Source organism: Paenibacillus sp. JT31N17, assembly GCF_056269255.1.
The window spans coordinates 115,343-173,013 of sequence record NZ_JBWDNP010000003.1 but is presented as its reverse complement, the minus strand read 5'-3'; the positions used below and the strand labels follow the sequence as shown (position 1 = coordinate 173,013).

Genomic DNA, 57,671 nt, shown 5'->3' with positions numbered 1-57,671 from the left:
TCGGTTCATGTCTGATACACCTCCCTCATCACATCCATGACGGATTTCCCTTGCTCCTGCCGCATTTCCTCGCAGTTGAACGATTTTAAAACCGCGCCCTGATCCAAAAGAACGACTTTATCCAGCAGATGCTCAATGTCATTGATTTCATGGGTGGTGATAATAACGCCGCGATCCTCGATTAACTGGCTGGTAAAAACCGAGGCAATCTGTTCCCTGCTGAACACATCGATGCCCGAGAACGGCTCATCCATCAGAATATAATCGGAATCGACGGCCAGTCCCAGCAGCAGATTAAGCTTCGCCGCATTTCCTTTGGACAGCTCGGCAACTTTATCCTCCGCCTTCAGCTTGAAGAAAATCAGCAGCTCATTGGCACGGGACTGATTCCAATTGTTGTAGAAATCCGCCATGAAGCGCATGCAGGCCTTAATCGTCATGCTCCCGGGCATCGTTATCGTATCGGGAACAAACGTGATCCGCTCATAATGCCAATGATGAACAGGCTGTTCATCAATATGTATATGACCTTTGTCGATAGACGTCAGCCCCATAATGGCTTTGAGTACAGTGGATTTTCCGACTCCGTTAATGCCGATCAAACAGGTGATTTCATTTTTTTCGGCTGTAAAGGATACCCCGTTCAGTACCTTCTTGCGTCCGTATTTCTTTGTCACATTCTGCAATTCAATCATTTTCGGGCACCTCCCTTTATTCCATTAGACGTCCTTTCAGATACTGCTTTCTTACAACATTCAACAGTTCCTCGACGGACACGTCGATGTTTTTGATAGAATCGATAAAGGCGGCCGCAGCCTCCTGAATAAGCTCATCCCGGATAGAGCCAATCAGCTGTTCATTGCTTGCGATTCGGCTCGGGGAATTTCCTTCGGTTATGATCAAGCCCTGATCCTCCATTTCCTTGTATGCTTTTTGCGCCGTGTTGGGATTGATCTTGAAGAGGCCGGCAATTTCCCTGCGTGAAGGAATAACATCTCCTGCGGAAAGCCTGCCAGCTGCCAGTCCCTCCTTGAAGTAACGGACAACCTGCAGGTAGACTGGATCGCGATTGTTAAATCTCATGTTGATTTGCCCGTCGTCCACGTTCATATCAACCTCTCTCTACCAGTGTGTGTACTATGTAGTTCATACACCATAAGTGTACTATACGAATAATACACCTTGATGTCAATTGTTAAATAAAAACAAAAAAGAGCCGACTGAGCGGCTCTTCCAGGCAATGGAGTAGGATTCAATTATGATTCAGAAAATAATGCTCATAACGTAAGTGTCCCCGTTAGGGAAGAAAACGAGGATAGGCACAGCTGGATCTCTCCGTCGCCTCTATCCCGATAAACGTTATGCCAGCCCCGCAAGGGGCACAGGCAGCACGGGAGCGCCAAAATTGGAGTGTGTCCGCAGGGACGAAAACGAGCTTTGCACATACGTTTCTAGCAAGCTTGCGGGTCCCTCGCTCGTTTCCCGTTCCGGGAGTCCAGAGGGGCGGCCCCCTCTGGGGTCCCTCCTATGGAGGGATTCAGGGAGGGCCCAACAACTTAAACCATTTTGTTGAATTCCTTGCGCAGACGCTTTATAATGCGTTTCTCCAGCCTGGAGATATAGGACTGCGATATCCCGAGCAGATCGGCTACATCCTTCTGGGTTTTCTCCTCGCCATCGGCGAGGCCGAAGCGCAGCTCCATAATAATCCGTTCCCGCTCTGTCAGCTTATCAAGCGCCTTATGCAGCAGCTTGCGGTCAACCTGCTCTTCAATATTGCGATAGATCGTATCATTTTCTGTGCCGAGCACATCCGAGAGCAGCAGCTCATTGCCATCCCAATCGATATTCAGCGGTTCGTCGAAGGAAACCTCTGTGCGCGTCTTGCTGTTTCGCCGCAAATACATCAGAATTTCATTCTCTATACAACGTGAGGCATAGGTGGCCAGCTTGATTTTTTTCTCCGGATCAAAGGTATTGACGGCCTTGATCAGCCCGATCGCTCCGATGGATACCAGATCCTCAATGTGAATGCCCGTATTCTCAAACTTGCGGGCAATGTATACGACAAGTCGCAAATTGCGTTCGATCAGCATAGCGCGGATGGCTGTATCACCGGAAGGCAGCTTGCCCAGCAAAAATTCTTCTTCTTCCCTTGTCAGGGGAGGGGGCAGCGCCTCACTTCCGCCGATATAATAAATTTCCTCGCTCTTGAGACCGAATAAAAATAAAATCCGATAATAATATAACTGCAGGATCAGTTTCCATTTGACGAGCATGCCGCTCCATCCCTTCTCGAAGAACTGTGAACTGGATCAATCGTGACGGTTCGATTTTGCAGCATTGACGGATGGAGGATCGCCTGGTACGCCCCATCTGCGACTAATTTGCCGGCATCCAAGCCGATCAGCACTTTACGTGTTTCGAATGTCTCCCCTTCTCTTACAACGACGACCAGGTCGGGCTTGACGGCAAGCATGAACTGAGCACCGCCATTGACTCCGCGGTATGGCACAAGCCGTAATCGATCCCGCCAGACAAATGGTTCATCGTCCATATTGGCGAGCAGCTTATCGACCTGCGCTTCCCTTATTTGCTTCATCCACGCGGGAGGCAGAACATCCTGCCACAGGGAAGCCTCCATAACCATTACCGGCGTGCGGGTCATGGGTTCATACAGTTGGTTGCCCGTATCAATAAGTCCCGTACATGAACGCTTGTCATCCCCTATCGTTATGTTCACCTCCGCAAGATGACTATGAACAAGATCGCGTTCCCGGCGCTGGATCATGATCGAGCGAAAAATATAATAGCCCACACAAATAACGCAAAACAGAAACACCAGTCCTAATTTCAGCTGAAAATTACCGTTTATCATGGAATTCCACAAAGGTGCGGAACCATTCATAAACAAGTAATGCAGTCCAAGCACTGCCCCTGCCGCTGCAAAATTCACCCCATAGAAGGCTCCGATATGCCGGGCGAAATGCTGAATGCCGGGAAAACCAAACGCAACAAGAAGCATAATGAGCGACAAAGCAAATTTCACAATAAGCGTAAACATAAAGGAAAGAGGAGGAAAAATAATCATTACCGCATAAAGCGATCCGATGAGAGCTGCAAGCGCAACCCGCCACCATTTGGCGCGAATGCTCCGGACCCAAGCGGTCATCAACAGGGCAGAACCGTCTATTAGCAGGTTAATCATAAAATAAACATCGATATAAACTGCATCCAGCGCATTCACCTTCCTGCCGTACTTCCACTATCGGCCTGCTTCTGCATTTGCGTTCGCAAGGCTCAAGCGGCTTGTGTCTAGTATATTTAAATCCTATTACAATGTCTGTCTAAACATGCCGTCAGCAGCGATCTTTTTTTGTCGATGTGTCGGGTCTGAGAGATAGCCCTGTGAGGGGATTATCTCCTGAACAACAAAAAAACCGCCCTCCCATAGATGGAAGAGCGGTTGATAATGCTGGTTGTTATCTGTCGTTATTCCGGCGGTTGCGAAGAAAGGCCGGGATATCCAGTTGATCGCTTGAGGTCGGGCTGCCAAAAGGCTTGGGGCCAGGCGCAGCGGGCTGTGAACGGTTATCCGAAGCTGCCGGCGCTCCTTGGGCGCTCTTGTCTGCAGCCTGTTGACCGGGCATTTGGCGCAGAGCCGGGTTACTGCGGTGCTCAAAACCGGTAGCGATAACGGTTACTTTGATTTCTTCCTTCAAATTCTCATCAATGCTGGCCCCGAAAATCATGTTCACTTCAGGGTCCGACGCGGAGATAACAATTTCTGCAGCTTCATTGACTTCATAGAGAGACAAATTGGAACCGCCGGTAATATTCATGATGATACCGCGCGCCCCGTCTATCGACGTCTCCAGCAAAGGACTTTGAATCGCTTTGCGGGCTGCTTCAGCCGCACGGTTCTCGCCGGTAGCAGCACCGATGCCCATCAAGGCCGAGCCTCGTTCCGTCATGATCGTCTTCACGTCGGCAAAGTCAAGATTGATAAGCCCCGGTACGGCGATCAGGTCCGAAATCCCCTGCACCGCCTGCTTCAGTACATTATCCGCTTCACGGAAGGCTTCCAGCATCGGGGTTTTCTTGTCGACGATCTCAAGCAAGCGGTCATTCGGAATGACGATCAGCGTATCAACCTTTTCCTTGAGCGATTCAATCCCAAGCTCGGCTTGTCCGGAACGCTTGCGTCCTTCAAATGTGAAGGGGCGTGTAACGACGCCGACGGTCAGAGCGCCGCATTCGCGGGCGATCTCTGCGATGACTGGTGCGGCTCCCGTGCCGGTACCACCACCCATGCCGGCTGTGACGAATACCATATCCGCCCCTTTAAGCGCATTTGCAACCACTTCACGGGATTCTTCAGCGGCTTTCTTGCCAACCTCCGGGTTCGCTCCCGCTCCAAGACCCCGGGTCAGCTTGTCCCCGATTTGCAGCTTCTGCTCGGATCTGGCCATATGGAGCGCTTGCGCGTCCGTATTGACCGTAATAAATTCAACACCCTTGACGCCATTCTCAATCATCCGGTTGACGGCATTGCTGCCACCGCCGCCAACGCCAATGACCTTAATCTGGGCCAGTTGTTCCATATCGAAATCGAATTCCAACATTCTATTAGTTCCCCCGATCAAATGAATTCACTAAACATATTTTTCAATCTTTCAAACAATCCGGGTTTAGTAGACGAAGGAGCACTTGCTTTACGTCCAGCACTCTTCTTCGGAGCCGAAGAAATCCGGTTTCTCATATATTTGGAAACATATTGAATCATTCCAACACCGCTTGTAAAAGAGGGATCCCTTACACCGATGAAATCGGGAACAGCAATCCTGACCGTTGATTCCAGCTCGCTCTGCGCAAGCGGAAGTGTTCCGGGCATGATCACAGTGCCTCCTGTCAATACATAACCATTTACTTTGTCCCCAAATCCCAAACGGATGACTTCCTGGCGCATGAGATGGAAAATCTCCTGCATGCGGGGCTCGATAATATTGGCCAGATCAACCTGCGAGAATTCCTTCTCGACATTGCTTCCCATACGCATAACCTTGAACTTCTGATCTTCCGCCGCATCCTGAATCAATGCGCAGCCGAATTTCTGCTTGATTTTCTCGGCTTGTTCGGTTTGGGTACGTAGTCCGTAGGAGATATCGCTAGTGACATATTCGCCACCGATAGGAAGTGTGGAAGTTGCAACTATGCTGCCTTGATCAAAAATCGCAATTGTGCAAGAACCGGCTCCGATGTCAGCGAGCACGGTTCCCATCATTTTCTCATCTTTGGTTAGCGCCATCTGCCCCGAGGCCAGCGACATGAGAATGACGCCGGCAATCCGCAGATTCGCCTTCTCCACACAGCGCACCAGATTATGGATAGCCGTCTTGGCGCCTGTTACGACGGTTGCCTCAACTTCAAGCCTTACGCCGATCATACCCCGCGGATCCGAAATCCCTTCAAGTCCGTCAACCAGGTACTGCTTTGGAACCAGATTGATAATTTCCCGTTCGGGAGGAAGGGCAACAACTTTCGCCGCCTGCAGTACCCGCTCGATATCCTCTTCGCCGATTTCCCTGTCCTCGTTGGATACGGCCACTACGCCATGATTGGTTTGGAGTGAAATATGATTGCCTTGTATACCGACATATACGTCGCTTATTTGAATGCCCACCATGCGTTCCGCATGATCCACTGCATTACGAATGGATTGCACGGTTTGGTCAATATCAACGATGGCCCCTTTTCGTATTCCTTCCGAGTCGGCAGATCCAACTCCAATAATATTAATGGCTCCATTACTCACTTCGCCAATAATAGCACGAACTTTGGATGTACCGATGTCCAAACTAACGATGATGTCGTTGCTGCTCAACCCGTGGCACCTCCGTTTCAAAATGTTATAGATTCCAGTATATAGAAACCGTATCAGGTCCAGTCTCCAAGTGCATTTCTACTTATTCAACGTTGGGCCTATTTTCCCTCTTTTTTCAACAACTTTTTCGGTGTATGTTAATATTTCCAGCGCCGCAGCCGCTGCGCTGCTTCCGCAATTCTAATGAAAAAATAATCGGAGAGAGGCAAAAAGATGCATAATTAAAATTCTAACACTCTTTGACCCTATTGAGTAGTGTCTTTTTGATCGGCGTCCTTATTTCCCCCCTCGTCCGGGGTAAATGATGTATAAGTATCCGCAAGCAGCATCGTGATAAGTCCGGGCTCCTGCGTCTCAATAACGGCGTTCAGCGCCGGCACCTTCCCGGGGAGCAGCGAAACCGCGGTAATGACCTCAAAACGTGTGCGCGTATAAATCTTGATGCGGTCCGGATACGCTTTTGAAGGCGTAGGAATGATTTCCGAGAAATCGGACAGCGACTGGGCGGATAGCTCGGCAAGCTGCTTGCACAACTGCGCCATGACCGGGTCATCGACTTTCCAGCCGGACAGGATGGGCTTGTCCACGATGATATCGCTCCCCGTCGGAACGCTTGTCCCGTTGGATAACAGAGCGGTCAGCACGCCCTGGTCCGACAGCTGGAATGCGACACCCGGAAACTCGTGAACCACAATTTTGACGGTGCCGGGAAATGATTTGGTTACTTCCACCGTCTCAACCGGAGCGAGCTTCTTTACCCGTGCTTCAATGGTTTTGGCCGATGTACCCAAAAAAGCGTCGCCCACGCTGATGCCCGCAGCCTTCTGAACATCGGCCGCTCTCGTAAACTTCTGTCCCTCCACCACGACGGAAGAAATTTTGCTGATATTCGAATTAAAAAACAATACGCATAATATAACTATAAAGAGCAAAAAGAGCACTGCCAGCAGCTTTTTGCCGCCCCGGCGTCTTCGGACAGGTTCCCTCAGCACGGGCATCTTGTCTGCCATGACTTGTCCCTTCTTTCGAACAGACGATAAACGGCAAAGAGGCTGCCGTTCACGGTCTGTATAGCGCTTCATCCAGCAATGGTTAATTTAAGAGACAATCTCTTTCTTGGGAACCGGAGACAGCCGAGAGATTCGCGCGCCCAATCGGGAGAGCATCGTCTCAATCCGGTCATAACCCCTATCGATGTGGTGTACCTGCTCCACGACTGTTCTGCCTTGGGCGGCGAGCCCTGCGATAACCAGTGCGGCTCCCGCACGCAAATCAGTCGCTTCCACCGTAGCCCCGTAAAGCCTTGGAACACCCCGAATGAATGCGGAATTCAAGTCGACCCTGATGTCCGCCCCCATACGCGAGAGCTCGTCGACATGCTTGAAGCGGCCTTCAAAAATCGTTTCCTTCATGACGCTTACCCCGTCGGCGAGCGACAGCAGCACCATAATTTGCGACTGCAAATCCGTTGGAAACGCCGGATAAGGAGAAGTGACAATCCGGTCGATAGACTTGCTCCGGCTCGCACTGCCAACTTTGATTATATCACCGTCCACCGATATTTGAACACCTGCCCGGCGAAGCACGTGAATGAGCGAGGTGAGATGGGATGGCTGCGTGTTGTGCAGCGTTACCTGGCCCCTGGTGGCCGCTGCGGCAACCATGACGGTTCCTGTAACGATCCTGTCCGGAATGACCTGATACCGGCATGGAACAAGCTTCTCTACGCCTTCAATCGTAATGGTGTCGGTTCCGGCTCCGATGATCTTGGCGCCCAATGCGCACAAGAACCGCTGCAGGTCCTGAATTTCCGGTTCACGGGCAGCGTTGCTGATTGTCGTAAGCCCTTCCGCCAGTACTGCAGCCATCATAATATTTTCTGTTGCGCCCACGCTTGGAAAATCAAGATGGACTTCAGCGCCCTTCAGCCGATCTGCGAAGCAAACAATGCGGCTGCCTTCTTCTTCTATTTGTGCTCCAAGCGCCATAAGACCTCTCAAATGCAAATCAATCTTTCGTTCCCCGATCGCGCAGCCGCCTGGCTGATAAATCGTTGCTTTGCCAAATCGTGCTAGAAGCGGCCCCATCAAAAAGATGGAGGAGCGCATTTGACGCATAAGAGCTTCCGGGACATGCGAGGAATGTGCGAATGTCGTATCAAGCATAACCGTTTCATCCACATGTTCCGCCCGGCAGCCGAGCTCGCGCAAAATGTTCAGCATGACGTCGATATCAAGAAGCTTTGGCACATGATCGATCGTCACTTTTCCTTCTACTAGCAGACTGGCAGCCAAAATCGGCAAAGCGGCATTTTTCGCTCCTTGGATAACTATGGTTCCTGAGAGAGGTTTCCCGCCTTCAATCACCAATTTGTCCAATGTATCACCTCCGAATTACCGCTCACCCACCACCAGTACTTCCGGCACCAAATCGACTCCGAATCGGTCTTTAACGGTGCTGCGAATAGTTGTCATGAGGGTGAGGACGTCTTCGGCCTTCGCTTGACCGGTATTCACAATAAAATTGGCGTGCTGCGTCGACACTTCGGCATCTCCGCTTCGCATCCCCTTGAGCCCCGCTTCTTCGATCAGCCTCGCGGCAAAATCATTCGGCGGATTGCGGAACACGCTGCCTGCAGTAGCCGACTTTAGTGGCTGCGTGCGCAGCCGGCGCTCCTTGTAAGCGGACATCGTGGACGCGATCTCTCTACGGTCGCCGCGTTCGAGCTCAAATGTCGCATTAACAACGATTCCGGGCTGCTCATGAAGAAAGGAATGACGATAGGAAAAACCCATTTGACCAGAATCGCAGTGTACCAATTCTCCTGTTTCCAGTACAATGTCAGCCGATTTGAATATACGTGACACATCCGACCCGTGGGCACCGGCATTCATGTACACCGCTCCGCCGACCGAACCTGGAATTCCCCCTGCAAACTCCAGACCGGTCAATCCTTCCTTGCCTGCCATGACAGACAGCTTGATGAAGGAATAAGCCGCGCCCGCATGAACGAGCGTGCCATCAAATCGTGCATAATCGAATCCTTCGCCCGGCTGGATCACAACGCCCCGGATTCCCTTATCGCTTACCAGCAAATTGGAGCCGCGTCCGAGGTTGGTCCAAGGCACTCCTTGTTTGTGGAGCAAACGCACCACGGACACCAGCTGCTCTTTATTTTGCGGAATAACCAAGATGTCTGCCGGACCTCCGATTTTCCAGGTTGTATATCCGGAAAGCGGTTCGCCAGATCTCACGCTGCCTGAATCGATTTGTTGTAATTCCGCTAACAATTGCTCCATCCTTGCCCGTACCTCCTTTTTGCTATTAGCGATTGTCGAATGCGGGGCATGCTTCTCCCAGCCAGGCTGCCCTCCCTGCTGACTTTCGGTTGCAGATACGGGCCCCGCCAGGTGACGGTCACGATTATAGGGTATTCTATGCCTTCCCGCGCATGAGTGTGACAATCGCCCATGATGCACTACGGTTTGTCCGTTAATCTCTTAATTTCTTGTCCGATGAGGGTTGCCGATTGCGGCATGCCGAGCGTCAGTGCCGCAAGCCCCATTTTGGTCAGCAGCTCTTCGGCACCGATCAGTCTTGTTACGCGCTCGAATAATTTGCTGCCGCTTAAGTCCCGTTCGAGAATCATCTCCGCCGCTCCTGCATCCGCGAGGCTTCTCGCATTCGCTTCCTGATGGTTATTCGTGACATTCGGAGACGGTATTAAAATAGAAGGAACTCCCAAAGCTGTGATTTCCGCGAGCGATGAAGCTCCCGAACGGCTGACAATCAGCTTGGATGCAGCCAGCACCTCTGGCATATTATGCAAATACGGCCGCACATGAAGATTGGCAGACTGCCCCTGCTGTGCATCCTTCATTCTCTTCATCGTGCTTTCATAGTAGCTTTCTCCAGTCACAAATACAAAATGAACCTTGGGCATTCGCATAACCATTCCTGCCATGTCCACCATCGCGTCATTCATCGCCTTCGCACCTCTGCTGCCCCCGACCATCAGTACGATCTGGCTGCCGGCAGGCAGTCCCAGCGATTTGAATCCGTTATCCCTGCTTGCGCGAACCACATGAGTCGCGCAAGGATTGCCTGTATAGACAGCATGCTTTGAGCGCTTGAACTGGGACAACGAGTCCTTGAAGCTGACAGCTACGCAATCCGCATATCGGGTTAAAAACTGGTTGGTCAAGCCGGATACGGCATTCTGCTCATGAATAAGCGTTGGAATGCCGAGCTTGGCGGCCGCATAGACGACGGGCCCGCATACATATCCTCCTGTACCCACCACGACATCAGGTTTGAATTCCCGCAGGAGCTGCTTGGAGCGCTTTACGCCTCTTAGAAAACGCATGACGGTTTTCACATTGTCCAAAGACAGATTGCGCCTGAAGCCCGTGATCTCCACGGGTTCAAACGCGATCCCCTGTGCAGGCACAATCCGGCTCTCCAGTCCTTTGGGAGATCCGATATATAATATCGATGAATCCGGAGCTTCTTCCTTCACCTGCCTGCCGATCGCAAGCGCCGGATAAATATGGCCGCCTGTTCCGCCGCCGGTCAATACGATACGCATGACATGTTCACCTCGAATAACGGGATATATTAAGTAAAATGCCGAGCGCCGTAAGCAACAGTGTCAGCGATGAACCGCCATAGCTGACAAGCGGCAGTGTAATGCCCGTCACCGGCAGCATACCAATGACGACGCCAATATTGATAAACACCTGTACGGCGACAATCCCGACAATGCCCACCGCAAGCAGGCTGCCAAACGTATCAGGAGCTGAGATCGCCGTCCGCATACCGCGCCACAGCAGGATGGCAAATAGAATAATAATCGTGCCGCCGCCGATGAAGCCCAGCTCCTCCGAAACGATGGAGAAGATAAAGTCGGTTTGCGGTTCGGGCAAATAATTAAATTTCTGACGGCTCATACCAAGCCCAAGTCCGACAAGTCCCCCAGGTCCGATGGCATAGAGGGATTGAATGATCTGATAGCCTGCGCCAAGCGGATCGGCCCATGGGTCCATGAAGGCGGTGATGCGCTGCATCCGGTAAGGAGCCGCAAGAATCAGCCCCACAAATCCGGCAACGCCAATCATGGCGAGCGAGCCCAGATGCGCCATACGCGCGCCCGAGGTGTAGATGACCAGCAGGGATGCGCCTACCATAACAGCGCCGGTTCCCAGATCCGGCTGCAGCATAATCAGCGCAAAGGCTGCGCCGAGAATACCGAGCGGTGGCAGCAGCCCCTTGGTAAACAAGGTGACGGTCTGCTGCTTCTCGGATAACAGCTTGGCCAGGAAGATCACCATGGCCAGCTTCATGAATTCCGAGGGCTGGATGCCGAGCGAGCTGATGCCGAGCCAGCTTCTGGCTCCCCCGCGGACAACCCCGATCCCGGGAATCAATACAATGACCAGCAGGCCAAAGCAGATAAACAGAGCGGGCCGGGACCATTTCTTCCATATTCCATAGTCAGCGTTCATCGTTACCAGCAGGGACGCAATACCCAGCGCAGCAAAGATGGACTGGCGCTTGACGTAATAGAATTTGTCGCCGAACTCATGGAATGCCAGTACTGCGCTTGCACTGTATACCATCACAAGGCCGATGGCGAGAATACACGATATCGATACGATCATCCATACATCCGGGGCGGACCGGGCTTTTACCATAGCACAAACACCTCTTGCATGCGTAAGTAGGGACAAGCCCCCTACTTACAAGGTATGCGCCGATTGTTTAAAAATGCGCCCCCGCTCTTCGTAAGACTTGAACATGTCCCAGCTGGCGCAGGCGGGCGAGAGCAGAACGATATCTCCCGGCTCTGCAAAGGAGGCGGCTTCGCGCACGGCTTGCTGCAGCGTCGCTTCGGCGTCCTCTTCAGGTTCGACTGTTTTGATCCACGCTAAACCTGCCAGCTCGGCAACCGCAGCAATCTTCCCGCGTGTCTCTCCAAGCGTCACGACCGCCTTGACCTGGTCCTTGATATGCGGCAGCAGTTCCATATAATCCGAACCCCGGTCAAGTCCTCCCGCAATCAGTACAATCCGCGGGGGGAACGAACGCAGTGCATTGATCGTTGCTGCCGGATTGGTCGCTTTGGAGTTGTTGTAGTAGCGTATGCCACCGCGCTCACAGACGAACTCCATGCGGTGCTCAACCCCGCTGAACTCCCTCAGCGGAGCTCTGAGCGCTTCAAGCGGTGCGCCTGCAGCCAGCGAGGCTCCAATCGCGGCAAGTGCGTCGGCTGCGTTATGCCTTCCCGGAATGCCCAGTTCGTGAACGGGCAAGACGACATGTCTTGCTTCTTCCCGGTCGATCCAGATGATCTCCCTATCCAGCCCGTCAGGCGGCGCGGACAGCTCTTCCGGAAAGGGCGGCTCAATGAACAGCCCATAAGGCAGGCTTTGAGAAACCGCAAAAGGAATGATATGCGCCTTAATCCTGCCCTCGCTGACAAGCTGGCGGCAAACGGGATCGTCCATGTTGATGACAGCGGTATCCTGCTCCGTTTGATTGGCAAACAGCTTGGCCTTCGACTGGACATAATCCTCCATGTCCCCGTGATAATCCAGATGGGTCTCGACCACATTCAACAGTACGGACACGCGCGGACGAAAATGCTGCGTGCCTTTGAGTTGAAAGCTGCTGAGCTCGGCCACCAGCCAATTGTTGCCCGTAGCGGTTTGCGCCGCTTCGCAAAGCGGTGTGCCGATATTGCCCGCCACGATCGGCGCAAGGTCGGCAGCCTCCAGCATATCCCCGATCCACGTTGTCGTGGTGGTCTTGCCGTTGGAGCCGGTAATGCCGATAATCGGCGCATCCGAAAGCTGGTAGGCGATCTCCACTTCCGTGACCACTTTCAAACCCAGCGCGAGCGCCCGCTTGACCGGCGGCGCGCTGTAGGGAATACCCGGGTTTTTGACTACCAGCGCGGTATCCCCGGTAATGAGATCATCCGGGTGGCTGCCGCAAATAACAGAAATACCCAAAGCGTCCAATTCATCCGCTTCGGGGCACAATTCGCGTTTCTTCTGGTCGTTGACAATCACTTTTGCGCCCAGCTTGTGGAACAGCTTCGCAACGCTGACGCCGCTTTTGGCGAGCCCCAGTATGACTATTTTTTTGCCTTGGTACAATGTGGATTCCCCCCTAAATCCCCCTGAGGGGGACCCCAAGGGCCCCGGCCCTCTGGACACCCGGAATGGGATAACGTCCGAGTTGCAGAGTAGCGCCCTCGTTAATGTTATTTGGTGTGCTCGCTTTCGTCCCTAGGGACACGCTTAACTTTTGATGCTCCCTGGGTACCAGGATGACTTCGTCTAGAATAACGTTTGGGTCAATGAGACGGTTAGTGCGGTCGTTTGGTCGTTGGATCGCTTTCGTCCTTTGGACACGCTCTTACTTTTTGAGCTGGTCGCCCCGCTTCGGGGCGATTGTCGGCGCCTGAGGCGCCTTGTCCCTTGGCGGGACTTTTAAAGGCTCGGCACCTTTGGTGCCTTGTCCCTTGGCGGGACTTTTTTATCGGCCCAGGATGAGGCCGATAGCTGCCAGGATGAGCGATACGAACCAGAAGGACGTGACGACGCGCCATTCGCCCCAACCCGACAGCTCGAAGTGATGATGGATCGGGCTCATCTTGAAGATTCGCTTGCCGCGAAGCTTGAATGAGGCGACCTGCAGGATCACCGAGAGCATTTCGATGACGAATACGCCGCCGATAAGAACGAGCAGAATTTCCGTCTTCGTCAAGATCGCAACTGCCGCCATGCCGCCGCCTATGCCCAGTGAACCGGTGTCGCCCATGAAGACTTTGGCCGGATGGGCATTGAAGACCAGGAAGCCCAGCAGGGCGCCGATCATGGCAGCTGAGAAGATTGCCGATTCATGCTCGCTTGCATGCAGAGCCAGGATGGTGAAAGCGGCGAAGGCGATCGCACCTGTGCCTGCCAGCAATCCGTCGACGCCATCGGTGAAGTTGACGGCGTTTGTGGTGCCGAAGAGCATGATGACGACAAAGGGATAATAGAACCAGCCGAAATCAAATTGTATCGTTGTACTGGGAATGCCCACGACGGTGCTGTGATTCATTTGATAGAGCAGGACACAGATTATAATGGAAAAGATGAGCTGGCCGATCAGCTTCTGCTTAGCGGTTAAGCCCAGTGATCGCTTGAATACGATTTTAATATAATCATCAAGAAATCCGATAAGTCCGAAACCCAACGATGCAATAAGTAGTACCCAAAATTCCGGTGTAATTTCTGAAAATTTCAAAAAGCTGAGCAGCAGCGCCAGCATAATGATGATGCCGCCCATAGTCGGCGTGCCTTTCTTCTTCAGATGGCTTTGCGGCCCGTCCGTCCGGATCTGCTGGCCGAATTTAAGCCGTCTTAGCAGTGGGATGAACAAAGGTCCGAGCAAGACCGCAAGGAGAAAAGAAGCGCCGATCGACAGCAGGATGACCTTGATGTCCATGTTGTCACCTCATCATGCACGCTGCAGCGCGTGGACGATTTCTTCCATACGCATGCCTCGTGAGCCTTTCACTAATACAAGATCCTCCGGTGTCAATGAGGCGCGAAGGCACTCGATCAACTGCTCTTTATCTTCAAAAGCGACCACCGGCGCCTCTGTTTGCAAAGATGAAGGATCGCTCAGCGCCCCGCTGCTCTCTCCCGCTCCCGCATTTTTCTCAAATGATTTGGAAGCTGCGGAGGCCGTGTGGCGGGATAGCGCTCCATAGGTCAGCAAGCGATCCGCCTTGTAAGGGGTAATGTAATCGCCAATATCGGCGTGAAGCTCCGCATCCTGTGCGCCAAGCTCCAGCATATCCCCGAGAACCAGCCATTTGCGCCGGTATCCTGTCAGCTGCGCCACCAGATCGACCGCTGCGCGGACCGCCGTCGGATTGGCGTTATAAGCATCATTAAGCACCATTGCCCCGTTGTATGCCCGCACCGGTTCAATACGCATCCCCGTCAACCGCAATCCTTCGAAGCCCTCGCGGATTTTCTCCGCCGGGATGCCAAGCGCCCGGCCTACGGCTACCGCTGCCAGCGCATTGGACACGTTATGATGTCCGGGAACCGGAAGCGACAAGCGGTCGAAAGATTCCAGTCCATTCACGTCAAAAGCGGAGGATATCGCGTCCACCTCGACATGGACGGCGTTCCAGTCATTGCCTTGCCCCAAACCAAAGGTCTGCCTCCTGAGCGTATCAGGCAGATTCAGTGCTTCCACTCCAGCATGCAGCAAAGGCTCATCGCCGTTGAACAGGAGCAGTCCGCCTTCCCGAAGCCCTGCGACAATTTCCAGCTTGGCCTTCGCAATGCCTTCCCGTGACCCGAGCTGCAGCAGATGCGCATCCCCGATATTGGTAATGACAACGATATCCGGCTTGGCTATGCAGGTGAGCAGCTCGATTTCGCCAAAACCGCTCATTCCCATTTCCAGCACGACAACCTCAACCGATTCATCCAGCTGCAGGACGGTAATCGGCAGCCCGATATGATTGTTCAGATTGCCTTCGGTTTTATGAACCCGGAAGACGCCTGATAACACGGAGGCTACCATGTCCTTAGTTGTGGTCTTGCCGTTGCTTCCCGTTATCCCGACAACGCGCAAATTCAGCTCTTCCCGGTAGGAAGCGGCTAATCGCTGCAAAGCCGTAAGCGGGTCGTCCACCAGAAGCAGAGGCTCGTCAATCAGCGTCTCCGGTATCGACCGGTTGGATTGCCAGAGCAGCGCAGCAGCCCCGCCCGCAAGGGCGTTGGCGGCAAAATCATGTCCGTCAAAGTTATAGCCGGCGAGCGGAATATAAAGCTGGCCGGGCTGAACATCTCGTGAATCCCTGGTTGCGCCGGTTATGGCAATTTCGGCAAACCGGTTGTTTGTCAACGTTCCACCGCACATGTCGGCAATGGCGCCTAACGTTCGTTTTATCACAGTCTGAGACTCCTTATCGCTTCTTTGGCCACAACGCGATCATCAAAGTCGTGCGTCTGATCCCCGATGATCTGATACGTCTCATGACCTTTCCCCGCAATCAATATTACATCGTCGGGGCTGGCCATATCAACCGCTTTTTGGATCGCCGCATGACGGTCCGCCAGCAGCTCGTAACGGTCTCCGGACACCCCGTCCCCGATGAGCCCGACTTCAATATCCTTCAGGATTTGCGCCGGATCCTCGGTGCGCGGATTGTCGGAGGTGACGATCGCATAGTCGGCGTAACGGCCGGCAATCGAGCCCATAAGCGGACGTTTCGTCCGGTCCCGGTCGCCGCCGCAGCCAAACACGCAGATAATTCTTCCTGAGGCTACCTCTTTGACCGCTGCCAATACATTTTCCAGGCCATCGGGCGTATGCGCGTAATCGACAATGACGGCGAATGGCTGGCCGGCATTAACTGCCTCGACTCTCCCCGGAACTCCCGGCAGGCTCTCCAGACTTGCTTTGATCTGCGCAAGCGGAACCTCTTCGATCAATGCCGCGCCTATTGCGGCCAAAGCATTATAAACGTTGAACTTCCCGGTCATTTGCAGCGTAATATCCGCTTCTCCCTTGAAGGTGTTCACATGAAAGGATGTTCCATGCGCGGTAATCCGTACATGGGTCGCGCGAATATCTGCTTCCTGATCCACACCATAGGTAATGACTTCAGCGGCCGTAGCCTTGGCAAATCCCTCTGAAGCCTCGTCATCGGCATTCAACAACGCAAATGTTCGGTCGCCCTGAGAATGGGCATACTCGTTGCCGAGCCGGGAGAACAACAGCTCCTTGGCTGCAGCGTAACGCTCCATTGTATAATGATAATCCAAATGATCCTGCGTGAGGTTGGTAAATATTGCCGTGCGGTAACGGCAGCCCTTTACACGCCCCTGCTCCAGCGCATGCGAGGATGCCTCCATGACGCAGTAATTGCTTCCCGACTCCACCATTCCGGCCAGGCTGCGCTGAAGCTCCAGCGCCTCGGGCGTCGTACCCGACATGGGATAGGATCGGCCGCCGTAACGCATTTCTACCGTTCCGATCACACCCGGGCTGAAGCCTGCATCAGCCAGAATTCGTTCAATCAAATAAGTCGTTGTTGTTTTCCCGTTCGTTCCCGTTACGCCGATCAGCTTCAATTTGTGGCTGGGCTGTTCAAAATATATATCGGCAATGACAGCCATCGCGAGACGACAGTCCTTGACGAGAATTTGCGGAATACCGACAGGCAGCTCCCGGTCCACCACCAGCGCTGATGCCCCAAGCTCCATCGCCTGGGGCGCAAAGTCATGACCATCCTGCGTATGGCCCGGCAGGCAGATAAACAAGTCGCCTGCCGATACTTTGCGGGAATCGATTTGGATTCCGTTGATTTTTGTGTTCTTATCGCCAATAAGTCGTGCTGTAAGCAGCAATTCGGCTATTTGTTCCAAACGCATGGGTCAGTTCCTCCACCCCGGCCTGTTTGATCATGTCCCGGCCCTGTAATAGGTTCTATTATTCTTGCTGACGTATTACCCGTACCTGTTATACATTCTCTTCCCAGTATAGTCAAGGATGATTGCTTTCATCATCCTTGGCCAAATAAATGCGGATCGTCGAGCCCCGTTCCACCCGTGAACCTGCAGCCGGTGCCTGCCTGATAACGGTGTCTCCGCTGCCGGCTGACGTCAGATTGAAATTCATATTCATATCCTCGTAAATATCGGATACCGTCTTGCCTACAAGATTCGGAACCGTAACGATTGGCGTTTCGCCATATTTGTAATCCCGCTCAATCTGCTTCTTACGAGGCTCAATTCCCATATAGGGCAGGGCATCCGCAAGGATGTTATGCACAATAGGGGCGGCAACGACGCCGCCAAACTGAATGCCCTGCGGATTGTCGACCGCCACATACACGACAATCTTGGGATCGTCCGCAGGTGCGAAGCCGATGAAGGACACGATATGCTCATTGGGCGAGTACCGGCCATTGATCACTTTCTGCGCCGTACCGGTTTTACCGCCAACCCTGTAGCCATCCAGAAAAGCATTGCGCCCCGTTCCTTTGGCCACCACGCTCTCCAGCGCTTCCCTTACCTGCTGGCTGGTTTTCTCCGAGATCACCTGCCGCACGGCCTCCGGCTCCACCGTTTCGACCGTTTCACCGGTTTCGGGGTTGATCCAGGCTTTGGCAACATGCGGCTTGTACAGCGTTCCGCCGTTGACTGCCGCCGAGACTGCCGTAATCTGCTGGATCGGCGTTACGGAGACCCCTTGGCCGAAGGCGGTTGTCGCCAGCTCCACCGGGCCGACCTGGCTCATCTTGAACATGATCCCGTTCTCTTCGCCGCCGAGGTCAATGCCGGTCTTGGTGCCGAAGCCAAAGTCCTTGATATACTGAAACAATTTATCTTTGCCGAGCCGGTTGCCCAGCGCGACAAAACCGGGATTGCATGAATTTTGCACAACCTCCAGAAACGTCTGTGAGCCGTGACCGCCCTTCTTCCAGCAGCGCAAGCGGGCTCCGCCGACTTCCACGAACCCCGGATCATAGAAGTGATCATTGGTTAAGTTTACCTTGCCTTCTTCAAGCGCAGCGGAAAGCGTGATAATCTTGAATGTCGAACCCGGCTCATAGGTCATCCAGATGGGCAAATTCCGGTTGTACACCTGTGGATCAACATCACGATATTTATCCGGCTCGTACGTAGGACGGCTAGCCATTCCAAGAATTTCACCCGTACTCGGATCCATCGCAATCGCCATGATGTCGTCCGCCTGGAATTTAACCATGGCCTGATCCAGCTCGCGTTCCATAATGGACTGGATTTGCTTATCGAGGGTCAGTTCCAGATTCAGACCATCCTTGGGCTTCAGATAAGAATCAGCAGAGCCCGGCATTTGCCGGCCTTTCGCGTCAGAGAGAAATGAAATATTCCCGTTGATTCCGGAAAGCATGTCATTGTATTGCGCTTCAATACCGGTCAAGCCCTGATTGTCAATCCCGGTAAAGCCCAGCACATGCGAAGCAAAGCTGCCCATGGGATAATAACGTTTGTTATCCTCCGCCACAACAACGCCAGGCAGTGCCAAATCGCGTATCAATTGGGCCTTGTCCGTTGTGATTTTCCGGCCTCCGGGCTGAATACGGACGATCAACTGTTTTTTTGTAATGGTCTTCAGCACGGCGTCTTCCGTCATGTCGAGCACTCTGGCAAGCTCTGCAGCCGTCTTCTGCGCATCCTTGATCTGGGCGGGAATCGCCATAATCGTCGGCGAGCTTATATTATACGCAAGCTTGGTTCCGTTTCGGTCCCATATTTCCCCCCGCTTGGCCGAGAACGGAATTTCCCTCCGCCAGGAGTTTTCCGCTTTTGACGCGAGCTCCTCGCCCTTCCACAATTGCACGTAAGCGAGCCTGCCTATAAGGAGCGCAAAAGAAGCGACAGCGATGATCAGCGCGATAAATAAGCGCCGCCTTACGGTAACATTCGAAATTTTCACCTGCAATCCCCTCCGAATAGCACGTAAAACGGGAACATACGCACATCCGTTTCCTAATCCAAGCCTATTCGGTTTAAAAAGGGGTTAGAACAAGCTATCCTGCACCGGCATCTTACTCTTTCTTGTCTTCCTCCTGCTTTTCCGCATCCCCTTCCTCTGTTGATGTCTGGTCTGCGGGAGGAGCCAAGGTGAGCTTCAAGACCTTCTCGCCTTTCAGCTGGGCAAGTGTTTGCGAGGTGACAAAACCTTGTCCCACTGTCACACATTTGATTTGCAGCAGCGTACAGAATTCCAATGCATCACGCAGGGACAGGCCGCTCATATTCGGAATTGCGAGCTCGCTCCGGTTCTCCGTGATCAAATAAACACGCTGCGTGGGATTGACCGCTGAATTTGCTTTTGGTATTTGCTGCAAAATTTTATTGCCCTTGCCGATGACCTCAGGTGTAAGCGAACGCGAGGTCAGCTGTGCCTTGGCCTGGTCGAGTGTAAGATTGGTCAGCTCCGGCAGTGTGACGGTCAAGTCCTTCGCTGCGGATTCCTTGGCAGGCTCAATTGTCGGATTGACACCCATATGGCGCAGACTTTGCAGCACTATTTTTTTGAATACCGGCGCCGCAACCGCCCCGCCGCCCAGCAGCTCGTCTTCCGGCGCATCGGCTACCACATACACTGCGATTCTGGGCTTTTCCACCGGTGCGTAACCAATGAAAGATACGACATATTGATCACTGGAATATGCACCGTTTACAACCTTTTGAGCTGTCCCCGTCTTGCCTGCGATGCGGTAGCCTTCGATGTAGGCGTTTCTCCCAGTGCCAATCTCCTGGTCAGAGACGACCTGCTCCAAATATCCGCCCACCAGTTCCGCGGACTTATCGGAAATCACCTCACGAACGAGCTTCGGCTTTGTAACAACAGATGTTTTGGCCACCGGATCATCGATTTCCTTGATCAGATGCGGCTGCATCAGCTTGCCTCCGTTCGCGATAGCAGCAACGGCCGTAACCTGTTGAATTGGCGTAACCTGCACCTTACCCTGACCGAATGAAGCATTTGCGACATCCCTTGCGATATTCGGATTAATGGTAATGGAGCCAGCCGCTTCACCCGGCAGTTCGATATTCGTTTTCTCATTGAATCCAAACTTCTTGATATAATCCATAAGGCGGTCCGCTTTGAGTTTCTCATAACCAAGCTTGACGAAAGCCACGTTACTGGAGCGCTTGAGTCCTTCCAGATACGTAATATCGCCCCAGCCGCCGCGTTTGATATCGTTAACCTGCTGCTTTCCTACCTGAATCGATCCGGACATATAATGATCATTGGGATCAAACAGTCCTTCCTGAACGGCCCCCGCCAGCGTTACGATTTTGAAAGTCGAACCGGGCTCATATAAGGCTCTAATCGCGCTGTTATAGAAATCCGACGGCTGCGCCTTTCCATATTCGTTAGGGTTAAAGTCCGGCAGGTTCGCCATCCCCAAGATGTCCATCGTTTGCGGATCTACGGCGATCGCCGTCATGCTTTTCGGATGAAATTCATTCCAAGCTTCCCTGAGCGCCTCTTCGACATAATACTGAATATCCGAATCAATAGTCAGCTTGACATTCTTGCCATCCACGGAAGGATTGAATTTGACCGTTCCATCCTCCAGAATGACGCCATTGCCGTCCCTTTCATAAACGATCTCGCCTTCCTTGCCGCTTAATTCCTTGTCCAGCGATTTCTCAAGCCCCATAACAGGCACGCCTTGGTTGTTCATATAACCGACGATATGGGAAGCCATATTATTCTTCGGATAATACCGTTTCTTATCCTCTGTCAAATAAATGCCGATATCCGGCTCTTTGGTCTGCTTCATCAATTCGTCTCTATATTTCTCAATCCGGTCCTTGACTTCCTTATCCACCTGCCAGCCCTTCTGGCGCACCTCGCGGTTGACATAGAACTCTCCCTTATCGTTCTTCGCGGTTACAATCTCCTGAAGGTCGCTTTCCGATGTTCCCAGAATCGTGTGAAGCTTGCTTACGATCTGGTCTTCCAGTTTGAGCTTGTTGATAAGCTTCGGATTAACCGAGACGTTGTAAGCCAGCACATCCATCGCCAGGACATTGCCATCCCTGTCGGAGATGGTTCCCCTGGTTGGAACCAGCTTCTCCGATCTGGACCAGACATCCCGGGCTTTATCCGCCCAGTAATCGGCCTTGACAACCTGGACCCAATAGATTCGGCCTACGAGAACAACAAAAAAGAGGGTAATCAACCCTCCGACCAGCAGCGTACGCAGTTTTATCCTTTTTGTCATAGCTGATCACCTTATTCCTTATTCATTGCGGTTTCTGTCTCTTTACTCCCTGTTCTCACCTTGATCGGCTCGTTAGGATCCTCGACCATACCCTGCATCTTGGCCTGATCCTGAATGGTCTCGGGATTTTTCAGCGTTTCCACCTGTTTCTTGAGCTCTTTCATCTCTACCTGCATCGTCGTATACTCTCGCGTCATATCTTTGATTTTCTTATCCATTTCATAGATTTGCGCATAACGGAAAATAATAACCCCCGCAACAATGACACAAACAATAATCGTGAACAGATAAAGCAGCTTTTCTTGCACAGGCATGGATTTCCGTTTAATCTGAACTTTCTTCGTCTCGCGGTACTGCTGCTTAGGGTCCGGTTTGCGTTTCGGTTGAAGTGCAAGATTGCCGTTTACGTAAGCCATTTTGTTCCTCCCTATTGTCCTATCGTCTTGCCTGATTTAACGCTCTGCTCAACTTAATTTATAATTTCTCGGCAATCCGGAGTTTTGCCGACCGCGCCCTGGGATTCTGTTCAAGCTCTTGTTCGCCCGGCACAATCGGTTTGCGGTTAACCAGCTTCAGCCGGCCGCTGCGCCCGCATACACAAATCGGAAAGTCCGGCGGGCATGTGCAGGTCTCCACATATTTCGCGAACATCTGCTTGCAAATTCTGTCTTCGAGGGAATGGAAAGTAATAACCGATGCTCTTCCTCCGGATTTCAAAACATTAATGGTTTGTTCCAATGCTGATTCTTCCGCTCCCAGTTCATCGTTCACCGCGATGCGCAGTGCCTGGAAAGTCCTTTTGGCCGGATGCGGACCGGTCCGCCTTGTTGCTGCGGGTATGCCGGATTTGATCAGCTCGACAAGCTCCCCCGTATTCTCAATTGGCTTCAGTTCCCGGGCCTGGATGAACTTACGGGCAATTGACCTGGCAAACCGCTCCTCCCCGTAGGTCGAAATGATTCTGGAGATTTCCCGTTCATCCCAGGTATTCACAATTTCTCCTGCTGTCAGATCGCCCTGGCGATCCATTCTCATATCGAGCGGAGCATCATGGTTATAGCTGAATCCACGCTCCGCTTCATCAAGCTGCGGACTGGACACGCCCAGATCGAACAAGACACCATCAACCCCGTCAATATTCAGTTCCTGCAGAACCTGCTCCAGATCGCGAAAATTCCGTTTGACCAGCGTTACCTTATCGAGGTATGGAGCAAGACGGATCTTGGCGTTATCATGCGCCCATTCATCCTGATCGAGCGCAATAAGACGTCCGCCCTCCCCAAGCTTGGATGCAATGCTTTCACTGTGGCCGGCTCCACCGAGCGTACAATCGACATAGATGCCATTCTGCTTGATTGCCAAACCTTCAACCGCTTCTTCTTTGAGCACCGTTATATGTTGAAACAAGCTGCAGCCCTCCCGGCTCAAAGGTACCTTTGCCGTCAAACGGCATGGGCCCGCGTTCTAAAAAAAATCATGCTAAAAATTAAAATCAACAAGCTTCTCCGCAATTTCATTGAATGACTCTTCCGATTGCTGAAAGTAGCCCTCCCAAATCGATTTGCTCCAGATTTCCACCCGGTTCGAAACTCCGATCACGACACATTCTTTGTTGAACTTCGCATACTCACATAATGTATTGGGTACATTTACCCTTCCCTGTTTATCGAGCTCGCATTCAGTCGCTCCCGAGAAGAAAAACCGGGAAAACGCCCTGGCGTCCGATTTCATGAGAGGCAGCGACTTCAGTTTTTGCTCCAATACGCCCCACTCGCTCATCGGATACACGAATAAACAGTTGTCCAGACCACGCGTAATGATGAATTGCTCGCCGAGGCCTTCACGGAACTTGACTGGAATAATGATACGGCCTTTGTCATCAATGCTATGCTGGAACTCCCCCATAAACACGGCCGCTTCACCCCCTTGGTTCAAGCCCGCCACTTTGCCCCACTTTTCACCACTAATGTTGATCTATTCGCCACCTGAAATTGAAATCCTCCTTTTGCATGCAATTATTAAGAATAATTTATGTGATTAATCTTGTTACACTTTTGAAACCTTTTAACAACAAGCTTCGTGTAAGCTAGAGCTATCGAGCCCGACTTCTGTTTACTATTTTGGATAAAAGGAGCGTCCGACTGAAGCCATGATTCCTACCGCCGATCTAAAAATCGAGCTGTTACGCCCGGTCGAACAGCTATGCTACCAGGTAGCCCATTATCTCCTCGGCAATGACTACGATGCGGCAGAAGCCAGCAAAGAAGCGCTTATCGAACTTTATCAAATGCCGCAGTTCGTTGTTTCCAGCGAGGATGAGCGGCAGCGTCTCGCCAAAGCCGCCGCGATCCGCAATGCCCTCCGGCATGTGGGTGATAAAACACTGGTCCAATAAAAATGAGCTGTCATCTTAAGCCCAGAAGGCTTTGATGCAGCTCATGCCAGAAATATAAAGGTATTTAATATTTCAATCCTGCTTTTCCTGTTCTTCCGTTTCATTCAGCTTTATTCCGCCTGCCTCTACCGGGTGCCGCCTGCTTCTGCTTTTTCTTCGATAGATGAAATATCCCGGAACACCGATCACCAGAGCTATTGCTATGATTGGCAGCGCCCCCGCTATAACAACAAACAGTCCTTGAACAAAATGATTGATGAACGAAGTGCTGGCCTTCATGGCATCCAGCGAACGATCCAATAAGGGTGGTTTTGCCTGTTGGGCCGAATCAGAGAATCCGGCATTTTGATACATCCTCAGCTCAATGGTGGAGAACGACACATTCTGATCCAGATAATGCGTTCTCCCTTTGATTCTTTCGATCTCCAGCTGCACCTCGCTAAGCTGATTGGAGTACTTCAACAGATCATCCGCCTGTGTGGCTTTGTCCATAAACGCAAGCAATCTGGCTTCGACCACCTGCCGGGATTTCAATCTGGCTTCCAAATCCACGTACTCCTCGGTCACATCTGTGCCCTTCATGCTGCTTTGATAATCCAGATGCTTCAGCTTCTCCAGCTGACTGAGAAAAGATTGAAAGCCTGAAGCGGGAACCTTGATCGTATAGGTGCCACCCAGCTCATTTGCGGATTTCTGGTCGCCAAACTCCAGAATATAGCCCCCTGACAAATGGATAATATTTTTCAGCTCCGTCTGCGACTGGCCATAGTCGCTCACTTCCATCGTGATATTCGCGTGGTAAATCAGCTTGCGGCTGAATCCGTCGGCATCTATGTCTGCGCCTGTGGACATCCCTGTCTCCGCTTCTGCCGCGTTGTTCACCGGCGTTCCGGAAGCGGTATTTGCACTCGTACCCCTGTCGGCTGCCGGAACTGCCTGGTCCGTTGCTGCCTCGGAAGATTGCGCCGATTGATTTTGCATACTTAAAGCCTTGCTGGTTTTCTTATTTCCTGAATTTCCACTATCCGTGTTGGAGCTGCTGGATGAGCAGCCTGCCGCAATGAGCAGCACCGCCGAGATTATGGCTGTGATGTACAATTTCAACCCTTTGCGGCGGAGCTTTGCCGTGTTGATGATGTTCATTTTTTGATTCCCCCTTTTAGAAAATTGTGGATTTTTTTGTGTATGTTTCCTAGACGGGAATGAGGGGGGATAAGTTGCACTTGGAGTGTCCCCCTAAATCCCCGGAGGGGGACCCCAAGGGCTCCGCCCTCTGGACACCCGAATGGGATAACGTTTGTGCCAATGAGATGGGGGATTCCCCCTAAATCCCCCAGAGGGGGACCCCAAGGGCTCCGCCCTCTGGACACCCGAATGAGATAACGTTTGTGCCAATGAGATGGGACCTAGCTGGTGTGTGCCCGGATTCGTTTTCGTCGGAGTGTCCCCCTAAATCCCCCAGAGGGGGACCCCAAGGGCTCCGCCCTCTGGACACCCGAATGGGATTACGTTTGTGCCAATGAGATGGGACCTAGCTGGTGTGTGCCCCGGATTCGTTTTCGTCCCTTTGGGACACACTTTTACTTTTTTCGGACCTTGTTGGCCGCTTTGGGCCAAATGATAATTGGATAGCCTTGGCGGCAATGTGGCGGGGCTTGGCTGGTTTGGGCTGGGTGGAACGCAAAAAACCGTTTGTGCGGATTCTTTTGGAATCCTGCTCAAACGGTTTTTTTGATGAGAACGCTAGCCTGATTGTTAGCGATTCGTTATTGCTTAATGCTCGGTCCAGCTTTCTTGGTAGGCTTTTTGCTCGTTTGTGAGCTTGTCGATCGCCATACCCATAGCAGCCAGCTTGTATTCGGCTACCCGTTGATCCAGCTCGTAAGGAACATTAACCACTTTAGCGCCGATTGTTTGATAGTTGTCATTTACATATTTAAGCGAAATCGCCTGCAAGGCGAAAGTCATATCCATAATTTCCGCCGGATGTCCGTCCCCTGCTGCCAGGTTGACCAGTCGTCCTTCCGCCAGAAGGTAAATGATGCGGCCATCTTTTAATTTGAATTCTTCGATATTCCGTCTTACGACGCGTTTGCTTGCCGTTAAAGCCTCAAGCTCCGGTTTGTTGACCTCGATATCAAAATGACCGGCATTCGACAGGATTGCACCGTTCTTCATCACTTCGTAATGCTCGCCGCGAATGACGTCGCGATTGCCCGTAACGGTGACGAAAATATCGCCGACTTTGGCCGCTTCAATCATCGGCAGAACCGTGAAACCGTCCATGTAGGCTTCAACCGCCCGGATCGGATCGATCTCGGTTACCACTACATTAGCGCCTAATCCCTTGGCACGCATAGCTACGCCCTTGCCGCACCAGCCATAACCGACAACAACAGCCGTTTTGCCTGCAGCGACCAGGTTGGTGGTACGGTTGATGCCATCCCATACCGACTGTCCTGTGCCATAGCGATTGTCAAACAAATATTTACAAAATGCATCATTCACCGCTACAACCGGGAATTTCAGCGAACTGTCCTTTTCCATTGCTTTCAGCCGCAGAATACCCGTTGTCGTTTCTTCCGCGCCGCCGCGCACATTTTCCATCAAATCAGGACGCTCGGCATGGAGGATCGATACAAGATCGCCGCCGTCATCAATAATGAGGTCAGGCTTGGTTTCCAGCGCCTTGATCATCAGTTCTTTATACTCTTTGGGATCCGGATTGTATTTGGCGAATACTGTAATGCCATCTTCCACCAAAGCAGCACATACATCATCCTGAGTGGACAACGGGTTGCTGCCCGTTATGGTGACTTCAGCGCCGCCCGCCTGAACAACCTTTGCCAGATAAGCCGTCTTCGCTTCAAGATGAAGCGAAATCGAGACTTTAAGCCCCTTGAATGGCTGTTCTTTCTCGAATTGCTCGCGGATCCGGTTCAGCACCGGCATATGAGCCGCTACCCAATCAATCTTCAAATGTCCTTCCGGTGCCAGCGACAGGTCAGTGACAATGCTTGCTTTCTTGGCATCTACAGTCAATTATTCCAGCTCCCTCTCTATATATAAATCATGCGGTGTCCGCCACAGCGGTCAAGCGGCAGTTCAAGCAGACGGTCCAGCCAGCTTCGGCCGTACAGGTTCCAATATACCGAGATATTCACGACCCGTTCCTGCGGCTGTCCGGCAGGCCAAAGGGCAGTGGCAATCCGGTCCAATTGTCTGGTCACGGTTTCAAACCGCCTGGCATGCGCCTCTTTAGTCCGTTTCTCCAAATATTCGATCTGCTCTGTAATACGCCGCTTGTTGACTTCACCCAATAAGGACAGCCCTGTTTCAATGGAACCAATTGTGTCCAATAAGGGATCGTACATCTCGGCAAAGTAACGCTTGGCTTCTGCAAAACGGCCATCGATGTCGACATCATCCTGCTCTTTCAGCCAAGTTTCCTTTCTCTCCGGGAAGCGGAAAGCCACATCATCAAAGGTTAAATCATATTTTATCATATGCTTCGCTATTGTTCCCTCAACCAGGGTAAACGACATACGGGGCATAATAATCGGCATTTGCATGTCAAGCATGCGGAATGCGGGGGCTGTCAGCGCCCAATATGCGATTTCCCCTGCGCCAAGCACAGTTGCCAGCACCGGCAGCACATAATCCTGCATGACCGGGCGCGTCAATACATTATTGCTGAGCCTGCTCGGCGCATTAACCGCAATGCTCATCAGCTCCTCGCGCGAGCACGAGAATGTACCTTTCCGGTTCTCGAATCTTCCCTCGCGCTTGTACAAAAGAGTCCGTTCCGGAATGCCGGCGCCGTTCTCATCCTGCGGATCAAGGAAGAGGAACAGGTTGGCGCTTCCTTCCTGCGCATCGGCCTGCGGTTCAAATCCCAGCCCGCGAACCACTTCGGCTCCCGTTAAATAAGCCTGCTCCAGCTCATCATTGCGCTCGATGATCATCTGGAACATCGGAGCCTCCAGCTCCCGAAGCGCCGGATCATCCGAATCAAGCAGCACCAGACCCTGATCCCCGAACAACCAGCCCATTGTCAATGCGAACAAATCGGACATGGTCCGGGATTGTTCGGCAAATCCGGTTAGACATGCTATAAGATCCGGCTTGAAGCCGGTATCCGGCAAGGAGCTTTTCAACTGCTCAACAGCCTCAAGAAAAGCCTCCCGGGTCAGCTCCGTACGGCTGACGGAAGTTCGTGAGCCCAAGGGGCGGTCGATGGCGATTTTATTAATTCCAGCGTCGCCATGAATAATGGCATGATTGGCTTCATCCCAATCGTGATCCTCGCCAGCAATCCAGAAGACAGGAATTACGGTTTCTCCGGTTAGAAGGGAAGCTTCCCTGGCAGCTGCAATTATGGTGACAGCCTTATGTATCACCAGAAGCGGTCCGGTCCATAATCCGGCCTGCTGTCCCCCTACAACTACCGGCGCACCATTTGCAATGGCCTGAATATTGCTGATAACGGAACGATGTCCGTTTACTCTTGTATTATAGCGCTCCAGCATAGCCGCCAAACGATCGGCCGGGATGCGTCTTGACGTGTGTTCCTTCAACTGGCGGAGCCTATCCGTCCATGCTCTGTCATCTGCGGGGTGACTGCCAAATATACCCTCCACTTTCGGATTTGTCCGTTTCACATATTGTTCGGTTAACGGCTGACCGAAAGGCAGCTGTACCGATTCGATCTCCATGTACAGTCTCAACCTTCCCTCTATTTCATCATCGTGAATTATGAAGTTGTATTGTTCTTTCTAAGCTGCTATAAAAAAGAAAGCATTTTCCCTCATTGTACACAACGTAAAGCTGACCGTCAAAAAGAAAATCGCCTCCTCTGACGAGGAAGACGATGGAGCTTTTTATGTATAGACATCGATAGCGGTCATTTATGCGGCGAAAAGGCTTTTGCCCATGCCAATACACATCAGCAAAACATATAAAATAGCCATCAAAAAAAAACCAAGCCGCCAGACGGCTCTGCCGATCCGCCGGACATCAAGGACGCCCTTCGATTGATACTGCACATTTCCGAGCAGACCTCCGCCAAGCAGCAGCATCAATAAAATCCCGTATAAGCCAAAGTTGCTGTGAAAGATCCGATTGAACAAAACAGCCACGCAGCCGATCAACAGGGCTGTGGTTATATCCATCGCCAACCGGAAAGCCCGTTTGCGGTCGCCGCTGATAGCCGCGTATCCGAAATAAATCAGAATAAAAGGAACGATCGGAATCACGGCCAGCGAGGCATAGACATTTTTGATACTTTCCCAAAGCAATTGTATAACGGCCGACTCCTCTCGCCATTAGCTCTTGGATAACGATTTAACTGCGTTCGTTACAGCATCATTTAATGGAGAAAGCAGGCCATGCCGCTTGGCAAGCGAGGAAATTCCTCCGTTGATCCAGTCGATTTCCGTTAATCGACCCGCTTTTACATCACCCAGCATGGATGATTCGTTGTTTGCGGTTTGCCTGCAAACCTGCAGCAGCCGTCCCCAGGAATCTCCAGCTGCCGTCATGCCTGCAGCAAGCAGGATTTTCTCGCTCTCCGCATGCAGGTCCGCCATTTCTTGTCTTAATCCCGGGTCCTCTGCCAATATTCCGTTAGGGATGCCATGTATGGCTGTAAGCGGATTAATAACCGCATTGATTAACAATTTCTGATAAATCCGATTACCCATGTCATTCGACAGTTCCGCCTCAATTCCTGCCGCATGCAGCGTTTCAAGCAACATTTTTTGCGTTTTGTCCGCATCTTCCGCGGCTTTTGGCCATTTGCCAAAGGTAAAGACGCCGTGTCCGGTGTAACGAACCCGGGTATCCTCTGTACGCAAGGCGCCTTCTGTCGTAACGGCGGCATAGAGCGGATTGTCCGGAAAATGCGACTGCAGTCTTTCCATATGTCCAATGCCATTCTGCAAAGCTAGCAGGGATGCCCCCCTTGCCAATAAACCAGACAGCCTGAGTTTGTCCATAAACGCGTCGGTAAGATGCGATTGCTTGACGGTCAGCCAAATCCAGTCGTCCGCCCCAGGCTGCATGCCGGCCCCTGCCTTGTCAAGCTCGGTGGCCATGACAGGATATCGTCTGCTCTGCAGGCCGGCCTCTTCGAGGCAAATACCGCCGTCACGTAGTGACGCGGCTTGCTTTTCCCCGCGTGCCGCGAGCATAACCTCAGCGCCCGATCCGGCGAGCCTCGCTGCGTACATCAGTCCAAGCGATCCGGCTCCAACGATTATGATTTGCATGCTCATCATCCTTCGTCACATCTTAGTAGTATCTGTATCGTAGCATGCGAACAGCAAAAAATCCCGCCATTCCTGCTCGGATGGGCGAGATTTCTTCATTTGCAGGTATTTAATTTGTTACTCAATACGCTCAAGATTACCGTTTGCATCCATTTTGAACCGCGGTTTTGATTCGTCTTCCTCCGTCAACACCGTGAGCCTGCGCGCCCGATCCATAATCTGGATCAGCGTTTTGTAGTCATCGTTGACGGTACGGTAATCCGTTTGCGCGCTGTTCACTTCAAGCGAAAGCTTCTGATTCTGCTCACGAAGCGTGTACAGCTCTTCATCCTTGTCACGGACATCCCGTTCAAGCGTTTTGATCTGTCTTGTGAGCTCTTGATAAGTCCCTTTCCATTGACGAAGGAAACGAATAACCATATCGATGGATAACGACTCTTCCGTCAGCGGTTCACTTTTGTACGTGCGCTCTTCCCCATCGATAACGGCAATCGAAGAAACATGAGGAGCCGCCACAAAAGTTTGTTTTTTCATATAGTTCCGTTTTTGACGCTGCTGTTTCGCGATTTGTATAGCTTCTTCATAACGCTTGCGGACACAACTGTTCCATCGAAATCCACATGCGGCGGAAGTTCGGGCGATCCGTTCACCCACTTCTTCGAAAGCGGCCAGTTGTGTGCTGCCTTCGCGAATGTGACGCAGGGTTACCTCGGCGAGGATGAGATCGTCATCCGGGCTCCACGCATCTTGTCTGACTGCTGTCATGCAACGAAAACCTCCTAACATTAGGCGCTTACTTTATCTCTATGCGCTTGGTAGAGTTCATAGAATCTATCGGATACTAAATTGTATATCCATTTTTTCGAAAGCTCATACATGTTTTTCTCCGATTTGTCACAAACTAAATTACATGCATCACCAAAAGGCCGTAAAGTTTGCCAATTCGTCACCGGTCACTGGTTTACAGCGGTTTCCCAAAACGATATAATGGGCAATAGAAATCGGGTCTTGTACTTGCGAGAGGGGGATGAAATCATGGCACGTATGTTTCGGGTGCTCGGCTTTTGGACGTTGGTCATTGCGCTGATGGCGTTTGCCGGGGATATGAACGAGATGGCGTTGTTGTTCTTTATCCAAACGGTCGTGTTTGTCCTGTTAGGCTATCTGAACTTTTCTGAAAAAACCTACCTGCTGATGTTCTGGGGTTATATGTTTATCTCATTCGTCGGCTTTACGTATTGGACCGTATTCGTAATGGGCAACCCTTTCTAATACATCCTTTCGTGACAACAAATAAGCAAAAGGCTGCTGAACGAAGAAATCCCTCTTCGTTCAGCAGCCTTTTTTCCGTTCCTGCCGTTATTCCTTGCGCAGCACCAGTACCTTGAATGTCTCACTCATCCCATTTCCCAAAAGAAGCTGCGCAATGGCCCGATTGCGCCTGGCTTCATCGCCAAACGGATTTCGCCCGTCATGCGCCATGAGGTCGTCAAGCACACCCTGATCCACCAAAAAGCGCTTTTGTGTATCGTAATAACTGATTTTCCAGCCAGAGGCTTTGGCCGCCCGCATACAAGCGGTAAAATTCACATGGGAGGTTATATCCTGCTCGCCGATGGAGACAAACGGGTCCTCATGCGCGATATGATCCTTATAGCATTGCAGCGTTCCGTTCATTCGATGCGGCGCATGCAGCTCTTTCGCCTCATGTCCGTAATCAATCAGAATCATCGCTCCCTGCCGGATGATCCCGGCCATCGCAGCGATCCACCGTTCCGCAGCAAGATTGACCTCCGCTTCCTGTCCCTCCTGCAGCTCCACCCCGTCGAGACTCAGAGACTTCTCGATGTCAAGGTCGGTCAGCGGCATACAGGCGTATTGAAAAGCTGCCTCCTGCAGCCCGGAAGAGATGCTGCCTCCACCGGTGCTGGCGACGCCGAGCTCCCATAAGCGGCCATCCAGCTTGACAACCCGATGAACGGGGAAGGCATCGAGCAGCTCGTTGGCGACAACCATGAGCGGCCTGGAGCGCCAATCGGCGACCTCTGCCTCTGCCGGGGACATAAACCGCATACTGCCAAGCCCCTCGCAGTCCGGCTCCAGCAGGCTTTGCGCAGCGGCCAGATGTACCGGGTTGGCATCAACGACCGTGTAGTGCATCATTCCAAGCGGCATATGTCCGGTCCGTTTCCAGGCAGCCAGCATCTGCCGGGACAATCTGCCTGTTCCCGCTCCCCACTCGGCCGCATTGGTTTCTTTCCCGAAGGATTCCGCAAGCCCGGCAATAAATTCCGCCAGCTTGTCGCCCATCACGGATCCCAGATGCGAGCTTGTGTAGAAGTCTCCCGTTTTGCCAACACGCACCTCGCCCGAACGATAGTATCCGCCCATCTCATCATATAAACACATATCCATATAGTCATAAAAAGACAGGCAGCGAAGCGTAGGTTCTCCACCTCTATGTTGGTTGTACAGCCATCCTTGCGTGCCATTCCGTTCAATCCGCTCAGCAATCCGGACTCTCAACGGCTCTGATTCATTCACTTACGCCTACCTCCATGTCAAGGACAAATTAGCCTTATCAAGATATAATAGAAAATTATACCGCATATATTAGTTCATGATAAAATCCTGATTTTGTACGGCCGCTTGAAAATCATAAAGGGGGAGCTTTATTCTTGAGAGCAACGAAACGCCGTGGGCTTCTGGCTTTCGCCGCCAGCGCCCTCGCCATTTGGCTGACGGTTTACCCTGTTCTCGCCCAGTCGCCGGAGGATGAAGAAGTAAGACGCATTATGGAGAAGAGCCTCTCCGTCGTGGAATTGGACAAGGAGATCACCCGGATAGCCGAGCAGCAGCAAGGGATTGCTGGCCAGCTTGATCAATCCCGTTCCTCGCTTCAGACACAGGAGCTGATCATGGATAAACAGAGAGAGGAAGCCGGAGCTGTCCTGCGAGCCTATTATACCGGCGAACGCGATATTCTGATGACTGCGCTGCTGAAATCGGGAAATCTTGCGGATTTACTGACAATGCTGGACTATTTCAACTTTATTTTCTCTCATGACAAGGTGACATTGAACGAATATAAGCAGCAGTACAATGCCATCCAGAAGGGCATTCAGCAGTTGGACCGCGAATCCGAGCAGCTTGCTGAAGTGGAAGTCCGCTTGAAGGAACAGCGCGACCGTGTCTCCGCTCTCTCCAAAGATATTGACAGCAGCCTGAGCGGCCGGTCCGACGAAGAAAAGCTGCGGCAGATGATATCGGAGCTGACTGATTTCTGGCAGAACGTTGGCCTGCTTGAAGTCAGGAAATATTTCAGCGCATTGTCCAAAGCGATGAAAAATATGCCGGACTGGGTACAGAGCAATAAGGATTTACTGGAGATCGACGGCTTCAACTATACGCTCTCGATACCGGAGGATAAGCTGAACACTTTTTTGCGGGAGCAAAATGAAATGTTCAATAATTTTGCATTTGCCTTCACTAACGACGCCGTTACCGTAACCGGCAAACGCGACGGACTTGAGGTTAAGCTCACAGGGCGCTATACGGTGGAGGAAACGGATGAAGGAACGGCCATCTTGTTCCATGTAAACGAACTGGTATTCAACGGACTTGTTCTTCCGGATACAACCAGACAATCGCTGGAGAAAGAATTCGATCTGGGCTTCTATCCTCAGCGGATTGTTTCTTTCCTTAAGGCCAAATCCGTATCGGTCGAAGATGGGAAGCTGACCGTCAAGCTGGCTGTCAATCTGTAAAAGAAGCGGCGCATTTTGCGCCGCTTCTTTATATCTTAAGATCCATTCCAGTCCTCAATCATTTTATCCATGTCCAGCGCTTCATAAGGCTGCTGGTCGTCCGTCTCCCAGAGACTTGTCCAGCGCTCCCAACGCTCGGACCATGAAGGATCCGGGATGAAGACCTTGCTTTTGAATAAGCTGAGCACCCAATAAGGCGGTTTCTTCGCCATGCTGTCAGATTCAAATTCGACTGCATAAGCCGATTTTCTTGCCGGCAGCCTGCCGAACGTTTCATAGCGGTCAAGCTGCGAGCCTTTTATCACCATTTCATTGATCCACAAACGCGCCTGATCCGGCCACAGCGACTGCGCGGATAAAACAAAGCTTCTGCCGCCGATCCAGCTCAGCGGACTTCGCTGCGGACCAGCGCTTACAGATCCATTATTGGACAACATCATGTTCCTGTATTCCGACCAGGGCATAACAGCCGAGAGCAGTTCGCCGGCTTTCAATTTGTCGGCAACGATATTCTTGCCTGATTCGGCCTCCTGTTCCGTCTGCGGCCTGCTGAAAGGGCCGAGAAACCGGAGCTGCTCCTTCATCTCTGCGTTCACTGGATGAAGATTGGCTGCATCCTCCGCATTTGAACCAAACATACCAAGCCATGCCAGCATCTGCCGGGGATCAGACATCGCAAGACTAACCGGTTCCACCTTAGGTGACGCGGCTTGCAGAGCATTATATCCCTTCACGAACGACTCCCAATTCTCAGGAGGCTCATTCATACCCGCTTGCTTCAACAGCTCAGTTTGCCACACGATCAGCATAGGGTTGATATCCAGCGCGACTCCCCACATGGAGCCGTTCCATTTCAATGTATCTGTTAACGCTTCCAATTGATCAGCCAGGGAATCTCCCGTATAAATATCATCGGCAGGCAGCAGATAGCCCTGAACCGCAAACTCGCGAACGCGATTGTTGTCCAGCAGCATGATATCGAAGGGCTCTCCGCCATGGGCCGCTTCCTTCCACTTGGCATATGCATCAGGTCCGGGAAAATTCGTCAAGTCGACCCTGATTTGCGGGAACCTGCTTTCGAAGCTCTCTTCGCTCTTCTGCCAATACTGAAACTCCGTCTCACTCATGGAGACGGCTATGCGAACGGTCGCCACATCCTCGCTACCATTGTCAACCGTTAACGGCTGCTCCTCCGAAGGCAATCCTCCGGAAATCGTGTTTGGCGAGCCGGGTTTGCCAATCATCGGAACAAGCAGCGCTGCGCATATCGTGCATATGCCCAGCAGCAGTACAACCAGTTTCCTGCGAGACACCTTTTCCCTCCCTCAGTCACCTTTGACTTCAAGTCAGACCAAACCGTATACTTACCTATAGTTTAGCAATAAAGCGGCTTGTTGTCGCCTATAGATTGTCACAATGCTGGAAGGAGATTTACATTTGATGAATGTCATCCATAGCGTAGAGCTTCATCTGCCCGGGGATAAGCTGCCTGGTTATTACGCGCAGATCGTGAAGGGCATTGCCAATACAGTCACTCTGCTTGACCGCGACAAAACCCTGTTATTCGTAACCAGCGAGGCAGAAGCGGCGGAGATTGAGAATTTTGTCCAGCATTACCGCGTGGAAACGGACAGGGGAATTTGGTTGGCGCTTGAAGAAAGCTGGGAAGTGAATGAGCGGAAATTCGAAGATTACGGGATCCGGACCCGCTCCGGCAGCCGGTATCTGGATTTGCATCTTGCGGCGGTTATGGATCTGTCCTCCGGCGGCGGCGACCCGGAGCTTGCGCAAGCTCTTGAGCAGTGCGAAGAACACAGCGCCGCGAAGCAGCATAAAGAAGGCCGACAGCTGCTGGCTGTCGACCGTGAACAAATCGAGCTTATTGAGGGCATTGCCCGCGCTTACCGCTGCAGGGCAGATCTTCTGCTGTAAGAGTCCCTCGTCACATCCTGCCGCTCTGCCGGCTCTGCAGAGGCCTTACAGCAAATCGGCGGCCAATTGGGCCAGCCTTGACCGTTCGCCTTTCTCAAGCGTCATGTGGCCGCTTATGTTCTCCTGCTTGAATGTCTCCACAATATGGGTCAGCCCGTTGCTGATGGAATCCAGATAGGGATGGTCAATCTGCTCGGGATCCCCCATAAGGACGATCTTACTGCCCTCACCGACACGGGAGACAATGGTCTTGACCTCATGCCTGGTCAAATTCTGGGCCTCGTCGATAATAATGAACTGTCCCGGAATGGAACGGCCGCGGATATAGGTGAGCGCCTCAACCTGGATACTGCCCAGCCCCATCAAAATTTTGTCGATATCGCCGGATTTTTTGGTATCGAACAGAAACTCCAGATTATCATAGATCGGCTGCATCCACGGACGCAGCTTCTCCTCTTTTTCACCCGGCAAATAGCCGATATCCTTTCCCATCGGAACAACAGGTCTTGCGATCAGGAGCTTTTTGTACTTATGCTCATCCTCCACCTTCATCAGCCCTGCTGCCAAGGCCAGCAGCGTCTTGCCTGTTCCGGCTTTTCCCGTCAATGTGACCAGCGGAATATCATCGCATAAAAGCAGTTCCAGCGCCATCCTCTGCTGCGCGTTGCGGGCCGTGATGCCCCACACCGGATCATTGCTCAAATAAAGCGGCTCCAGTCTCGCCCCATCCTGCGTAACCTTGAGCAGCGCAGATTTCGAAGTGCCCATCTCATCTCTTAGAATAACGAATTCATTGGGATGGAGTCTGGTGCCCAGCTGCATATTTTTGATCGTCAGGAAACGGTACGTGTAAAATTCGTCGATGACGCTGGGATGAACGAATATCGTCAAATACCCGGCATACTCCTCCGATGGCGAGACCACCCGGTCGGACAAATAATCCTGTGCGGATAGACCCAGCACATCCGCTTTGATTCTGACCAGCACATCCTTGCTTACAATGACAACCGGTCTTTTTTCCCCTTTGTTTTCTTCCTCCATCTGATAATTCAGGGCCACCGCCAGTATGCGGTTATCGTTAGACATTTCGCCGAACATTTCCTGCACACGGACGAAGCTCCGATGATTCAGCTCTACCTTGAGGAGTCCGCCGTTATCAAGCTTGATTCCCTCATGCAGTCGGCCTTTCTCGCGCATTTGATCCAGAATCCGTGAGATGGAACGCGCGTTACGGCCCAATTCGTCGGCCAGTCTTTTTTTCGAATCTATTTCTTCCAACACCACCGCGGGAATAATCACTTCATTGTCATCAAATGCGAAGAATGCTTGTGGATCATGCAGCAGCACATTAGTGTCGAGCACGAATATTTTTTTCATCGTGAGCCCTCCTGGCGTTGGAATTTCGTAACCAAGGCATACATAGCGCGATACCTGAATGGGGCAAACTATGCTCGAATGAATGAAATGTGAATGATGAAAGGCAGGTGGCGATAATGAGTAAATGGCTGGCATCGGCTATGATTCTTTGCTTGCTCGCAACAGGCTGTGGAACTGTTGCTCGCAATGAGACATCACCCTCTCCACAGAATACTAAAGGTGTGCGTGTGCAGCAGACCACCCCGCACAAAGAGCCCATCAGCAGTCCAAAGCAGGTTGCAGCCCATCTGGAAGCCTTGGCAAACCAAGTTCCGGGTGTAAAAGGTGCGCACTGCGTCGTGTTTAATAATACGGCGGTAGTTGGAATCGATGTGGATGGCAAGCTGGACCGTTCCCGTGTTGGAACGATCAAATATGCGGTTGCGGAAGCTTTACGCAAGGATCCCTACGGCATAGATGCGGCTGTCACGGCAGATATGGATTTAACCCACCGGTTGAACGAAATGGGCACCGATATCAGGCAGGGTCGGCCCCTTCAGGGCTTTGCGGAAGAGATGTCCGATATTATCGGACGCATCGTGCCGCAGATGCCGCGGGACACGCAGCCAAGAAATATGGAGCATGGCAATCCGAACCAATCCAAGCTCCAGAAAAATTTGTAAAAAGAGCTGATCGCAAAAAAAGCGAGACACCAAACAAAGACACAAAAAGCCTAGCAGCTTTACACTAGGCTTTTTTCATGGCGGCAAACACCTGTCGATCCAGTTTATCCGCAGCTCGTTTATCGTAGGTTTTCTCATACTCCGGCATGGCGGACAAGCGCGATCCATAAAACATCGCATCACGGATATGCCCAATTTCAATATCGAAGCAGACCAGCTTGAAAGGAACTTCATCCAGTGAATCCTTGACCAGACGGGCTGTGCCGTATATGGTCTGGATATTCCCGGGCTCAAACACAGTGACGCTCACGTCGGCTTTGGACAGCATATTCACAGCCAGCCGGGAACGCCCGTCAATGGCAAACCGGAGCGTGGATTCATTCACTGGATAAATCCATGAAACTGCGCTGGAGGTCGGAGAGCCGGCTTCCGCATCAATCGTGTGAAGCAGTGCGAATGGTTCGTTTTGCAATTGTTGGAACAATGATTCAGAGAGCGCAGTAACGGTTTCGGTCATCCGCATAACCTCCTTGCTCAAATAGTCAAGATTGCGCCCGATGCGTCCATTATAACATAGCCATGAACGCTCTTACCACCCGTCATTCCGCCGCCAGTTTTGACTTCAGAGCCGCTTTGGCTTCGGCAAGCTTTGCTTCGTCCAGATGGACATACGGGCTTTTCCAGACACCAGTCAGCGGAATAAACTCAATATCGTCGCGGCCCATCCCGAAATAGGTCTTAAGCATGTTCTGCACCTCACCGGAAGGAACATCCATACGCATATTATCGCCTACCGCTTTAATCACGCCTCCGATTTTGGTCACCCCGGAGAACGATTTCAGTTTATCGGCAATCTCGCCCAATACCTGGCTTTCACGTTTGTTGCGGTCAAAGTCGCTGGACATATTCTTGCCGTCATTGGATTTGCGGTAACGGACAAAATCCAGAGCCTGCTTGCCGTTCAGCACCTGGACGCCCTTAGACAAGTCTATGTTCGTGCCATCCGCATTATCCACGTAATGCATATCCATATCCACATCGACCTGAATACCGCCGAGTGCATCGACGACATCGGCAAAGCCCTCGAAGTTGATCGTGGCCGTATAATCGATAGGTATATCAAAAAACTCGCCGAACATTTCGCGCATCCCTTGTTTCGCCTTTTTCTCCGCATCCTTCTGCTCGAGGCCATCTTTCTTGGCACTGGACAGGAATGCCGCATAATAACCATTGGCTTTCCGGACTCTATAACCATCCAGATCGATTTCCGAATCCCGAGGGATGGAAACGACCGTCGATTTCTTCGTGTTTGGATTGAATGTGGCGATCATCATCACGTCCGTGTTCAGACTTCCTGTTTCCTTACGGGTATCGAAGCCCAGCAGCAAAAAGGTGACCGGTTTCACTTTAACGGACTCTGACGCAGGCACTTCCACAGAAGGATCGGCATCCGTTGTAATGCTGCCAAGCGTATCTTTATACAGCCAATAAAGGTAGCCGGCAATCGCTATCAATACGAGCAGGATGACAACCATGATGCGCCGCATCCAATAAACACGCTTTTTTGGTTTTTTGTTGCCTCCGGATCCTTGAGGCCCGTCCGATTTCCTGGAACCTCGCGAAGTCGATCTCGGCGGCATAGAGGACTTACTCATCGCTTCCACCTTCAATCAGTTATATTTCGGGTTTTCCTTGATGTCATTGAGCAGCTGTTCACCCGCTTCACGAGGGATCATCTGGACTTTACTGCGCCCTTCCTTCTCATAGCGGACATGAATCATCGTGTCGTCAACCTTGTCGATAACGATCTGTGTGACATGATGGTCCTCCGTCAGGATTTGCAGAAAAAAATCACGCGTATCCAGAGCGGCGCCATCATCGGGTCTTCCTTCAGCGACGAGCTGAATTTGCAGCCAGTTAAACAGGGCGTCTTCAAACCGCATGATGCTGCCATCTCCTGTTCATCAAATGGATTTTTTGACTGTCGCCGGTTAACGGGTCGGCTTATTGCTCGGATCGGCAGGAGGTTCGGGGCTCGGGCCCTTGCCTTTCCACTTGTCGTAAAGCTGGCGCCCGCGCAGCATCAGCATCATAATCACGGCAACCGACATACATTGAATAATCGGCAGCTTGTCGATTTGAAATACGAACAATACGAATGCGCCGGCAGCCATGACGAGATGAACCAGAATTTCCTTGATAAGGGGCAGCCGCTGTACCCGGAACACCGAATTGAAGATATAGATAACCAAGCACAAGATGATAATATACGTAATAACGGGATGGCTGTGAAACCAGTTTTGCATCCTGCAGCCTCCTCCTTCTTTCTAATTCTACGTTATAGGTTTCTAATGAAAACGGCAGGGTAATCGAACCCGAAGAAGGTCCGCCACCCTGCCATGAAAGAGCTCGTGAAATAATGGGTTATACGCCCGATTGTGCTGTTCTGCGCTGCTTATCGGCACGCTCACGTTCGCTCTTATTCAAAATCTTCTTGCGCAGACGAATGGATTTTGGCGTTACTTCGCAATACTCATCGTCATTCAAATATTCAAGTGCCTGCTCCAGCGAGAACAATACCGGTGTTTTCAAGCGAACCGTATCATCCTTGGAGGCGGTACGAATATTGTTCAGCTGTTTCTCCTTACATATGTTGACGATAATATCGCTGTCGCGATTATGCTCGCCTACGATCATGCCTTCATAGACTTCAGTTCCCGGTTCGAGGAACAGCACTCCGCGGTCTTCGACACCAAACATGCCGTAGAACGTGGATACGCCATTCTCGCTGGCAACCAGAACCCCTTGATGACGTCCGCCAACCGAAGTGCCGACGAATTGGCCGTAATTATCAAAGGCATGGTTCATAATGCCATAGCCGCGGGTCAGCGTCAGGAAGTTCGTCCGGTAACCAATAAGCCCGCGAGCAGGAATGATGAATTCCAGACGTACCTGGCCTGTTCCATTATTAATCATATTGACCATTTCCGCTTTGCGCGCGCCAAGGCTCTCCATGACCGAACCCGTGCTCTCTTCCGGTACATCGATCAACAGGCGCTCGTACGGCTCCATTTTCTTGCCATCGATTTCCTTCACGATAACTTCCGGCTTGGACACCTGCATTTCAAAGCCTTCACGACGCATATTTTCAATCAATATGCCCAAGTGAAGCTCTCCGCGTCCGGATACGACAAAAGCATCCGGGCTGTCCGTTTCATCGACGCGCAGGGCAACATCAGTCTCAAGCTCTTTAAATAGTCTCTCACGGAGTTTACGCGAGGTTACCCATTTTCCTTCACGACCCGCAAACGGGCTGTTGTTGACCAGGAAGGTCATCTGCAGAGTAGGCTCATCGATCTTAAGCACCGGCAAAGCTTCAGGGTTCGCAGGATCTGCGATGGTTTCCCCGATATTGATCTCACGGATGCCGGCAATCGCCACGATATCGCCCGCTCCCGCCTCTTCAACCTCAATGCGCTTCAAGCCCTGGAAGCCGAACAGCTTCTCGATACGCGCCTGCTTCACAACACCTTCGCGGTTAATGACAGCTACGGATTGACCCTGGCGGATCTTGCCGCGGTTCACACGGCCGACTGCGATACGGCCCAAATATTCATTGTAGTCCAGCAGGGTAACGAGAAACTGCAGCGATTCATCCACGCTCTCTGTCGGAGATGGAATATGTTCGATGATCGTTTCGTACAAAGCCTGCATATTCTCATCCTGTTTATCCACATTCAGGCTGGAAGTCCCCATCAATGCGGATGCATAAACAACCGGAAAGTCAAGCTGCTCGTCGCTTGCGCCGAGTTCGATAAACAGATCGAGCACCTCGTCAACCACATCGGAAGGGCTGGCATTGGGACGGTCGATTTTGTTCAATACGACAATCGGCGTCAAATTGCTTTCAAGCGCTTTGCGGAGCACGAATTTCGTCTGCGGCATACAGCCTTCGAACGCGTCGACGACCAGCAGCACGCCGTCAACCATTTTCATAATCCGTTCAACTTCGCCGCCAAAGTCGGCATGTCCCGGCGTATCTACGATATTGATCAAATAATCCTTATAGTTGATCGCCGTATTTTTGGCAAGGATGGTAATTCCGCGTTCCCGTTCCAAATCATTGGAGTCCATGGCCCGTTCCTGTACGGCTTCATTGTCCCGGAACGTGCCGGATTGTTGAAGCAGTTTGTCGACGAGAGTCGTTTTCCCATGGTCAACGTGTGCGATAATCGCGATATTGCGTAAATTTTCTCTGGCTTGCATGTTCAGTATCCACTCCACTTTGTTTAGTTTATCTTTATTATAATCCAACCGTCACTTGCGCACACACACTTACCAGCGGGTCTTTCTCCCGGCTACCAGCCAGGCACCGATCGCAATAAGACCTGCCGCAACAATATACAACCCCCAGCCCCAGAATACCATGATTACGAAAAAAGATGCGGCAATCAACGCAAGAGTTATAGCGAGCGTCAATGGAAATTTGGGATGGGCCATTTCAAACAGATGGAATTCGTACAACCCGACCGCAGCCCCAAAAATAAACAAAGGCCATAAGTACTGCATATTGCTCCACCCGAATGCAATACAAAAGAAAAAAATTAAGGCGCTTATCGACAATATCGCCCCAGGCACAAGCACAAATGTGGGAAGCAATCTGCCGAAAAACAGCACGTGCAGCAATATGCCTGGGATCAGCACGAAAAGCGGCCAGAAGTTCGTCCCGATAAACGCAAACAGGCCAAGCTTCCCGAGCAGAATTACAGCGCCGGCGAATAAAAAAAGAAAACCGACGGTGTATTGATTTTTCGACATGCCCAAAGTTCCTTTCTCTCGACACTTTTTATCATTACTATAGTGTACTGGAACGGACAGCAAAAAACCAGTGCAACAGACTAAAATCCACACAAAAAAAACACTGCTTCATCTTTTCAGACGGAGCAGCGCAATAATTATGACAAAAGGAACACATAAAATCGGCAGCGCCTGCTGCATGGTGGGCATGCTGTGAATCCCCAATCCGGCAAGCCCGGGATCATGTACAAGCATCTCCCCTGCAGCGTAGCCGAGCAATCCGCCTCCCGCATAAACCAGCGGCGGATAGCGCTTCAACAGATTGCCGAGCAGTTGGCTTCCCCAAATAATGATAGGGATACTGAGTCCGATTCCCAGCATAATCATTATAGGCTCGCCTTCGGCAACGGCTGCAATGGCAAGCACATTATCCAGACTCATAATAAAATCGGCGACCACAATGGTACGGATCGCTCCCGCAAGGGAGCCGGGTTTGCGGATTTGATGGGATTGCTCGGCAGGAGACGCCGCATCCATCACCAGCTTGACGGCAATCAGGAAAAGCAGCAAAGCGCCCAATGCCTGGAGATAAGGTATTTGCAGCAGCGTAATGGCCACCAGAGTCAGCAGACACCGCAAGCCTATAGCCGCAGCCGCTCCCCACCATACCGCTTTGCGCCTCTGCTCCGGGGGCAGCTGCTGGCTGGCAAGGGCGATGACGACGGCATTGTCCCCGCTGAGCAGTACATTAATGAAGATGATTTGAACAAAGACCCACAGGCTGTCCATTCCCTGCCACCTCTCACATGCTATCCGTAATACGAGCCTCTTTATGAAACGGTATGTCCCGGCATGGCTTCTTATGTTAGAAAATAATTATGAATCGAACCTAGAGCTTGCACGTATATACTAAAAAATCAGGTAAGGGTTGGAAGGGAGAGGACAAGAGGATGGATTTCTTATCGTTTGAATTTTTTTCAGCCTTGCTTACTATCGTATTCATTGACCTCATTCTTGCAGGGGATAATGCCATTGTAATCGGGCTTGCCGCCCGCAAATTACCTAAATTACAACAAAAGAAAGCCGTCATCTGGGGAACGGTAGGAGCGGTCGGCATCCGGGCATTAGCCACCATATTGGTCGTTTATTTGCTGGATATACCGTGGCTCATGCTAACAGGAGGAATCCTGCTGCTGTGGATTGCCTACAAGCTGCTGGTGGACGAGAACAATCATGAGGATATCAAGGCAGGCAATAATCTCTGGCAGTCCATACGAACCATCATCATTGCCGACGCCGCGATGGGGATAGACAATGTTATCGCAGTCGCAGGCGCAGCGCACGGCAATATAACCCTCGTCATACTCGGCCTTTTAATCAGTGTTCCGGTGGTTGTTTGGGGAAGCACCCTGTTTATCAAAATCATCGAACGGTTTCCATGGATCATCTATCTGGGCTCAGGGGTGCTCGCATACACAGCAGCAAAAATGATCACGCATGAAACCAAGATCAGCCAGGTGTTTGAGAGCAGCGCGCTGTTCGAATGGTCCTTCCTCATACTGGTCGTGGTCGTCATCATCGTCGCAGGCCTTTGGAAAAACACTGCAAGAAGCCGCAAAATTTCCAATGAAAAAAGCAGGGAAGCCCAAGCTTGACAGGGCTCCCTGCTTTTTCTTTGTATGCGATCCCGCTTAAAACCAATCGTCGTCGCCGGCCGCCTGCGCCCCAAGCTTGTCATCCGGCGATATCTCCAGTGTCTCCACCCCTGAAACCGCCTGCGCAATCATCTCCTCAAGCTCCGGTACAAAAGACTCCACCTTGCTGACTACATTTAAATTTGGATTGGTGCTCGGTGATTTCGGCAGAAACAAGGTGCAGCAATCCTCAAAGGGAAGAATCGAGGTCTCATACGTGCCGATTCGCTTCGCGATCCGGATAATATCTTCCTTGTCCATCATAATAAGCGGACGCAGCAGCGGAAGTTCGGCGCTTCGTCCGATTACGTTCATGCTGCTCAGCGTCTGGCTTGCCACCTGGCCCAGGCTGTCGCCGGTAACAATCCCGAGCGCTCCCGACTGAACGGCTAGCATTTGGGCGATGCGAAGCATAGAGCGGCGCATAAGCGTGATAATGAGATTATCCTGCTTGGCCTGGGCGAATGCCGTCTGGATCTCCGTGAACGAGACGAGATGCAGCTTAATCGGAGCACCGCTGTAATGGGATAACCGTCTCGTCAGCTCGATTACTTTTTCCTTGGCCTGCTCGCTCGTAAAGGGATAGCTGTGAAAATGAACCGCTTCGATTTCCAGCCCCTTGCGCATGGATAAATAACCTGCAACCGGGCTGTCAATACCGCCTGAGAGCAGCAGCATGGCTTTGCCGTTGCTGGCAAATGGATAACCGCCGGCAGCTTCCACAACCTCGCTGAAGATATAAGTGCCCTCGGGCTGGATTTCGACGCGAAGCTCCACCTCCGGTTCCCTGACGTTAACCTTGAGGCGCGGCATGGCCCTCAGCACATAAGCCCCTACCAGCTGGTTCATCTGCTGGGAATCATGCGGAAAGGATTTCTCCACGCGGCGTACCGACACCTTGAATGTGGCGGGTTCCCGGGAAAGAGAAAGCATGGCGTCAAGCGATGCCGCCTGGATGGTTTCCAATATATTTTCAACCCGTCTGACCGGACTGAAGGAGCCGATTCCGAATATATCCTTCAATTGTTCAGCTATGGCCGCATAAGGCTCTCCGTTCAAGGCAACGTAAATTCGCCCGTAGCTGCGGGTGATTGCTGCCCTGCTGTATGGCGCGAGCACGCCTCTCACCTGCTGGAGCATGCGTTTCTCAAACTGGCTCCGGTTGCGTCCTTTTATCGTATGCTCGCCGAAGCGAATCAGGATGATGTCTGGTGTCATGAACGTATTTCCTTCCTCTCCAGCGGCTTCAGCTTCTTCACAACCGTCTCCAGCATGCTGCAAAGCCATTCGAGTTCGCGCCTTCCATGCTCATCGCCGAAGCTCACGCGAATGCCGCTGGACGCTCTCGCCTGGCCCACTCCCATGGCTTCCAGCACCCGGCTTGGCTTATTGTCTTTGGACGAGCATGCCGATTTGGTTGATGCCGTGATTTTATGCTTCTCCAGCAAATGAATAAATACCTCCGGCTTCATTCCGGGATAAGAGAAACTGACAATATGCGGGGTCATATCCTCCTGCTCCCCTCCATTGAGAACAAGCTCCGGAATTTGGGCGATTGCTTCTGTTAGCTGTCGCCTCAACGCCGTCATCCGCTCATACCGTTCAGGCTGGCTCTCCATAGCCATGCGAAACGCTTTGGCAGATGCAACAATGGCCGCCACATTCTCCGTGCCTGAGCGCATCCCGAATTCCTGATCCCCCCCTGCAAGCAGAGCATCCAGCTTGACGCCGCTCCGTATATATAAAAGTCCTGCGCCTCTTGGCCCTCTCACCTTATGAGCGGAAGCGCTGAACAAATCAATGCTATCGCTGCGCAGATCGATGGGCAGCTTGCCCACGCTTTGAACCCCATCCACATGAAAAACAATTCCGCGGCGCCGATCTTTGAGCATCCGGCCGATCTGGTGGACCGGCTGAATGGAGCCGACCTCATTATTCACATGCATAATGGTAACAAGTATCGTCTCGTCGGTTAAATGAGCTTCCACGTCTTCAAGGCTCACAATCCCGTTCCTTGAAACAGGCATGAAGCTGATCCGGAATCCATCACGCTCCAGCTGCTTGCAGGTTTCGTAAACAGATGGATGCTCGATGGCTGTTGTAATAATATGCTTGCCCTTATGCGCATTCGCTCTGGCTGCCCCTTGAATAGCCAGATTGTTGCTCTCCGTCCCGCCCGAGGTAAAAACCCATTCCTTCGCCTCTGTTCCGAATAATCCGGCAATGGCGCTCCTGGACCGCTCCAGCAAATGGCCGGCTTCCATACCGCTCCGGTGCAGGGAGGAAGGGTTGGCATAATGCTTCGCCATCACCTCGGCCATCGTACGAATCACTTCCTCATGCGGCGGGGTGGAAGCGCAGTGGTCAAAATAATACATGCGCCACTCTCCTTTCTTCATATGCACAAAATAAAAAGATCAACGACAGAATGCCGGCGCGAAATTCTGCGCACGATATTCTTCGCGATCTATTCAAGGCTAAAAATCTTCGGCTTCGATTAGAAATTGGACGGGCTGTATTGTGCCAAAGCCGCCAATACCTTGCCCACATAACGCTGTGTCTCCGCAGGCAGAGCGCCAAGCTTCTGTGCAAAATCCTCATTGCTTGAGATTCCGGCGCGGTCGACACGTCCGGGACCGGCATTATACGCCGCCAAAGCCGCCTGCTCGCTGCCGCCGTATTTTCCCAGCAGATAAGCGAGATAACGCGTGCCGCCCTCGATATTTTGCTGAGGATCAAATGAATTCTCGACTCCCAGCCCGCGGGCAGTTCCATCCATTAGCTGCATAAGGCCTTTGGCGCCGGCGCTGGACACGGAATTCGGATTGAAGGCGGACTCCGTATCAATGACAGCTTTGACAAGTGAAGGGTCAACCCCGTATTTGGCCGAGGCTTCGTTTATATAGGGATCAAATAATGTTGGAGTCGGGTTATCCATTGACAGATCCGGTTCATTATAAAAAGGCAGCGGTTGTTTGTATAAAGTCGTTATAGAAGCCAGTTCATCGTTCAATGCCTGCAATCCTGAATCCTCCTGCAAGGAACTGCCGCTCCCGGACAGCATTTGGGATAATAGCGTACCGAACAAGGAAGGGTCTTCCTGGCTGCCGGGGGATAGGATATTCGGACTGCTGCTTCCCGTAAAATCAAGACTGGGCATCCATTGCAGCTGGAGCAGTGTTTTCATAATACGCGGATCTATGCTCATCGTTGGCCTCCAGTTGGGTGCATTGCATAAAATGACAGCTTTTGTACCTATTTTACATGGTTTCAGGAAGAATCGCCAGTAAGACAATAGTCCTATGCCGTATTAAAATAGTAAGATATGTAAAAACCGGCGAATGCAATTCCGCCGGTCCTGAACATTTCAAGTAATGGAATAATAAAGCGGGATAATCACCAGATAAGCAATAACAGAAATCAGTCCGAGAATCATGGACCACAGGCCAAGACCTCTGGCATCCTGCCGGTAGGCGATAAAACCGACGACAATTCCTGTAGCTCCAAGAAGCAAAGGCCACACAAACCAGGATAGTACGGATAGAACAAGAGCTGCCCAACCAGCGGCTTGGCCTGCTGAACGTGTTTGCTCAACTGCTTCTTCGACATGCTCCTTCGTGTGATCCTTCTGGTACGCCTGTGGAGGTACAGTTAGCTCTGCGGACATTTCTTCATTGTAAGGATGATGATCATGTCCGTAGCTATGATGTTTATGGCTGTCTTCATGCGATTCATGCTCCGAATGTTGATCCATAAGCTTAGCCTCACTCCTTTGGTTTGAATGTGTGGCAGCAGGTGGACGCCGATTCGGTGGCATTATCTTGGTGGCTTGCCTGAAAATGTTCTCCGGCAAATTCGGAATCAAGATTGGTGTGTGCATGACTGTCGATGTCGATCATGATTTGATCGGCATTGCATTGGTTGCCCTGCCCCCAGAAGGAACAGTTTGCAACGCTGCAGCTTACGCCTTTTGGCATAAAAATCACCCCCGGTATCAATTTGCCCGCACCGGGGGTGACTTATGCCTGCCTTATTTTTGCCCTTGCATACGGCGTTGGGTCATGTAGTCGCTCTCATAATAAGACAAGTCGTCACGGAGCTCCTCATACACCTTCGATACCGAAAGCACGGTGTCGCGGGCATCGCGAACCGGTTTCTTGCGGAATCGGATCGCATCCTGGCCCGTATAGGCATAACGTCCGTCTTCGGAATAACATTCATTTTTAGGGTAGAAAAATGCGTTTACGCATTGGTGGTACACTTCATAAAGAACCCGTGCGGCAAAATCGTCATCAAAATTTGGCCGTCTGAGAGCAACTCCCAGTTTCTCGTAAGCTACTTCCGAAAAAACAAGCAAATGCCTTAGGTCAGACAGCAATCCTTTATAGAAAAGCTCCGCTTCGTTATCCTGATCTTCACTTGCAAGCTGCGGAAGCGCATGCTGGTTAAGGAACAGCTCCAATTGACCGATGGCGAGTTTTAACTTGTCCCTTGTCGATTCGCTCAGCGATTTCACGTTTGTCGATGGCATGATCGGTAGATCCCCTTTCGTTCTCCAAAACAATACTTAGACCATCAACATCGTACCACAAAATGCATGCAGATGGTACTGCCGTTTGACGTCCTGGACCGTATATTTTCATTCATTCCACCGAATTCTAAAGGCAGGGAGCTTCATTGAGGCTCGTGAATACTGCAAATTCGAGGAGGCAGCCATTAATATGCGACGCAAATGGATCGGCTGGTTCGCGGTGCTTGCCGCCGCGGCATTATTAATTCCTTTATCCCCCTGGTTCGGTGCTCCTAAACAGCAGCCCGGCAAGATTCAGGCTCCGGTGAAAGCAACGGCCGCATCCCGGGAGCATACGGTCAAGATGAAAACCATTAACCGGGATATGGAAGCAACGGCTTTAATGTGCACCAGGGAATGTTCAAGGAATCTCCATAAAATGATGATGAGCCATTCGATTGGAGACCCGGGTCCCGTCAATATGGAAGACATAATGAAGAAGCACAAGCAAATGGTGTATCTCGTCTGGATTCACAACGGTAAAACGATGACCCATGGCAAAAAACCGCAGGATGCAAACAAAATGCTTCAAACGCATTTGGCAGCCGCCAAAGCCAGTCTCCGGCAGGGCAAGGATTATACATCCACATCCTTGAAGCTGCATGGACACCGCTATGCCATCGTAGCCGTGCCGGACCATCGCCGCCGGGGCGACGGCATTATCGGCGTCATACTCCAGGATGTCATCACAGAGGTCGAGCGGCATCAGAAACGCAATTTAAGAATTGTGCCTTATCCGGCGGAGGGGCATTACAAGATCGAGTCCGTTATTCCCAATACGACAACCGATATGACGGTTGAGCAGGGTGAGGATAATGGCAACGCCAGTCATTATCATATTAATGAAGTCGTCGTGAAATTCAGTCATCCGCCCACGAGGCATGATTTGGATCGGATGAAAAGGGATATTGGTGCCATTTCAGTAAAAAAACTGGCCCATACCTTTATTTTCCGTTCCAAACTAATGGATGCCGAAAGCATGATGGAATATTTTAAAAGAACTTGGCAGCCGTTATATGTTGAACCCCATTACTTGTATATGACCAACGATATTGCGCCAATCATTCCTAACGATGCACTGTACTCGGAGTATCAGTGGAATTTACCATCGATTGAAACGGAGAAAGGCTGGACGCTCTCCAAAGGAAGCGAGCGTGTGCTCGTCGCCATATTGGATACCGGCGTTCAAGCCGATCATCCCGATCTTCAGGGGAAAACGGTGGATGGCATCAATCTCGTCAGCGAAGATGATCCGCCTGAAGACGATGTCGGACACGGTACGCATGTTGCCGGCATTATTGCCGCCAACGTGAATAACGGCGAAGGCGTAGCCGGCTTATCCTGGTATAACAAATTAATGCCTGTCAAGGTTCTGGATGCCAGCGGAGCCGGCTCTACCTATACGGTTGCGCAGGGAATCATCTGGGCGACGGACAACGGGGCCAAAGTCATCAATATGAGCCTGGGCAACTATGCTGAGGCGGAATTCCTCCATGACGCCGTCAAATATGCCTATGACCATGATGTGGTTCTGGTCGCGGCAAGCGGCAATGATAATACCGATCGTCCGGGATATCCTGCGGCTTACCCGGAGGTGTTCGGCGTGGCTTCCACGGATGCCGACGGTTCCCGGTCATCCTTCTCCAACTTTGGCGATTACATCGATGTTGCAGCACCGGGAGCAAGCATCGCGAGCACGTATCCCGGCAGTCAGTATGCAGCATTGTCAGGAACATCGATGGCCAGTCCCCATGTTGCCGCATTGGCGGGTCTGATCCGCTCCATTAATCCCGATCTGACCAATGTCGAGGTGATGGATATCATGCGCAAATCCGCAACCGACCTGGGTGACAAAGGTAAAGACAATTACTTCGGCTATGGACAGATCGATATCGTCCAGGCATTGGAAATGGCGAATCAATCGAAATTATCGCTGCAGCAGTTTGAGCAGCAGGTGGAACAGCGGCTTGCGAAGATCAAGAGCAAATACGAGTCCCATCTGACAGCTGCCAAAAAATAAGGATCAAATGAAAAACTGTTCCGATTGCGCCTTGAAAGACAAAGGTGCAAAAGGAACAGTTTTTAATTTTAATGGTGGATTTGAATCGTTGCGGAAAGCTTGCCGTAAGCCGGGTTCTGTACTCCATGTGGTCCAAACGGGAACGACCCTCCCACTTTCGAAGCGACAATCATCTATCTAGGCCTACCATTGCTGATCGGCTCAAGCAACCAACCCGAACGCTCCCCGGGCAAGGGTGCAGCATGAGATGCCTCTGCAAAAGCAGGTGCAAGCTCGTACTGCCGCGTTCTCTCGGTCTTGCTCCAGATGGGGTTTACCAGCACCGTTGTCACCAACGGTCCTCGTGGTCTCTTACACCACGGTTCCACCCTTGCCTGTGCTGACGCAAAGCCAGCCATCGGCGGTCCATTTCTGTGGCACTATCCTTCGGCTCGCGCCGACTGGACGTTATCCAGCATCTTCGCCCTACGGAGCCCGGACTTTCCTCTCGCAGCCTCACAGCTGCCAGCGATTGTCTGTCAAACTTTCCGTCATCTAGCTAGTATACTAAGAAGCGGTCAAAAGCTCAAGGCGAAAACGACTCCATGTTTTCATATTTCTTCAAAATTTCTTGATAATCCGAATTTTCTGCTCCAAGCCTGGAGGTAAAGTTTAAATTTAAATGAACCGGAAAGGTTCCGTCTCTACCTGGGACGCAGCCGCGACCGTCTTGTATTTACGCTTAATCAGCTCATGGGTCAGCCACTGCGCCACCCTCGGCTTCATGATTTTCTCAATATTATGTCCCGGATCAATAATGCACAGGCCTGCCACCAGAGCGTCATGAGCAGTATGATAATCAATATCTCCAGTAATAAGCACATCCGCTCCGGCGAACTGGGCGTGTTTCACATATCTGCCCCCGGAGCCGCCGAGAACAGCCGCTTTGCGGACAACCGTATCCGGATCGCCCACCATTCTGACCGCAGGCACGTCAAACACCTGTTTAACAAGCTCAGCGAGTTCAATCAGCTTTACAGGTTCCGGCAGCTTCCCGACACGTCCCAGTCCATAAGAAGGCCCATTGATTTCAAGCGGATACAGGTCATAGGCGACCTCCTCGTACGGATGTGCTTTAATCATCGCCTGAACAACCTTCCGCTGCAGGCTTTGCGGAACAATTGTCTCCACTCTTACTTCAGATGCCTGTTCGAGCTGGCCATGCTTTCCTATGAAGGGCTGCGCCTGCTCTCCAGGCAGGAAAGTTCCCGTTCCTTCCACCTTAAAGCTGCTGCAGCTGTAATTTCCCGTCGCTCCGGCTCCCGCATTCCAGATCGCCTGCAGAACGGCATCCTCATGCGCTGCAGGTACAAAAACAACAAGCTTAAACAGCTTGTCGGTATGGACAATTTCCAGACTTGCTCTGCCCTCTTGGGCGATGCCAACCAGATCGGCCATCCAGTCATTGATGCCGCCTTCAGCTGAATCAAGATTGGTATGAGCGATATACACGGCAATATCATGCTTGATCAGCTTCTCATAAAGTTTGCCGGCCGGCGTTGAGGTGTCGAGCTTCGCCAGCGGTCTATAGATGATGGCATGATGGGCAATGATCAGCCCGGCGCCTGAGGCAATTGCCTCATCAACCACCTCATCGGTCACGTCAAGAGCAACGAGCACCTTGCTTATTTCCTTCTGCAGCGTACCCAGCTGCAGGCCGATTTTATCATTCTCGACGGCCAAATGCTTGGGTGCCAGCTGCTCCATTAATTGAATTACGGTTTGACCATGGGCAAACATTGAAGCACCTCCTCCATTTGCTGCATTTCATCTCCAAGAGCCGCTTCTTTCTCCCTGGATTCGCTGAGCGTCGACAAAGCCAGCTGATTACGTATCCGCTCGAGCTTTCCAAGCTCCATCCGCCACTTCTTCTTTAAGAGCTCATCGCCTGCTTGCAGCAAATACGGTCCCATCCGGTACAGCCATTCGATGCGATAGCCTGCAGACATTTGAAGAGGGAGCTCAGAAGCATCGTACAAGCGGTTGTTCCACGCCTCTGCCGCCTCTTTATTCTCACCGGCGAGGGCATGCAGTATTTCATAAATACGGCCGTCTTCTTCTATAATTGTCTCAGTCTGAAGAACAAAATCGCGGCGTACGAGCCAGCGGCGCACCAGATCCTCTCCCACATTCGGCTGAAGAACCAGCTCCCGCACGCCGTCCAGGCGGCCATCTGTCCAGCCCGCTTCCAGAATATCGGACATCAGGCTTCCTCCCATGCCAGCAAGGATGACTGTATCCGCTTCTCCCGGCAAGAGGACCGACAACCCGTCTCCTTGACGGACATCGATTGCCCCGGTCAATCCGGCTTCAGCAGCACCCTTCTGCGCCGCCAGAAATGGTCCGGTATTCAGTTCACCGGCAATTGCCGACGGGCATTTGCCGCTCTGCACCAGATATACCGGAAGGAGGGCATGGTCAGAGCCGATATCGGCTGCCCGAGCGCCCGCGCTGACACGATCTGCTATCGTTTGCAGTCGTTTGGATAATTTTATCATGTTAAGCAACCCACGCAATCCACTGTTTTCTTAAGCTGAAGAGGAGCAAGCCCCCTGCAATGATTTTGGTGATAAGCTGCAGCTGCAGCCATATTTGTTCCTTGGCAAATACGGCGGAATATAATTCCGGCATAAACCAGATAAGCGCTCCCGCCACGAATAAAATAGCCGCCACGGGCCTTGACCAGCGGTGAAAAAACCAGCTGCACCAACCGAATACAAATGACGCCGGAAGCCAGAAAAGCTGAATTTCATACCATTCTGGAGAATCGAAAGTATTGGAGAGCAGCCAGGCATAAACGAGAAAAGAAGCGACCCAGCCGCATAGATGAAGCAGCGGAATGCGCACGCTAATCCCAAAAACGATCCAGACAAGCGAGCAGAAAGCAAGCACCCCCGCCTTCCAGCCCCAGGCTTGCAGCTCATGCAGCTGCAGCATATAGATCCCGGCGCCGAGCATCAGCAGCATGCCAATTCCGATGAGTCCCAAGCCGGCGGATTCATTTTTCTGGCGATAACGCTGGCCATACAGAAGAAAAACAAGCACTGCCGACAAGGATATGCCAATTTGCAATAAAGGATGAAAAAAGCTAAAATAAAGAACAACAAAACAAATCAAGGAAAAAATTCCAAATGTAAGGAACCACTGCTTCCATGAAGCCTTGGACACCGCCTGGGCCGCTTTACCGGTAATTGTCGAAGCCGTGCGGGCCGCTCCCTCTTCCACATATAAATTAAGCAGGAAATCGCAATATTGCTCCGGGAGCAGCTTGCTTCGCTGCCAGTGTTCAATTTCTTTTACAATCGTTTTGCGGCGCTCCTGATCCATGTTGATCCTCGTTCCTTTCGGGCAGCAATTTCTCAAACCTGTCGCGAGTTCATCATGATACGGTAATCCTTAAGAAAAAAAAGACCTTTGCTGCCGCAGCAGAAAGGTCCTCGTCTTCATCCTTATTCGAGAAAATCCTTCAACCGCTTGCTGCGGCTCGGATGTCTCAGCTTGCGCAGCGCTTTGGCTTCGATCTGACGAATCCGCTCCCGCGTGACGCCAAACACCTTGCCCACTTCCTCAAGGGTCCGGGTCCGTCCATCATCCAGTCCAAAACGCAGACGGAGCACATTCTCCTCGCGTTCGGTCAATGTATCCAGCACATCTTCCAATTGCTCCTTGAGCAGCTCGTATGCGGCCGCATCCGCCGGTGCAAGTGCTTCCTGGTCCTCGATAAAATCTCCCAGATGGGAATCGTCTTCTTCACCGATCGGCGTCTCCAGCGATACAGGCTCCTGGGCGATCTTCATAATTTCCCGGACCTTCTCCGTACTGAGATCCATCTCCGCCGCTATTTCCTCTGGACTTGGCTCACGGCCGAGCTCCTGCAGAAGCTGACGGGAGACCCTTACCAGCTTGTTGATCGTCTCCACCATATGAACCGGAATCCGGATTGTTCTGGCCTGGTCGGCGATGGCTCTTGTTATCGCTTGGCGGATCCACCAGGTTGCGTACGTGCTGAATTTGTAGCCCTTGGTATGATCAAACTTTTCAACGGCTTTGATCAGGCCCATATTCCCTTCCTGAATCAGGTCGAGAAATAACATACCGCGTCCCACATACCGCTTGGCAATACTGACTACGAGCCGGAGGTTGGCTTCGGCAAGCCTACGTTTTGCTTCCTCATCGCCATTCTCGATCCGTTTGGCCAGCTCAACCTCATCATCCGCGGACAAAAGCGGAACTCGTCCGATCTCCTTCAAGTACATCCGGACGGGATCATTGATTTTGATACCGGGCGGGAGCGCCAGATCATCGTCAAAATTAAATTCATCCGGTTCTCTCTCCTGATCTTCACGTTCTCTGCTTGTTGGAAGATCATCATTCTCATTCAACACTTCAATTCCGATATCATCGAGCTGTTCGAAAAATTCATCAATTTGCTCCGGATCCTGATCAAACGGTGAAAGCTTCTCCATGATCTCTTTATAGGTTAAGGAGGATCTTTTTTTACCGTGTTCAATCAGCTGCTCTTTGACAATCTCCAGCTTCTGTTCGATATCCAATTCAGTATGTTGATCATTCGCCATATTCCGACTCCCTCCTCCCTAGAAACGATCATCCTACTGTCCTTTAAGCTGTCTCTCTAGGGCTATAATCTCACTTGCAATTCGAGCCGCCAACAACATGTCGCCGGATCGTTCCGCCTGCACCATTTCCTCTTTCTTATGCTCGATTCCACGAAATCTGGGCACTTTGAGAATTTCCATAATATAGTGAGCGAGCAGCTGCTCGTCGAACGGAAAATCATCGTCCATCATTAAGATTGAAGCGGCCGTCCTCTCCAGACGGTCGTCCTGAAGCGAAGCGATAAATCGGCTAATATCCGGATCATGACCTTGTGCATAATAAGCATATAAGTAAGCAGCAAGCGCTGCGTGATCCTCAACGTTAAATGCTTCTCCGAGCTGGCCGTGCACCGTTTGCGCCGTTTCCCTGTCCTGCAGCATGCGGGCCAGAAGTCTGCGTTCCGCTACCTGATAAGCAGGCAGCACAGGCGGCGAAGAAGGCATACGACGGATTTCATTCCTACCATTATTCCACGAATTGTCGTTATTATCCCTTTGCGGCTTCAATTTCTGGTGCTGCTGTCTATGCTGGAAGCAGTCTTGTTTGAGCGCCTCTAAAGATATATCGAATTCACGGGACAGATCTTTTAGATAAAACTCACGCTCGGTGGGAGAATCAAGCTCGGCAATAATGCCGACAGCTTCGAGCATATAGTTCTTCTGTCCTTCTTCTTCTAGGAGTATATGGTTTTTCTTCGCATATATTAGTTTAAATTTCGTGACGGAAACGGGGTGTTCAATCGTCTCCCTGATAAATGCCTGCGCCCCGTTCTTTTCAATAAACTCATCGGGGTCCATGCCTTTGGGCAGCATGGCCACCTGCACGCGCAGACCTGCCTTTTCGAGCAGTGGAATGGTCTTCACGACTGCAGCTTGTCCGGCGCTGTCGCCGTCGTAACAAAGCAGTACTTCATCCACATTCCGCTGAAGGATCATGGCATGGCTCTCTGTCAGAGAAGTACCCATCGTGGCCACACCGTTATTGACTCCGGCGGTCCATGCTTTGACCACATCCATGTAGCCTTCGAACAATACGGCGCGCCGGCTCTTCCGCATGGCCGCCCTGGATTGATTGAAATTGTACAGGCTGCGGCTTTTGTTGAACAGCATGGTTTCGGGCGAATTCAGGTATTTGGGCTGCCCTTCGCCAAGTATCCGACCTGCCAGCGCAATTGCCTTGCCTTCGCCATTACGGATCGGAAACATAATCCGGTCCCGAAACCGGTCGATATATCCGCTTCCATCCTGCTTGGCAATCAGGAGACCGCCCTTTTCCATCAGATCCAGTTTGAATTCCCGCTTGTCCAGAAAACGCACCAAGGTATCCCATTCCGGCGGCGCGTAACCGATCAGGAATTGGTCGATCTGCTTGTCCGTTACCCCGCGCGAGCGCAAATACTCCAAAGCGGGCTGGCCATGAGACGTATTCATCAGCAGGTAATGATAAAGCTTTCCGGTAAGCTCATGCGCTTCAATCAGCTTATCCCGTTCACCCGATTCGACTGAATCGAAACCGTCGAAATTCCCTGTCCACGTTACCGGGATACCGGCCTCCTCCGCCATAACGCGGACCGCTTCAGGGAACGAATAGTTTTCGATTTCCTCGATGAATTTTACAGCATTGCCGCCTTTGCCGCACCCGTAGCAGTAGAAAATCTGTTTCTCGGGCGTAACGGTGAACGAAGGGGTCTTCTCTGAATGAAAAGGGCATAACCCTTTCATATATTTGCCTTGTTTTGAGAGGTTAACGTATTTTCCAACCGTCTCGACGATATCGTGATGCCGCAGCACCGCTTCTATGACGGAATCAGGTATTTTAGCGAACGCCATATATCCCC

General features: G+C 51.6%; 55 protein-coding genes and 1 other RNA gene (1 of these 56 cut by a window edge). 7 read left to right on the top strand and 49 right to left on the bottom strand.

The window, feature by feature from the left end; all coding sequences use genetic code 11:
* From AC0YOB_RS12435 to mraZ, 21 genes are all read right to left on the bottom strand, one after another.
* Window positions 1-9, bottom strand: the beginning of a protein-coding gene (locus tag AC0YOB_RS12435; RefSeq protein ID WP_475793094.1) for a hypothetical protein. The gene continues 840 nt to the left of window position 1, outside the view; the window shows 9 of its 849 coding nt (coding positions 1-9); its start codon is at window positions 7-9; its stop codon lies beyond the left edge, outside the window.
* On the bottom strand, window positions 6-695 hold the full coding sequence (locus tag AC0YOB_RS12430) for an ABC transporter ATP-binding protein (RefSeq protein WP_475793093.1): 690 nt from the start codon (window positions 693-695) through the stop codon (window positions 6-8). The genes AC0YOB_RS12435 and AC0YOB_RS12430 overlap by 4 nt, the downstream gene beginning before the upstream one ends.
* 16 nt (window positions 696-711) lie before the next feature.
* Window positions 712-1,110 (bottom strand): GntR family transcriptional regulator, encoded by a 399-nt coding sequence (locus AC0YOB_RS12425; protein ID WP_475793092.1) that lies wholly within the window; start codon window positions 1,108-1,110, stop codon window positions 712-714.
* A gap of 446 nt (window positions 1,111-1,556) precedes the next feature.
* Window positions 1,557-2,279 carry an RNA polymerase sporulation sigma factor SigE gene (gene sigE, locus AC0YOB_RS12420; RefSeq protein WP_210046565.1) on the bottom strand — a complete coding sequence of 241 codons (723 nt, stop codon included), beginning with the start codon at window positions 2,277-2,279 and terminating at the stop codon, window positions 1,557-1,559.
* The gene (spoIIGA, locus tag AC0YOB_RS12415) at window positions 2,258-3,247 is read right to left on the bottom strand and encodes a sigma-E processing peptidase SpoIIGA (protein ID WP_475793091.1); all 990 of its coding nucleotides are present in this window, start codon (window positions 3,245-3,247) and stop codon (window positions 2,258-2,260) included. The genes sigE and spoIIGA overlap by 22 nt, the downstream gene beginning before the upstream one ends.
* A 235-nt stretch (window positions 3,248-3,482) precedes the next feature.
* Window positions 3,483-4,625 carry a cell division protein FtsZ gene (gene ftsZ, locus AC0YOB_RS12410; RefSeq protein WP_475786382.1) on the bottom strand — a complete coding sequence of 381 codons (1,143 nt, stop codon included), beginning with the start codon at window positions 4,623-4,625 and terminating at the stop codon, window positions 3,483-3,485.
* Between the two features lie 17 nt (window positions 4,626-4,642).
* Window positions 4,643-5,884 (bottom strand): cell division protein FtsA, encoded by a 1,242-nt coding sequence (gene ftsA / locus AC0YOB_RS12405; protein WP_210046568.1) that lies wholly within the window; start codon window positions 5,882-5,884, stop codon window positions 4,643-4,645.
* A 245-nt stretch (window positions 5,885-6,129) separates the two neighbouring features.
* Window positions 6,130-6,894 carry a cell division protein FtsQ/DivIB gene (locus AC0YOB_RS12400; protein WP_475793090.1) on the bottom strand — a complete coding sequence of 255 codons (765 nt, stop codon included), beginning with the start codon at window positions 6,892-6,894 and terminating at the stop codon, window positions 6,130-6,132.
* Window positions 6,895-6,981: 87 nt separating this feature from the next.
* Window positions 6,982-8,262 carry a UDP-N-acetylglucosamine 1-carboxyvinyltransferase gene (gene murA / locus AC0YOB_RS12395; protein WP_475793089.1) on the bottom strand — a complete coding sequence of 427 codons (1,281 nt, stop codon included), beginning with the start codon at window positions 8,260-8,262 and terminating at the stop codon, window positions 6,982-6,984.
* 15 nt (window positions 8,263-8,277) lie between these two features.
* Window positions 8,278-9,183 carry a UDP-N-acetylmuramate dehydrogenase gene (gene murB, locus AC0YOB_RS12390; RefSeq protein ID WP_475793088.1) on the bottom strand — a complete coding sequence of 302 codons (906 nt, stop codon included), beginning with the start codon at window positions 9,181-9,183 and terminating at the stop codon, window positions 8,278-8,280.
* 179 nt (window positions 9,184-9,362) lie between these two features.
* A complete protein-coding gene (murG, locus tag AC0YOB_RS12385; RefSeq protein ID WP_475793087.1) occupies window positions 9,363-10,472 on the bottom strand; it encodes an undecaprenyldiphospho-muramoylpentapeptide beta-N-acetylglucosaminyltransferase in 1,110 nt (369 codons plus the stop codon).
* 7 nt (window positions 10,473-10,479) lie between these two features.
* Window positions 10,480-11,577 carry a stage V sporulation protein E gene (spoVE, locus tag AC0YOB_RS12380; protein WP_475793086.1) on the bottom strand — a complete coding sequence of 366 codons (1,098 nt, stop codon included), beginning with the start codon at window positions 11,575-11,577 and terminating at the stop codon, window positions 10,480-10,482.
* Window positions 11,578-11,622: 45 nt separating this feature from the next.
* On the bottom strand, window positions 11,623-13,044 hold the full coding sequence (gene murD, locus AC0YOB_RS12375; protein ID WP_475793085.1) for a UDP-N-acetylmuramoyl-L-alanine--D-glutamate ligase: 1,422 nt from the start codon (window positions 13,042-13,044) through the stop codon (window positions 11,623-11,625).
* Window positions 13,045-13,426: 382 nt separating this feature from the next.
* Window positions 13,427-14,383, bottom strand: a complete 957-nt coding sequence (gene mraY / locus AC0YOB_RS12370; RefSeq protein ID WP_475793084.1) for a phospho-N-acetylmuramoyl-pentapeptide-transferase — start codon at window positions 14,381-14,383, stop codon at window positions 13,427-13,429.
* A gap of 12 nt (window positions 14,384-14,395) precedes the next feature.
* Window positions 14,396-15,853 (bottom strand): UDP-N-acetylmuramoyl-tripeptide--D-alanyl-D-alanine ligase, encoded by a 1,458-nt coding sequence (locus AC0YOB_RS12365; RefSeq protein WP_475793083.1) that lies wholly within the window; start codon window positions 15,851-15,853, stop codon window positions 14,396-14,398.
* Window positions 15,850-17,337 (bottom strand): UDP-N-acetylmuramoyl-L-alanyl-D-glutamate--2,6-diaminopimelate ligase, encoded by a 1,488-nt coding sequence (locus AC0YOB_RS12360; protein ID WP_475793082.1) that lies wholly within the window; start codon window positions 17,335-17,337, stop codon window positions 15,850-15,852. The genes AC0YOB_RS12365 and AC0YOB_RS12360 overlap by 4 nt, the downstream gene beginning before the upstream one ends.
* 112 nt (window positions 17,338-17,449) lie before the next feature.
* Window positions 17,450-19,387: a stage V sporulation protein D gene (locus tag AC0YOB_RS12355; protein WP_475786373.1), complete on the bottom strand. Its 1,938-nt coding sequence runs from the start codon at window positions 19,385-19,387 to the stop codon at window positions 17,450-17,452.
* A gap of 112 nt (window positions 19,388-19,499) precedes the next feature.
* Window positions 19,500-21,695, bottom strand: a complete 2,196-nt coding sequence (locus AC0YOB_RS12350; RefSeq protein ID WP_475793081.1) for a penicillin-binding transpeptidase domain-containing protein — start codon at window positions 21,693-21,695, stop codon at window positions 19,500-19,502.
* 11 nt (window positions 21,696-21,706) lie between these two features.
* Complete coding sequence (locus tag AC0YOB_RS12345) at window positions 21,707-22,111, bottom strand: FtsL-like putative cell division protein (protein WP_475793080.1); 405 nt, start codon at window positions 22,109-22,111, stop codon at window positions 21,707-21,709.
* Window positions 22,112-22,169: 58 nt separating this feature from the next.
* Window positions 22,170-23,102 carry a 16S rRNA (cytosine(1402)-N(4))-methyltransferase RsmH gene (rsmH, locus tag AC0YOB_RS12340; RefSeq protein ID WP_210046581.1) on the bottom strand — a complete coding sequence of 311 codons (933 nt, stop codon included), beginning with the start codon at window positions 23,100-23,102 and terminating at the stop codon, window positions 22,170-22,172.
* A gap of 72 nt (window positions 23,103-23,174) precedes the next feature.
* Complete coding sequence (gene mraZ / locus AC0YOB_RS12335; protein ID WP_210046590.1) at window positions 23,175-23,606, bottom strand: division/cell wall cluster transcriptional repressor MraZ; 432 nt, start codon at window positions 23,604-23,606, stop codon at window positions 23,175-23,177.
* 238 nt (window positions 23,607-23,844) lie between these two features.
* Here mraZ and AC0YOB_RS12330 point away from each other — a divergent pair, with 238 nt between their 5' ends.
* Window positions 23,845-24,090 (top strand): hypothetical protein, encoded by a 246-nt coding sequence (locus AC0YOB_RS12330; RefSeq protein WP_210046582.1) that lies wholly within the window; start codon window positions 23,845-23,847, stop codon window positions 24,088-24,090.
* A gap of 72 nt (window positions 24,091-24,162) precedes the next feature.
* Here AC0YOB_RS12330 and AC0YOB_RS12325 read toward each other — a convergent pair whose 3' ends face one another.
* From AC0YOB_RS12325 to AC0YOB_RS12300, 6 genes are all read right to left on the bottom strand, one after another.
* Window positions 24,163-25,233, bottom strand: coding sequence for a DUF4349 domain-containing protein (locus AC0YOB_RS12325; RefSeq protein ID WP_475793079.1), 1,071 nt, complete (start codon window positions 25,231-25,233; stop codon window positions 24,163-24,165).
* A 630-nt stretch (window positions 25,234-25,863) separates the two neighbouring features.
* The gene (locus tag AC0YOB_RS12320) at window positions 25,864-27,132 is read right to left on the bottom strand and encodes an adenosylhomocysteinase (protein ID WP_475793078.1); all 1,269 of its coding nucleotides are present in this window, start codon (window positions 27,130-27,132) and stop codon (window positions 25,864-25,866) included.
* Between the two features lie 17 nt (window positions 27,133-27,149).
* Window positions 27,150-28,805, bottom strand: a complete 1,656-nt coding sequence (bshC, locus tag AC0YOB_RS12315; protein ID WP_475793077.1) for a bacillithiol biosynthesis cysteine-adding enzyme BshC — start codon at window positions 28,803-28,805, stop codon at window positions 27,150-27,152.
* A gap of 192 nt (window positions 28,806-28,997) precedes the next feature.
* On the bottom strand, window positions 28,998-29,387 hold the full coding sequence (locus tag AC0YOB_RS12310; protein WP_475786367.1) for a DUF3397 domain-containing protein: 390 nt from the start codon (window positions 29,385-29,387) through the stop codon (window positions 28,998-29,000).
* A 27-nt stretch (window positions 29,388-29,414) separates the two neighbouring features.
* Window positions 29,415-30,359 (bottom strand): ketopantoate reductase family protein, encoded by a 945-nt coding sequence (locus tag AC0YOB_RS12305; protein ID WP_475793076.1) that lies wholly within the window; start codon window positions 30,357-30,359, stop codon window positions 29,415-29,417.
* Window positions 30,360-30,476: 117 nt separating this feature from the next.
* The gene (locus tag AC0YOB_RS12300; RefSeq protein WP_210037666.1) at window positions 30,477-31,124 is read right to left on the bottom strand and encodes an RsfA family transcriptional regulator; all 648 of its coding nucleotides are present in this window, start codon (window positions 31,122-31,124) and stop codon (window positions 30,477-30,479) included.
* A 270-nt stretch (window positions 31,125-31,394) separates the two neighbouring features.
* On the opposite strand from AC0YOB_RS12300, the gene AC0YOB_RS12295 reads away from it, so the two are divergent.
* Entirely contained in the window at window positions 31,395-31,631 is a 237-nt protein-coding gene (locus AC0YOB_RS12295) for a DUF2626 domain-containing protein (RefSeq protein WP_210037667.1), read from the top strand.
* An 87-nt stretch (window positions 31,632-31,718) separates the two neighbouring features.
* Here the strand turns inward: AC0YOB_RS12295 and AC0YOB_RS12290 are convergent, their stop codons facing one another.
* Window positions 31,719-32,903 (bottom strand): class I SAM-dependent methyltransferase, encoded by a 1,185-nt coding sequence (locus tag AC0YOB_RS12290; protein WP_475793075.1) that lies wholly within the window; start codon window positions 32,901-32,903, stop codon window positions 31,719-31,721.
* A gap of 134 nt (window positions 32,904-33,037) precedes the next feature.
* On the opposite strand from AC0YOB_RS12290, the gene AC0YOB_RS12285 reads away from it, so the two are divergent.
* Entirely contained in the window at window positions 33,038-34,126 is a 1,089-nt protein-coding gene (locus AC0YOB_RS12285) for a coiled-coil domain-containing protein (protein WP_475793074.1), read from the top strand.
* Window positions 34,127-34,161: 35 nt separating this feature from the next.
* Here the strand turns inward: AC0YOB_RS12285 and AC0YOB_RS12280 are convergent, their stop codons facing one another.
* The gene (locus tag AC0YOB_RS12280) at window positions 34,162-35,439 is read right to left on the bottom strand and encodes a sugar ABC transporter substrate-binding protein (RefSeq protein WP_475793073.1); all 1,278 of its coding nucleotides are present in this window, start codon (window positions 35,437-35,439) and stop codon (window positions 34,162-34,164) included.
* Window positions 35,440-35,566: 127 nt separating this feature from the next.
* Between AC0YOB_RS12280 and AC0YOB_RS12275 the strand changes: the two genes are divergently transcribed.
* Window positions 35,567-36,058, top strand: coding sequence for a hypothetical protein (locus tag AC0YOB_RS12275; protein WP_475793072.1), 492 nt, complete (start codon window positions 35,567-35,569; stop codon window positions 36,056-36,058).
* Between the two features lie 45 nt (window positions 36,059-36,103).
* Here the strand turns inward: AC0YOB_RS12275 and AC0YOB_RS12270 are convergent, their stop codons facing one another.
* Window positions 36,104-37,435, bottom strand: a complete 1,332-nt coding sequence (locus AC0YOB_RS12270) for a PhoH family protein (protein ID WP_210037672.1) — start codon at window positions 37,433-37,435, stop codon at window positions 36,104-36,106.
* A 116-nt stretch (window positions 37,436-37,551) separates the two neighbouring features.
* Here AC0YOB_RS12270 and AC0YOB_RS12265 point away from each other — a divergent pair, with 116 nt between their 5' ends.
* Window positions 37,552-38,097, top strand: coding sequence for a YhcN/YlaJ family sporulation lipoprotein (locus AC0YOB_RS12265; RefSeq protein ID WP_475793071.1), 546 nt, complete (start codon window positions 37,552-37,554; stop codon window positions 38,095-38,097).
* Window positions 38,098-38,161: 64 nt separating this feature from the next.
* On the opposite strand, the gene AC0YOB_RS12260 is transcribed toward AC0YOB_RS12265, so the two are convergent.
* The 7 genes from AC0YOB_RS12260 to AC0YOB_RS12230 all read right to left on the bottom strand — a co-directional run bounded on the left by AC0YOB_RS12260 (window position 38,162) and on the right by AC0YOB_RS12230 (window position 43,683).
* A complete protein-coding gene (locus tag AC0YOB_RS12260) occupies window positions 38,162-38,614 on the bottom strand; it encodes a pyridoxamine 5'-phosphate oxidase family protein (RefSeq protein ID WP_475793070.1) in 453 nt (150 codons plus the stop codon).
* 82 nt (window positions 38,615-38,696) lie between these two features.
* Window positions 38,697-39,752: an LCP family protein gene (locus tag AC0YOB_RS12255; RefSeq protein ID WP_475793069.1), complete on the bottom strand. Its 1,056-nt coding sequence runs from the start codon at window positions 39,750-39,752 to the stop codon at window positions 38,697-38,699.
* 15 nt (window positions 39,753-39,767) lie between these two features.
* Window positions 39,768-40,040, bottom strand: coding sequence for a hypothetical protein (locus AC0YOB_RS12250; RefSeq protein ID WP_475793068.1), 273 nt, complete (start codon window positions 40,038-40,040; stop codon window positions 39,768-39,770).
* A gap of 48 nt (window positions 40,041-40,088) precedes the next feature.
* A complete protein-coding gene (locus tag AC0YOB_RS12245) occupies window positions 40,089-40,403 on the bottom strand; it encodes a YlaH-like family protein (protein WP_475793067.1) in 315 nt (104 codons plus the stop codon).
* A gap of 118 nt (window positions 40,404-40,521) precedes the next feature.
* Window positions 40,522-42,363 (bottom strand): translational GTPase TypA, encoded by a 1,842-nt coding sequence (gene typA, locus AC0YOB_RS12240; protein ID WP_210037678.1) that lies wholly within the window; start codon window positions 42,361-42,363, stop codon window positions 40,522-40,524.
* A gap of 69 nt (window positions 42,364-42,432) precedes the next feature.
* On the bottom strand, window positions 42,433-42,915 hold the full coding sequence (locus tag AC0YOB_RS12235) for a hypothetical protein (RefSeq protein ID WP_475768149.1): 483 nt from the start codon (window positions 42,913-42,915) through the stop codon (window positions 42,433-42,435).
* 108 nt (window positions 42,916-43,023) lie between these two features.
* On the bottom strand, window positions 43,024-43,683 hold the full coding sequence (locus AC0YOB_RS12230) for a TerC family protein (protein ID WP_475793066.1): 660 nt from the start codon (window positions 43,681-43,683) through the stop codon (window positions 43,024-43,026).
* A gap of 161 nt (window positions 43,684-43,844) precedes the next feature.
* Here AC0YOB_RS12230 and AC0YOB_RS12225 point away from each other — a divergent pair, with 161 nt between their 5' ends.
* Window positions 43,845-44,549, top strand: coding sequence for a TerC family protein (locus tag AC0YOB_RS12225; RefSeq protein ID WP_475793065.1), 705 nt, complete (start codon window positions 43,845-43,847; stop codon window positions 44,547-44,549).
* Window positions 44,550-44,585: 36 nt separating this feature from the next.
* Here AC0YOB_RS12225 and thiI read toward each other — a convergent pair whose 3' ends face one another.
* The 6 genes from thiI to AC0YOB_RS12195 all read right to left on the bottom strand — a co-directional run bounded on the left by thiI (window position 44,586) and on the right by AC0YOB_RS12195 (window position 49,119).
* Entirely contained in the window at window positions 44,586-45,806 is a 1,221-nt protein-coding gene (gene thiI, locus AC0YOB_RS12220) for a tRNA uracil 4-sulfurtransferase ThiI (RefSeq protein ID WP_475793554.1), read from the bottom strand.
* Complete coding sequence (locus tag AC0YOB_RS12215; protein WP_475793064.1) at window positions 45,803-46,966, bottom strand: cysteine desulfurase family protein; 1,164 nt, start codon at window positions 46,964-46,966, stop codon at window positions 45,803-45,805. Before AC0YOB_RS12215 ends, thiI begins: the two co-directional genes overlap by 4 nt.
* A 119-nt stretch (window positions 46,967-47,085) precedes the next feature.
* The gene (locus AC0YOB_RS12210) at window positions 47,086-47,796 is read right to left on the bottom strand and encodes a lytic transglycosylase domain-containing protein (protein WP_475793063.1); all 711 of its coding nucleotides are present in this window, start codon (window positions 47,794-47,796) and stop codon (window positions 47,086-47,088) included.
* A 159-nt stretch (window positions 47,797-47,955) separates the two neighbouring features.
* Window positions 47,956-48,342: a DUF4190 domain-containing protein gene (locus AC0YOB_RS12205; protein ID WP_475793062.1), complete on the bottom strand. Its 387-nt coding sequence runs from the start codon at window positions 48,340-48,342 to the stop codon at window positions 47,956-47,958.
* Between the two features lie 10 nt (window positions 48,343-48,352).
* Window positions 48,353-48,565, bottom strand: a complete 213-nt coding sequence (locus AC0YOB_RS12200) for a DUF1540 domain-containing protein (RefSeq protein WP_210037686.1) — start codon at window positions 48,563-48,565, stop codon at window positions 48,353-48,355.
* A 53-nt stretch (window positions 48,566-48,618) separates the two neighbouring features.
* Window positions 48,619-49,119, bottom strand: a complete 501-nt coding sequence (locus AC0YOB_RS12195) for a YpuI family protein (protein WP_475768156.1) — start codon at window positions 49,117-49,119, stop codon at window positions 48,619-48,621.
* A 190-nt stretch (window positions 49,120-49,309) separates the two neighbouring features.
* Between AC0YOB_RS12195 and AC0YOB_RS12190 the strand changes: the two genes are divergently transcribed.
* Window positions 49,310-51,178 (top strand): S8 family peptidase, encoded by a 1,869-nt coding sequence (locus AC0YOB_RS12190; protein ID WP_475793061.1) that lies wholly within the window; start codon window positions 49,310-49,312, stop codon window positions 51,176-51,178.
* A 90-nt stretch (window positions 51,179-51,268) separates the two neighbouring features.
* Here the strand turns inward: AC0YOB_RS12190 and rnpB are convergent.
* The 6 genes from rnpB to dnaG form a co-directional block, all read right to left on the bottom strand.
* An RNA gene (gene rnpB / locus AC0YOB_RS12185) (RNase P RNA component class A) lies at window positions 51,269-51,705 on the bottom strand.
* Between the two features lie 130 nt (window positions 51,706-51,835).
* A complete protein-coding gene (locus AC0YOB_RS12180) occupies window positions 51,836-52,957 on the bottom strand; it encodes a Nif3-like dinuclear metal center hexameric protein (protein WP_475793060.1) in 1,122 nt (373 codons plus the stop codon).
* Entirely contained in the window at window positions 52,933-53,715 is a 783-nt protein-coding gene (locus AC0YOB_RS12175; protein ID WP_475793059.1) for a tRNA (adenine(22)-N(1))-methyltransferase, read from the bottom strand. Before AC0YOB_RS12175 ends, AC0YOB_RS12180 begins: the two co-directional genes overlap by 25 nt.
* Window position 53,716: 1 nt before the next feature.
* Window positions 53,717-54,544, bottom strand: coding sequence for a hypothetical protein (locus tag AC0YOB_RS12170; RefSeq protein WP_475793058.1), 828 nt, complete (start codon window positions 54,542-54,544; stop codon window positions 53,717-53,719).
* A 122-nt stretch (window positions 54,545-54,666) separates the two neighbouring features.
* Window positions 54,667-55,794: an RNA polymerase sigma factor RpoD gene (gene rpoD, locus AC0YOB_RS12165; protein ID WP_210037692.1), complete on the bottom strand. Its 1,128-nt coding sequence runs from the start codon at window positions 55,792-55,794 to the stop codon at window positions 54,667-54,669.
* A gap of 33 nt (window positions 55,795-55,827) precedes the next feature.
* Window positions 55,828-57,663: a DNA primase gene (dnaG, locus tag AC0YOB_RS12160; protein ID WP_475793057.1), complete on the bottom strand. Its 1,836-nt coding sequence runs from the start codon at window positions 57,661-57,663 to the stop codon at window positions 55,828-55,830.
* Window positions 57,664-57,671 lie beyond the last annotated feature (8 nt).

Bases quoted from the DNA above. Each gene is read 5' to 3' on its own strand.
- AC0YOB_RS12425 (WP_475793092.1), bottom strand. From the start codon at position 1,110: ATGAACGTGGACGACGGGCAAATCAACATGAGATTTAACAATCGCGAT.
- AC0YOB_RS12270 (WP_210037672.1), bottom strand. From the start codon at position 37,435: ATGAAAAAAATATTCGTGCTCGACACTAATGTGCTGCTGCATGATCCA.
- AC0YOB_RS12295 (WP_210037667.1), top strand. From the start codon at position 31,395: ATGGCACGTATGTTTCGGGTGCTCGGCTTTTGGACGTTGGTCATTGCG.
- AC0YOB_RS12330 (WP_210046582.1), top strand. From the start codon at position 23,845: ATGATTCCTACCGCCGATCTAAAAATCGAGCTGTTACGCCCGGTCGAA.
- AC0YOB_RS12400 (WP_475793090.1), bottom strand. From the start codon at position 6,894: ATGGCAGACAAGATGCCCGTGCTGAGGGAACCTGTCCGAAGACGCCGG.
- AC0YOB_RS12205 (WP_475793062.1), bottom strand. From the start codon at position 48,342: ATGGATCAACATTCGGAGCATGAATCGCATGAAGACAGCCATAAACAT.
- AC0YOB_RS12305 (WP_475793076.1), bottom strand. From the start codon at position 30,359: ATGCAAATCATAATCGTTGGAGCCGGATCGCTTGGACTGATGTACGCA.
- AC0YOB_RS12430 (WP_475793093.1), bottom strand. From the start codon at position 695: ATGATTGAATTGCAGAATGTGACAAAGAAATACGGACGCAAGAAGGTA.
- AC0YOB_RS12255 (WP_475793069.1), bottom strand. From the start codon at position 39,752: ATGAGTAAGTCCTCTATGCCGCCGAGATCGACTTCGCGAGGTTCCAGG.
- AC0YOB_RS12195 (WP_475768156.1), bottom strand. From the start codon at position 49,119: ATGCCATCGACAAACGTGAAATCGCTGAGCGAATCGACAAGGGACAAG.
- sigE (WP_210046565.1), bottom strand. From the start codon at position 2,279: ATGCTCGTCAAATGGAAACTGATCCTGCAGTTATATTATTATCGGATT.
- murG (WP_475793087.1), bottom strand. From the start codon at position 10,472: ATGCGTATCGTATTGACCGGCGGCGGAACAGGCGGCCATATTTATCCG.
- rpoD (WP_210037692.1), bottom strand. From the start codon at position 55,794: ATGGCGAATGATCAACATACTGAATTGGATATCGAACAGAAGCTGGAG.
- AC0YOB_RS12360 (WP_475793082.1), bottom strand. From the start codon at position 17,337: ATGCGTTTGGAACAAATAGCCGAATTGCTGCTTACAGCACGACTTATT.
- bshC (WP_475793077.1), bottom strand. From the start codon at position 28,805: ATGGAGATCGAATCGGTACAGCTGCCTTTCGGTCAGCCGTTAACCGAA.
- typA (WP_210037678.1), bottom strand. From the start codon at position 42,363: ATGCAAGCCAGAGAAAATTTACGCAATATCGCGATTATCGCACACGTT.
- AC0YOB_RS12170 (WP_475793058.1), bottom strand. From the start codon at position 54,544: ATGGATCAGGAGCGCCGCAAAACGATTGTAAAAGAAATTGAACACTGG.
- murB (WP_475793088.1), bottom strand. From the start codon at position 9,183: ATGGAGCAATTGTTAGCGGAATTACAACAAATCGATTCAGGCAGCGTG.
- AC0YOB_RS12200 (WP_210037686.1), bottom strand. From the start codon at position 48,565: ATGCCAAAAGGCGTAAGCTGCAGCGTTGCAAACTGTTCCTTCTGGGGG.
- mraY (WP_475793084.1), bottom strand. From the start codon at position 14,383: ATGGACATCAAGGTCATCCTGCTGTCGATCGGCGCTTCTTTTCTCCTT.
- spoVE (WP_475793086.1), bottom strand. From the start codon at position 11,577: ATGGTAAAAGCCCGGTCCGCCCCGGATGTATGGATGATCGTATCGATA.
- AC0YOB_RS12275 (WP_475793072.1), top strand. From the start codon at position 35,567: ATGAATGTCATCCATAGCGTAGAGCTTCATCTGCCCGGGGATAAGCTG.
- ftsZ (WP_475786382.1), bottom strand. From the start codon at position 4,625: ATGTTGGAATTCGATTTCGATATGGAACAACTGGCCCAGATTAAGGTC.
- AC0YOB_RS12190 (WP_475793061.1), top strand. From the start codon at position 49,310: ATGCGACGCAAATGGATCGGCTGGTTCGCGGTGCTTGCCGCCGCGGCA.
- AC0YOB_RS12300 (WP_210037666.1), bottom strand. From the start codon at position 31,124: ATGACAGCAGTCAGACAAGATGCGTGGAGCCCGGATGACGATCTCATC.
- AC0YOB_RS12175 (WP_475793059.1), bottom strand. From the start codon at position 53,715: ATGATAAAATTATCCAAACGACTGCAAACGATAGCAGATCGTGTCAGC.
- AC0YOB_RS12350 (WP_475793081.1), bottom strand. From the start codon at position 21,695: ATGACAAAAAGGATAAAACTGCGTACGCTGCTGGTCGGAGGGTTGATT.
- AC0YOB_RS12345 (WP_475793080.1), bottom strand. From the start codon at position 22,111: ATGGCTTACGTAAACGGCAATCTTGCACTTCAACCGAAACGCAAACCG.
- thiI (WP_475793554.1), bottom strand. From the start codon at position 45,806: ATGACACCAGACATCATCCTGATTCGCTTCGGCGAGCATACGATAAAA.
- AC0YOB_RS12215 (WP_475793064.1), bottom strand. From the start codon at position 46,966: ATGTATTATTTTGACCACTGCGCTTCCACCCCGCCGCATGAGGAAGTG.
- AC0YOB_RS12245 (WP_475793067.1), bottom strand. From the start codon at position 40,403: ATGCAAAACTGGTTTCACAGCCATCCCGTTATTACGTATATTATCATC.
- AC0YOB_RS12225 (WP_475793065.1), top strand. From the start codon at position 43,845: ATGGATTTCTTATCGTTTGAATTTTTTTCAGCCTTGCTTACTATCGTA.
- AC0YOB_RS12260 (WP_475793070.1), bottom strand. From the start codon at position 38,614: ATGACCGAAACCGTTACTGCGCTCTCTGAATCATTGTTCCAACAATTG.
- AC0YOB_RS12180 (WP_475793060.1), bottom strand. From the start codon at position 52,957: ATGTTTGCCCATGGTCAAACCGTAATTCAATTAATGGAGCAGCTGGCA.
- AC0YOB_RS12250 (WP_475793068.1), bottom strand. From the start codon at position 40,040: ATGCGGTTTGAAGACGCCCTGTTTAACTGGCTGCAAATTCAGCTCGTC.
- AC0YOB_RS12235 (WP_475768149.1), bottom strand. From the start codon at position 42,915: ATGTCGAAAAATCAATACACCGTCGGTTTTCTTTTTTTATTCGCCGGC.
- dnaG (WP_475793057.1), bottom strand. From the start codon at position 57,663: ATGGCGTTCGCTAAAATACCTGATTCCGTCATAGAAGCGGTGCTGCGG.
- AC0YOB_RS12230 (WP_475793066.1), bottom strand. From the start codon at position 43,683: ATGGACAGCCTGTGGGTCTTTGTTCAAATCATCTTCATTAATGTACTG.
- AC0YOB_RS12265 (WP_475793071.1), top strand. From the start codon at position 37,552: ATGAGTAAATGGCTGGCATCGGCTATGATTCTTTGCTTGCTCGCAACA.
- AC0YOB_RS12325 (WP_475793079.1), bottom strand. From the start codon at position 25,233: ATGAACATCATCAACACGGCAAAGCTCCGCCGCAAAGGGTTGAAATTG.
- AC0YOB_RS12210 (WP_475793063.1), bottom strand. From the start codon at position 47,796: ATGAGCATAGATCCGCGTATTATGAAAACACTGCTCCAGCTGCAATGG.